Origin of the sequence: Paracoccus versutus (genome assembly GCF_000763885.1) — a bacterium.
Lineage (GTDB): Bacteria > Pseudomonadota > Alphaproteobacteria > Rhodobacterales > Rhodobacteraceae > Paracoccus > Paracoccus versutus.
The window spans coordinates 1-45,631 of sequence record NZ_JRKO01000045.1 but is presented as its reverse complement, the minus strand read 5'-3'; the positions used below and the strand labels follow the sequence as shown (position 1 = coordinate 45,631).

42 protein-coding genes and 4 pseudogenes are annotated in these 45,631 nt (G+C 67.7%); 17 read left to right on the top strand and 29 right to left on the bottom strand.

Translation table 11 applies throughout. The annotated features are described in order from the left end of the window. Positions 1–397 (top strand): hypothetical protein (locus IT40_RS19010; RefSeq protein ID WP_208855406.1); only part of this gene is annotated, 397 nt, incomplete at its 5' end. A gap of 55 nt (positions 398–452) precedes the next feature. Here the strand turns inward: IT40_RS19010 and IT40_RS19005 are convergent. The 5 genes from IT40_RS19005 to argH (IT40_RS18985) form a co-directional block, all read right to left on the bottom strand. Then, positions 453–2,966, bottom strand: a complete 2,514-nt coding sequence (locus tag IT40_RS19005) for a DUF4175 domain-containing protein (protein WP_036758398.1) — start codon at positions 2,964–2,966, stop codon at positions 453–455. A 90-nt stretch (positions 2,967–3,056) separates the two neighbouring features. Next, complete coding sequence (lysA, locus tag IT40_RS19000) at positions 3,057–4,322, bottom strand: diaminopimelate decarboxylase (RefSeq protein WP_036758395.1); 1,266 nt, start codon at positions 4,320–4,322, stop codon at positions 3,057–3,059. After that, positions 4,322–4,597, bottom strand: coding sequence for a DUF2834 domain-containing protein (locus tag IT40_RS18995; protein WP_036758391.1), 276 nt, complete (start codon positions 4,595–4,597; stop codon positions 4,322–4,324). The genes lysA and IT40_RS18995 overlap by 1 nt, the downstream gene beginning before the upstream one ends. Next, positions 4,578–4,745: a hypothetical protein gene (locus IT40_RS29325; protein WP_036758388.1), complete on the bottom strand. Its 168-nt coding sequence runs from the start codon at positions 4,743–4,745 to the stop codon at positions 4,578–4,580. Before IT40_RS29325 ends, IT40_RS18995 begins: the two co-directional genes overlap by 20 nt. After that, positions 4,742–6,151, bottom strand: a complete 1,410-nt coding sequence (gene argH, locus IT40_RS18985; protein WP_036758385.1) for an argininosuccinate lyase — start codon at positions 6,149–6,151, stop codon at positions 4,742–4,744. Before argH (IT40_RS18985) ends, IT40_RS29325 begins: the two co-directional genes overlap by 4 nt. Positions 6,152–6,173: 22 nt before the next feature. Between argH (IT40_RS18985) and IT40_RS18980 the strand changes: the two genes are divergently transcribed. Further along, positions 6,174–6,728: a TlpA family protein disulfide reductase gene (locus IT40_RS18980; RefSeq protein WP_036758383.1), complete on the top strand. Its 555-nt coding sequence runs from the start codon at positions 6,174–6,176 to the stop codon at positions 6,726–6,728. Here IT40_RS18980 and IT40_RS18975 read toward each other — a convergent pair. Beyond that, complete coding sequence (locus IT40_RS18975) at positions 6,706–7,290, bottom strand: DNA-3-methyladenine glycosylase I (RefSeq protein ID WP_036758380.1); 585 nt, start codon at positions 7,288–7,290, stop codon at positions 6,706–6,708. The genes IT40_RS18980 and IT40_RS18975 overlap by 23 nt on opposite strands. Positions 7,291–7,382: 92 nt before the next feature. Here IT40_RS18975 and IT40_RS18970 point away from each other — a divergent pair, with 92 nt between their 5' ends. The 3 genes from IT40_RS18970 (at position 7,383) to phbB (ending at position 10,487) form a co-directional block, all read left to right on the top strand. After that, on the top strand, positions 7,383–8,210 hold the full coding sequence (locus IT40_RS18970; protein ID WP_036758378.1) for an EAL domain-containing protein: 828 nt from the start codon (positions 7,383–7,385) through the stop codon (positions 8,208–8,210). A gap of 289 nt (positions 8,211–8,499) precedes the next feature. Next, positions 8,500–9,675 (top strand): acetyl-CoA C-acetyltransferase, encoded by a 1,176-nt coding sequence (locus tag IT40_RS18965; protein ID WP_036758375.1) that lies wholly within the window; start codon positions 8,500–8,502, stop codon positions 9,673–9,675. An 86-nt stretch (positions 9,676–9,761) separates the two neighbouring features. Continuing rightward, positions 9,762–10,487, top strand: coding sequence for a beta-ketoacyl-ACP reductase (gene phbB / locus IT40_RS18960; protein ID WP_036758372.1), 726 nt, complete (start codon positions 9,762–9,764; stop codon positions 10,485–10,487). 99 nt (positions 10,488–10,586) lie between these two features. Here the strand turns inward: phbB and IT40_RS27820 are convergent, their stop codons facing one another. The 3 genes from IT40_RS27820 to IT40_RS18950 are packed head-to-tail and all read right to left on the bottom strand — an operon-like array spanning position 10,587 to position 11,773. Next, the gene (locus IT40_RS27820) at positions 10,587–10,751 is read right to left on the bottom strand and encodes a YdcH family protein (RefSeq protein ID WP_072461905.1); all 165 of its coding nucleotides are present in this window, start codon (positions 10,749–10,751) and stop codon (positions 10,587–10,589) included. Positions 10,752–10,809: 58 nt separating this feature from the next. Further along, positions 10,810–11,568, bottom strand: a complete 759-nt coding sequence (locus IT40_RS18955) for a tRNA1(Val) (adenine(37)-N6)-methyltransferase (RefSeq protein ID WP_036758369.1) — start codon at positions 11,566–11,568, stop codon at positions 10,810–10,812. Beyond that, a complete protein-coding gene (locus tag IT40_RS18950; RefSeq protein ID WP_024845043.1) occupies positions 11,561–11,773 on the bottom strand; it encodes a putative signal transducing protein in 213 nt (70 codons plus the stop codon). Before IT40_RS18950 ends, IT40_RS18955 begins: the two co-directional genes overlap by 8 nt. 75 nt (positions 11,774–11,848) lie before the next feature. Between IT40_RS18950 and IT40_RS18945 the strand changes: the two genes are divergently transcribed. Continuing rightward, on the top strand, positions 11,849–12,850 hold the full coding sequence (locus IT40_RS18945; RefSeq protein ID WP_036758418.1) for a polyprenyl synthetase family protein: 1,002 nt from the start codon (positions 11,849–11,851) through the stop codon (positions 12,848–12,850). A 70-nt stretch (positions 12,851–12,920) separates the two neighbouring features. Here IT40_RS18945 and IT40_RS18940 read toward each other — a convergent pair whose 3' ends face one another. After that, positions 12,921–14,366 (bottom strand): ammonium transporter, encoded by a 1,446-nt coding sequence (locus tag IT40_RS18940; protein WP_208021306.1) that lies wholly within the window; start codon positions 14,364–14,366, stop codon positions 12,921–12,923. A 259-nt stretch (positions 14,367–14,625) separates the two neighbouring features. Between IT40_RS18940 and IT40_RS18935 the strand changes: the two genes are divergently transcribed. Next, the gene (locus IT40_RS18935) at positions 14,626–16,956 is read left to right on the top strand and encodes a transglycosylase domain-containing protein (protein WP_036758364.1); all 2,331 of its coding nucleotides are present in this window, start codon (positions 14,626–14,628) and stop codon (positions 16,954–16,956) included. Positions 16,957–17,103: 147 nt separating this feature from the next. Here the strand turns inward: IT40_RS18935 and IT40_RS18930 are convergent, their stop codons facing one another. Then, complete coding sequence (locus tag IT40_RS18930) at positions 17,104–17,700, bottom strand: MlaC/ttg2D family ABC transporter substrate-binding protein (RefSeq protein WP_036758363.1); 597 nt, start codon at positions 17,698–17,700, stop codon at positions 17,104–17,106. After that, complete coding sequence (locus tag IT40_RS18925; protein WP_036758361.1) at positions 17,690–18,427, bottom strand: MlaA family lipoprotein; 738 nt, start codon at positions 18,425–18,427, stop codon at positions 17,690–17,692. Before IT40_RS18925 ends, IT40_RS18930 begins: the two co-directional genes overlap by 11 nt. 160 nt (positions 18,428–18,587) lie before the next feature. On the opposite strand from IT40_RS18925, the gene IT40_RS18920 reads away from it, so the two are divergent. Together IT40_RS18920 and IT40_RS18915 are read left to right on the top strand one after the other, a co-directional pair. Beyond that, positions 18,588–20,330, top strand: a complete 1,743-nt coding sequence (locus IT40_RS18920) for a type I secretion system permease/ATPase (protein WP_036758360.1) — start codon at positions 18,588–18,590, stop codon at positions 20,328–20,330. Then, a complete protein-coding gene (locus tag IT40_RS18915; RefSeq protein WP_084197280.1) occupies positions 20,327–21,721 on the top strand; it encodes an HlyD family type I secretion periplasmic adaptor subunit in 1,395 nt (464 codons plus the stop codon). Before IT40_RS18920 ends, IT40_RS18915 begins: the two co-directional genes overlap by 4 nt. 1,023 nt (positions 21,722–22,744) lie before the next feature. On the opposite strand, the gene IT40_RS30560 is transcribed toward IT40_RS18915, so the two are convergent. Together IT40_RS30560 and IT40_RS30555 are read right to left on the bottom strand one after the other, a co-directional pair. Continuing rightward, positions 22,745–23,176, bottom strand: a complete 432-nt coding sequence (locus tag IT40_RS30560) for a LysR substrate-binding domain-containing protein (protein ID WP_279432821.1) — start codon at positions 23,174–23,176, stop codon at positions 22,745–22,747. Next, complete coding sequence (locus IT40_RS30555; protein ID WP_052096143.1) at positions 23,134–23,613, bottom strand: LysR family transcriptional regulator; 480 nt, start codon at positions 23,611–23,613, stop codon at positions 23,134–23,136. The genes IT40_RS30560 and IT40_RS30555 overlap by 43 nt, the downstream gene beginning before the upstream one ends. 95 nt (positions 23,614–23,708) lie before the next feature. Between IT40_RS30555 and IT40_RS18905 the strand changes: the two are divergent. From IT40_RS18905 to IT40_RS30915, 3 pseudogenes are all read left to right on the top strand, one after another. Next, a pseudogene (locus tag IT40_RS18905) lies at positions 23,709–25,149 on the top strand (aldehyde dehydrogenase family protein). Continuing rightward, a pseudogene (locus tag IT40_RS18900) lies at positions 25,146–25,671 on the top strand (membrane dipeptidase). The pseudogenes IT40_RS18905 and IT40_RS18900 overlap by 4 nt, the downstream one beginning before the upstream one ends. Next, positions 25,613–26,633 (top strand): annotated as a pseudogene (locus IT40_RS30915) (BCCT family transporter). Before IT40_RS18900 ends, IT40_RS30915 begins: the two co-directional pseudogenes overlap by 59 nt. Here the strand turns inward: IT40_RS30915 and IT40_RS18890 are convergent. Together IT40_RS18890 and IT40_RS18885 are read right to left on the bottom strand one after the other, a co-directional pair. Continuing rightward, positions 26,617–27,111 (bottom strand): beta/alpha barrel domain-containing protein, encoded by a 495-nt coding sequence (locus tag IT40_RS18890; RefSeq protein WP_425011564.1) that lies wholly within the window; start codon positions 27,109–27,111, stop codon positions 26,617–26,619. The pseudogene IT40_RS30915 and the gene IT40_RS18890 sit on opposite strands and share 17 nt — an antisense overlap. A gap of 26 nt (positions 27,112–27,137) precedes the next feature. Beyond that, positions 27,138–28,511 carry an aminotransferase-like domain-containing protein gene (locus IT40_RS18885; protein WP_036758357.1) on the bottom strand — a complete coding sequence of 458 codons (1,374 nt, stop codon included), beginning with the start codon at positions 28,509–28,511 and terminating at the stop codon, positions 27,138–27,140. Between the two features lie 141 nt (positions 28,512–28,652). Here IT40_RS18885 and IT40_RS18880 point away from each other — a divergent pair, with 141 nt between their 5' ends. From IT40_RS18880 to IT40_RS18870, 3 genes are read left to right on the top strand one after another with little or no spacing between them, the layout of a single operon-like run. Beyond that, complete coding sequence (locus tag IT40_RS18880; RefSeq protein WP_275600367.1) at positions 28,653–29,957, top strand: hydroxymethylglutaryl-CoA reductase, degradative; 1,305 nt, start codon at positions 28,653–28,655, stop codon at positions 29,955–29,957. Between the two features lie 57 nt (positions 29,958–30,014). Then, a complete protein-coding gene (locus tag IT40_RS18875) occupies positions 30,015–30,473 on the top strand; it encodes a hypothetical protein (RefSeq protein ID WP_036758353.1) in 459 nt (152 codons plus the stop codon). Position 30,474: 1 nt separating this feature from the next. Beyond that, positions 30,475–31,857, top strand: coding sequence for a tripartite tricarboxylate transporter permease (locus IT40_RS18870; protein WP_036758351.1), 1,383 nt, complete (start codon positions 30,475–30,477; stop codon positions 31,855–31,857). A gap of 141 nt (positions 31,858–31,998) precedes the next feature. Here IT40_RS18870 and IT40_RS18865 read toward each other — a convergent pair whose 3' ends face one another. The 5 genes from IT40_RS18865 to IT40_RS18845 form a co-directional block, all read right to left on the bottom strand. Then, a complete protein-coding gene (locus IT40_RS18865) occupies positions 31,999–33,093 on the bottom strand; it encodes an ABC transporter ATP-binding protein (protein WP_036758410.1) in 1,095 nt (364 codons plus the stop codon). Further along, positions 33,093–34,589 carry an argininosuccinate lyase gene (argH, locus tag IT40_RS18860; RefSeq protein ID WP_036758349.1) on the bottom strand — a complete coding sequence of 499 codons (1,497 nt, stop codon included), beginning with the start codon at positions 34,587–34,589 and terminating at the stop codon, positions 33,093–33,095. The genes IT40_RS18865 and argH (IT40_RS18860) overlap by 1 nt, the downstream gene beginning before the upstream one ends. Before the next feature lie 2 nt (positions 34,590–34,591). Further along, positions 34,592–35,437 carry a carbohydrate ABC transporter permease gene (locus tag IT40_RS18855; RefSeq protein ID WP_036758347.1) on the bottom strand — a complete coding sequence of 282 codons (846 nt, stop codon included), beginning with the start codon at positions 35,435–35,437 and terminating at the stop codon, positions 34,592–34,594. A gap of 1 nt (position 35,438) precedes the next feature. Further along, entirely contained in the window at positions 35,439–36,371 is a 933-nt protein-coding gene (locus tag IT40_RS18850; RefSeq protein WP_036758345.1) for a carbohydrate ABC transporter permease, read from the bottom strand. A gap of 62 nt (positions 36,372–36,433) precedes the next feature. Beyond that, complete coding sequence (locus IT40_RS18845; protein WP_036758343.1) at positions 36,434–37,708, bottom strand: extracellular solute-binding protein; 1,275 nt, start codon at positions 37,706–37,708, stop codon at positions 36,434–36,436. Between the two features lie 147 nt (positions 37,709–37,855). On the opposite strand from IT40_RS18845, the gene IT40_RS18840 reads away from it, so the two are divergent. Beyond that, the gene (locus IT40_RS18840) at positions 37,856–38,902 is read left to right on the top strand and encodes a substrate-binding domain-containing protein (protein WP_052096140.1); all 1,047 of its coding nucleotides are present in this window, start codon (positions 37,856–37,858) and stop codon (positions 38,900–38,902) included. 212 nt (positions 38,903–39,114) lie between these two features. Here IT40_RS18840 and IT40_RS29685 read toward each other — a convergent pair whose 3' ends face one another. From IT40_RS29685 to IT40_RS18815, 6 genes are all read right to left on the bottom strand, one after another. Next, positions 39,115–39,438: a hypothetical protein gene (locus IT40_RS29685; RefSeq protein ID WP_208021302.1), complete on the bottom strand. Its 324-nt coding sequence runs from the start codon at positions 39,436–39,438 to the stop codon at positions 39,115–39,117. Between the two features lie 38 nt (positions 39,439–39,476). Beyond that, positions 39,477–39,734 carry a recombinase family protein gene (locus tag IT40_RS29680; RefSeq protein WP_243700165.1) on the bottom strand — a complete coding sequence of 86 codons (258 nt, stop codon included), beginning with the start codon at positions 39,732–39,734 and terminating at the stop codon, positions 39,477–39,479. Between the two features lie 108 nt (positions 39,735–39,842). Further along, on the bottom strand, positions 39,843–40,412 hold the full coding sequence (locus IT40_RS30175) for a hypothetical protein (protein ID WP_036758340.1): 570 nt from the start codon (positions 40,410–40,412) through the stop codon (positions 39,843–39,845). Between the two features lie 56 nt (positions 40,413–40,468). Then, positions 40,469–40,825, bottom strand: a complete 357-nt coding sequence (locus IT40_RS18825) for a 2Fe-2S iron-sulfur cluster-binding protein (RefSeq protein WP_052096139.1) — start codon at positions 40,823–40,825, stop codon at positions 40,469–40,471. A 37-nt stretch (positions 40,826–40,862) separates the two neighbouring features. Further along, on the bottom strand, positions 40,863–42,020 hold the full coding sequence (locus tag IT40_RS18820; RefSeq protein ID WP_243700160.1) for an aromatic ring-hydroxylating oxygenase subunit alpha: 1,158 nt from the start codon (positions 42,018–42,020) through the stop codon (positions 40,863–40,865). A gap of 4 nt (positions 42,021–42,024) precedes the next feature. Next, entirely contained in the window at positions 42,025–43,179 is a 1,155-nt protein-coding gene (locus IT40_RS18815; RefSeq protein WP_036758335.1) for an aromatic ring-hydroxylating oxygenase subunit alpha, read from the bottom strand. A 131-nt stretch (positions 43,180–43,310) separates the two neighbouring features. Between IT40_RS18815 and IT40_RS18810 the strand changes: the two genes are divergently transcribed. Then, positions 43,311–44,231: a LysR family transcriptional regulator gene (locus tag IT40_RS18810; protein ID WP_052096137.1), complete on the top strand. Its 921-nt coding sequence runs from the start codon at positions 43,311–43,313 to the stop codon at positions 44,229–44,231. A 27-nt stretch (positions 44,232–44,258) separates the two neighbouring features. Here IT40_RS18810 and IT40_RS18805 read toward each other — a convergent pair whose 3' ends face one another. Both IT40_RS18805 and IT40_RS30170 read right to left on the bottom strand, forming a co-directional pair. Then, complete coding sequence (locus tag IT40_RS18805) at positions 44,259–45,464, bottom strand: NAD(P)/FAD-dependent oxidoreductase (RefSeq protein ID WP_036758333.1); 1,206 nt, start codon at positions 45,462–45,464, stop codon at positions 44,259–44,261. A gap of 38 nt (positions 45,465–45,502) precedes the next feature. Beyond that, positions 45,503–45,631: pseudogene (locus IT40_RS30170) on the bottom strand (ABC transporter permease); the annotation flags it as partial.

Below are 45,631 nucleotides of genomic sequence, written 5' to 3'. Positions count from 1 at the left end.
GGGTACGATATGCTTTGGGGTGGCGACGGCAATGACACGCTCAACGGCGGGGCCGGCCCTGAAACGCTTTTCGGGCATGCAGGGGGGGGTGTACTTCATGGCGGCGAAAGCCACCACCCGATCCCCGGCGGGGGCCGCGGCCAACCCGGCCGAGCCCGCCGCGGCCCCCGCCCAGCGCGAGGCGCCGGTTCCCGCCCTGGTGCCGGTGCGCCGACAGCGCAGCGGCGGCTACGGCATGGGCTTCGGCCTTGCCGCGATGCTGGCGCTGGGGGCGGTGATCCTCTATGCGCTGGCGCCGCAGATCCCGGCCGAGGAAGGCGGCGGCTGGCTCGCCGACTGGCGCCAGCAGGTCGACCAGGGCCGGCTCTGGCTCCACGACCGCATCCTGAGCCGATAGGGAGCTCGCCGCGCAATCCGAACGGCGCGCCGCCAGGGCCGGCGGCCCACCTTTTTCAGAAATTCTCCAGCAGCCGCCCCAGATAGTCGCGCTCGTCGCGCGGCCGCTCGCGCTCGCCGCTGCGCCGGCGGATCTCGTCCTGCAATTCGCGGGCCTTGCGCGAGGGATCGCCGCCCTCGGCCAAGGGATCGCCCGAGGTGATCGAACCGCCGTCGCCCGACAGCGCCCGGCCCAGCGGATCGGTCTGCGGCTGGCGATCATAGGGCTGCGCCAGCCCGCGCTGCCCGCGCGGATCGCCCGAGGGCCCCTCGGGGCCGTCCTGCTGCCCGCCCTGCTGCGGCTGGCCGTCCTGGCCCTGCTGCTGGTCCTGCGCCATCATGTCGCCCAGCGCCCGCATCCCCTCGCGCATGGACTGGATCGCCTGGGCCTGGCGCTCCATCGCGCCGGCGGCATCGCCCTCGCGCAGCGCCTGCTCGGCATCCTCCATGGCGCGGCCGGCCTCGTCCAGCTGGCGCCGCGCCTCCTCGCCCTGCGGGGTGCCGTGGCCGGGCAGCAAGCCGCGCTGCCGGCCCAGATCCTCGCGCAACTCGCGCTGGCGGTCAGCAAGCTGCTGGCCCTGCTGGTCGCCCTGGCCCTCCTGCCCCTCCTCGCCCGGCTGCCATTGGCCGAACCGGTCCTGCATCTGGCGCATGGCCTCGTCGGCCAGCTTCTGCTGGTCGCGCAGGGTCTCGGCCAGCCGGTTCATCGGCCGCTGGCGGCCGCCCTCGCCGCCCTCGGATTGCGTCACCCGCATGTTCTGCATCATGCGGTTGAACTGCTCCAGCAATTCCTGGGCCTCGGCCATGCGGCCCTCGTTCATCAGGCGCTGGATCTCGTCCATCATCTGCTGGATCTGGTCGCCGGTGATCTGCTGGCGGTTCTGGGGCGAGCGGTCGAAACGCTCGGCCGGATCCTGCCCCTGCTGCTGGGCCAGCATGTCAAGGTAATCGTCGGTGGCCTGCTTCAGCTCGTCCATCAGGCGCTGGATCTCGTCGGGGCTGGCGCCGTTGCGGATCGCCTCGGACAGCCGCTCCTGCGCCTGCTGCATGCGCTCCAGCGCATCGGCCAGCCCGCCATCCTCCAGCGCGACGGCCGCATCCCACAGCAGCTGCGCCAGCTTGTTGCGCGCCTCCTCGCCCAGGTTGCCGGATTCCAGCGTGCCGACGGCACCGCGCAGGCCGTGATACAGCTCCTCCTCCATGAAGCCCTCGGGCTGCCAGCTCGCCGCACGCAGGATCTGGGCGCTGCGGGCGGCATTGTCGCGCGACCACAGCAGGTCGCGCCGCACCTCGATCAGCGCCGCCGCCAGCGGGTCGAAGAAGCGCCGCCCCGGCAGCACCATGCGCATCGGGGCCGAGACGCCCTGCTGCTCGATCCCGTCCTCGACCTTCAGCGAAACCGTCACCGGCAGGTTGGCCCAGGGATGGCGCGCCAGGTCACCCACCAGCCGGCCGCGGATCTGCTTGCGGCTGCCGGTCGCGGGCAGGGGCAGTTCCAGCTCCACCGCCTCGCGCGGTTCGGGATCGAGGGCCAGGCCAAAGCGGCGGTCCACCGCATCCAGGTCCAGCGCGATGACCGCATGGCCCGCCGCGATGCCATTGTCGTCGCTGGCGGTGAATTCCTGCACCAGCCTTCCGTCGGCGCGCCGCTCGGGCGCCTTGCCGGGCGCCACCACCGGCACCGCATCTGGCAGCACGGTCACGTCGAAGCGCCGCCCGGCGACCTCGATCGCCCCGTCGCGCTCGGCCATGAACTCGGGCGCCGCGGGATCGCCGCCCGGAACCGCCACGCCGATATCCTGCGCTATTTCGGCGCCTTCGCCGTAAAGCCGGAAGCTCAGCTTCGAACCCTTGGGCAACTCCAACCCCTGCCCCTCGGGCAGGGCGTTCAGGTAAAGCGTCGGGCGCCGGGTATAGGCGGGGGGCGCGGCCCAGCCCTCCCATGACGGCCCGGCCTCGGCGCCGGGACGCGCCTCGGGCAGGGGCCGGAAGGTCGCGCCCAGGGCGGCAAGGCCCTGCCCCAGCTGCCCCGCCGGCGCAAAGACCAGCGCCATGACCAGCGCCACCATGCCGGCCAGCCGCAAGGCGACCGGATCGCGCCAGCGCAGCCGCGCATCGGGCGCAACCGGACGCGCGGCAGAGGCCACCTGCTCCATCCGCGCCAGATGCGCGCGCCACAGCGCATCCGCGCCGCCGTCCCCGGCCCCCAGGACCAGACGGTCGCGCAGCGCCGAAAGCGGCCGCCCCGGCAGGGTCAGGTCGACCCGCAGCCGCGCCGCCGCGGCCGAGGGCCGCCGGAACCGCCGCACCCCCCAGCCGAAGGCCAGCACCGCGGCCAGGCCCACCAGGCCCATCAGCCAGATCAGCGCCCGCGAGGAAAAAAGATCGGTCGCGCCAAAGGCCAGCGCCGCCAGCACCAGCGCCAAGACCACGCCCAGGGGCCAGAAGGCGGCGGCCAGCGCCTCCCAGCACATGCCGGCGCGGGTCAGCCCGACCGCCCAGCGGATCCGGCGCGGCTCAGCGGGATCCATGGCCCCGCCCCCTCGTTCTTCCGTGGACAAATATCCCACGGGGGTCCGGGGGTGTGAAACCCCCGGCGACCACGCAGCAGGAAGCGATACCTAAAGCCATTCCGGGATGGTATCGCGTCCCAGCATTTCCTCAAGCGTCGGTCGCGCCCGAATGACGGCGAATTGATCGCCGCTGACCAGAACCTCGGGCACCAGCGGCCGGGAATTGTATTCCGAGGCCATCACCGCGCCATAGGCCCCGGCCGAGCGCAGCGCCACCAGGTCGCCCGGACCCAGCACCGGCAGATCGACCGCCTTCTGGAAGGTGTCGCCGGTCTCGCAGACCGGGCCGACCACGTCATGGGGCGCGACCTCGGCCCCCGGCGCCGGCTCGCGCACCGGCACGATGTCGTGATGCGCCGAATACATCGCCGGCCGGATCAGGTCGTTCATCGCCGCGTCGAGGATCAGGAAATCCCGCCCCTCGCCCTGTTTCAGATAGATCACCGAGGACAGCAGGATGCCGGCATTGCCGGCAATGTTGCGCCCCGGCTCGATCTCGATCTCGCAGCCCAGGTCGCCCACGGCATCGCGGATCACCTGGCCGTATTCGATCGGCAAGGGCGGCGCATTGTTGTCGCGCCGGTAGGGAATGCCCAGGCCGCCGCCCATGTCGAGCCGGGTGATCGCATGCCCGTCGGCGCGCAGGGCGCGGGTCAGCTCGGCCATCTTGGCATAGGCCAGCCGATAGGGCTCCAGGTCGGTCAGCTGGCTGCCGATATGCATGTCGATGCCGACCACCTTGATGCCGGGCAGCCGCGCGGCATGGGCATAGACCCCGCGCGCGCGCGCGATGGGGATGCCGAACTTGTTCTCGGACTTGCCGGTGGCGATCTTCTCATGCGTCCTTGCATCGACGTCGGGGTTCACCCGCACGGCGACCGGCGCCTCGACCCCCATCGCGGCGGCCACGCGCGACAGCAGTTCCAGTTCCGGCTCGGATTCGACGTTGAACTGGCGGATGCCGCCTTCCAGCGCCATGCGCATCTCGGGCTCGGTCTTGCCGACGCCGGAGAACACGATCCGCTCGCCCGGCACGCCCGCCGCCTTCGCCCGCGCGTATTCCCCGCCCGAGACGATGTCCATGCCCGCGCCCAGGTCGCCCAGAAGCTTCAGCACGGCGATGTTCGAGTTGGCCTTGACCGCAAAGCAGACCAGGTGATCGGTCCAATCCAGCGCCTGCTGGAACAGCTTGAAATGCCGGGTCAGCGTGGCGGTGGAATAGACATAGACCGGGGTGCCGACCTCGGCCGCGATGCGGGCCAGGGGCACCTCCTCGGCATGAAGCCAGCCGTCGACATAGTTGAAGTGATCCATCAGGTGATCCTGCGAGAGCGGATGAACAGATAAAGCGGCAGCGCAAAGCCGATCCCCAGCGCCAGCGCCGGCAGCGTCAGCAGCGCCGCCCAGTTGCGGCGCAGCATGGTCTCGACCAGGCACCACAGCGCCAGCGTGGCCTGCGCCAGCAGTTCGGACCCGCCGGCGCCCTGCCACAGCGCCTCGCCCCGCCACAGCGCCACGGCCAGGCCGGCCAGCGCAAGCGCCGCCCAGGCCAGCCGCAGGGGCGTCAGCTCAGAGCTGCTTGATGACACCGAAACGCGCCTCGCCGCTGATATGCACGCCGGGTTCGCGGACGGTTTCACGGGCAGGCTCGGGACGGGTCGGCGCACCATCGACCCCACAGGCGGCCAGGGTGGCCAGGATCAGCGCGAAGGCGGCCAAAAGCAGGTGCTGCGTCATGCGGATTTCTCCTCCAGTTTCTGTTTCCAACGGGCGATCTGGGCGCGGACCTGCTGGGGCGCGGTGCCGCCATAGGACATGCGCGAGGCGACCGAGTTATGCACGCCCAGCACGTTATAGACATCCGCGGTGATCGCCGGATGGACCGATTGCATCTGCGCCAGAGTCAACTCCGGCAGGTCGATCCCGGCCTTCTCGGCCAGGGCGACCAGCGCGCCGGTGACGTGATGGGCGTCGCGGAAGGGCAGCCCGGCCTCGCGCACCAGCCAGTCGGCCAGGTCGGTCGCGGTGGAAAACCCCGAGCCCGCCGCCGCCTCCAGCCGCTCGCGGTTGGCCGTCAGGTCCGACAGCATGCCCTCCATCGCGGCCAGCGCCAGCATCAGGTTGTCGGCGGCGTCGAAGACCTGCTCCTTGTCCTCCTGCATGTCCTTGGAATAGGCGAGCGGCAGGCCCTTCATCACCACGAACAGCGCCACCGCCGCCCCAAGGATGCGGCCGATCTTGGCCCGGATCAGCTCGGCCGCGTCGGGGTTCTTCTTCTGCGGCATGATCGACGAGCCGGTCGAGAAGCGGTCCGACATGGTGACGAAGCGGAACTGGGCCGAGGACCAGATCACCAGCTCCTCGGCCAGCCGCGACAGGTGGACGGCACAGATCGCGGCCGAGGACAGGAACTCCAGCGCGAAATCGCGGTCGCTGACCGCATCGAGGCTGTTGGCCATCGGCCGGTCGAAGCCCAGCGCGCGCGCCGTCGCCTCGCGGTCGATGGGAAAGCCGGTGCCGGCCAGGGCGGCGGCGCCGAGGGGCGATTCGTTCATGCGCTTGCGCGCGTCCCGGAAACGCGACAGGTCGCGGCCGAACATCTCGACATAGGCCATCATGTGATGGCCCCAGGTCACCGGCTGCGCGGTCTGCAGATGGGTAAAGCCCGGCATGACCCAATCCGCGCCGCGCTCGGCCTGCGACAGGGCGACGCGGATCAGCGCGTCGAGGCCGGCGATGGCCGCGTCGCATTGGTCGCGCACCCACAGCCGGAAGTCGGTCGCCACCTGGTCGTTGCGGCTTCGCGCCGTGTGCAGCCGCCCCGCCGGCTCGCCGACGATCTCCTTGAGCCGCGATTCCACGTTCATGTGGATGTCTTCCAGCGCGGTGGAAAAGGGAAACTCCCCCACCTCGATCTCTGACAAGACCGTGAGCAGCCCTTCCCCGATCGCCTCGGCATCGCTAGTGCTGATGATGCCTTGTGCCGCAAGCATCGCGGCATGGGCGCGGCTGCCCCGGATGTCCTGGGCATAAAGCCGCCGGTCGAAGCCGATCGAGGCGTTGATCGCCTCCATGATCGCGTCCGGGCCTGCGGCGAAACGTCCGCCCCACATCTGGTTGGCGGTGGTGGGCTGCTCGGTCATGACTTGTCCTTCGGGGGGTGGAATGCGTTGGCTGGTTCTTTATACGGCGCTGCTGATCGGTGCAAATGCGGGTTTCGGCCCGGCATTTGCCGGCGAAATCGACTGGCAGGCCGCGCATGACGGCGGGCTGGCCAAGCTGGCGCCGACCGATCCGACCCCGGTGCCCGCCACGACCTTCACCGACCCCGAGGGCGGCACGCACAGCCTGGCCGACTGGCGGGGCAAGGTGGTGCTGCTGAATTTCTGGGCGACCTGGTGCGCCCCTTGCCGCGAGGAAATGCCCTCGCTCGACGCCCTGCAGGCCGAGATGGGCGGCGCGGATTTCGAGGTGCTGGCCATCGCCGCCGGCCACAACCCGCCACCCGCGGTCAGGAAATTCCTGGACGAGGAAGGCATCGCCCATCTGCCGGTGCATCTGGACCCGCGCCAGCAGCTGGCGCGCGAGATGGGGGTGATGGGCATGCCGGTGACGGTGCTGATCGACCGCGACGGCAACGAGATCGCGCGGCTGATCGGCGGCGCCGACTGGTCCTCGGAGGCGGCAAGGGAACTGGTCAGGCAGGCGACAGCGCCCTGACGCGGGCATGGGCCGGGCAATGGGTCACGTGGTCGTTGACCAGCCCGCAGGCCTGCATGAAGGCATAGGTGATCACCGGCCCGCAAAAGTTGAAGCCGCGCTTTTTCAACGCCTTGGCCATGGCTTCGGATTGCGGCGTCCTGGCGGGAACCTGGCTCAGGGCAGTGAAGCGGTTCTGGATCGGCCGGCCGCCGACGAAGGACCAGATGAAGGGCGAAAACCCCTGCGATCCCTCGATCTCCAGAAACAGCCGCGCGCCCTTGACGGCCGCCTCGATCTTGCCGCGATGGCGGATGATGCCGGGGTTTTGCAGGGCCTGCCCCACCTCGGCCTCGCCCCAGGCGGCGACGCGCTCGGGGTCGAAGCCCTCGAAGGTCTCGCGAAAGGCCTCGCGCTTGCGCAGGATGGTGATCCAGCTCAGCCCGGCCTGGAAACCGTCCAGCACCAGCTTTTCCCAAAGCGCGCGCGAATCATATTCCGGCACGCCCCATTCATGGTCGTGATAGGCGACGTAAAGTGGGTCGGAGCCGCACCAGGCGCAGCGTTCGGTCAGGTCGGGCAAGGATCCGTTAACCTCGAGTCGAGAATGCGGCTCCAGTTTACGCGATCTTAGGACATGATCGCCAGAGTGCCGTCGATGACAGGAGTCTTGGCATGACCGACAATATCGATTCGCGACTGGAAATGGGCTCTCCGCTGGATTTCGCCGTGGACCGGCAGTCGCGGGTGACAATGGCGACGGTGCGGCGCGCAGTATCGCGCGGCGACGCCGTCCTGGCCTATCAGCCGGTGGTGCAGGCGGATCGCACCGACCACGCGGCCTTCCACGAAGGGCTGATCCGAATCATCGACGAAACCGGGCGCATCGTGCCGCTGCGCGACTTCCTGCCGCTGGCCGAGACGACGGAACTGGGGCGGCAGATCGACTGCCTGGCGCTGTCGCTGGGGCTGAAATCCCTGGCCGAGGAGCCCTCGCTCAGGCTTTCGATCAACATGTCGGCGCGTTCCATCGGCTATCCGGCCTGGCTGCGCACGCTGCACGAAGGCATCGCCGGGGATGTGAGCATCGCCGAACGGCTGATCCTGGAAATCACCGAAAGCTCGGCCATGGGCATGCCCGAACTGGTCGAGCAATTCATGCAGGAGTTGCAGGCCCAGGGCGTCAGCTTCGCGCTGGACGATTTCGGCGCCGGCTATACCTCGTTCCGCTACCTGCGCGATTTCTGCTTCGACATGGTCAAGATCGACGGGCAGTTCGTCCGCGACATCGCCATGCAGCGCGACAACCAGGTGCTGACGCGGGCGCTGCAATCCATTGCCCGGCATTTCGACATGTTCACCGTCGCGGAATCGGTCGAGACGGCCGAGGACGCCGCCTTCCTGATCGACATGGGCATCGACTGCCTGCAGGGCTATTATTTCGGCGCCCCGACCATCGTGCCGCCCTGGAAATCGCCCAACACAGCCGCCCGGCGCAACTAAACCCGATTCACCCGGCAGTAGAAACGCCTTGGCCCCCGCGACAACCGTCCCCGCGGCCCTGCCGGCGGGGGTGGAGATTTCCCGACCGACCGGCCGGCCTGCGCGGATCGGCAGGCGGGCTTGCCGGCGCCGCAGCGTGGCCCGCCTGGGCGGACGGGCGCTCAGCCGCCGCGGCGACGGGGCCTGTCGGGGGCGACGCAGCCGCAAGTCCGCTTGACCTCGGGTAACGAAACGGCAAACAGTCTTCCTGTCACCGATATTATCGGCCTATCTGGGAAGGAGCCCCGTCATGACCAAAGCCGTAATCGTTTCAGCCGCCCGCACCCCCGTCGGCAGCTTTCTGGGGTCCTTTGCGAACCTGCCGGCGCATGAGCTTGGCGCCATCGTCCTGAAGGCGGTCGTCGAACGCGCCGGGGTTGATCCTTCCGAAGTGTCCGAAACCATCCTGGGCCAGGTGCTGACCGCCGCCCAGGGCCAGAACCCCGCCCGCCAGGCGCATATCAAGGCCGGCTTCCCGCAGGAATCGGCGGCCTGGGTCATCAACCAGGTCTGCGGCTCGGGCCTGCGCACGGTGGCGCTGGCGGCGCAGCAGGTGCTGCTGGGTGACGCCCGGATCGTCGTGGCCGGCGGCCAGGAATCCATGTCGCTGGCGCCCCATGCCGCCTATATCCGCGCCGGGCAGAAGATGGGCGACATGAAGATGCTCGACACCATGATCAAGGACGGGCTCTGGGACGCCTTCCACGACTACCACATGGGCACTACCGCCGAGAACGTCGCCGCGAAATGGGAGATCGCGCGGGCCGAGCAGGACCAGTTCGCCGTCGCCTCGCAGAACAAGGCCGAGGCCGCGCAGAAGGCCGGCAAGTTCGCCGACGAGATCGTGCCCGTGACCATCAAGTCCCGCAAGGGCGAGACCGTGGTCGATGCCGACGAATACATCCGCCACGGCGCCACGCTGGACGCGATGGAAAAGCTGCGCCCCGCCTTCAGCAAGGAGGGCAGCGTGACCGCCGCCAATGCCTCGGGGCTGAACGACGGCGCCGCCGCCGTGCTGGTCATGACCGAGGACGAGGCGGCGCGGCGCGGGCTGACGCCGCTGGCGCGCATCGCCTCCTACGCGACCGCCGGGGTGGACCCGCAGATCATGGGCACCGGCCCGATCCCCGCGAGCCGCAAGGCGCTGGAAAAGGCCGGCTGGTCGGTCGGCGACCTGGACCTGGTCGAGGCGAACGAGGCCTTTGCCGCCCAGGCCATCGCCGTGAACCGCGACATGGGCTGGGATCCCTCGATCGTGAACGTGAACGGCGGCGCCATCGCCATCGGCCACCCCATCGGCGCCTCGGGCTGCCGCATCCTGAACACGCTGCTGTTCGAAATGCAGCGCCGCGACGCGAAAAAGGGCCTGGCCACGCTGTGCATCGGCGGCGGCATGGGCGTCGCCCTGTGCCTCGAGCGTCCCTGAGCCGAAAAGGCGCGCGCAACTATCTTGCGCGCGCCACGCCAGTTCGGTAACACAATTTCACGACCATTTTCAAAGGGGGACGAAAAATGGCAAAAGTGGCCCTTGTGACCGGCGGGTCGCGCGGCATCGGCGCGGCGATCTCGAAGGCGTTGAAGGAGGCCGGCTATACGGTCGCGGCGAATTACGCCGGCAATGACGATGCCGCCCGCGCCTTTACCGAAGAAACCGGCATCAAGACCTACAAATGGTCGGTGGCGGATTACGACGCCTGCGCGGCGGGCATCAAGCAGGTCGAGGAAGAGCTTGGCCCCATCGCCGTGCTGGTCAACAATGCCGGTATCACCCGCGACTCGATGTTCCACAAGATGACGTCGCAGCAGTGGAAAGAGGTCATCGACACCAACCTGACGGGCCTGTTCAACATGACCCATCCGGTCTGGTCGGGCATGCGCGACCGCAAATACGGCCGCATCGTCAACATCAGCTCGATCAACGGCCAGAAGGGCCAGGCCGGCCAGGCGAACTATTCGGCGGCCAAGGCGGGCGACCTGGGCTTTACCAAGGCGCTGGCCCAGGAAGGCGCGCGCGCCGGCATCACCGTGAACGCGATCTGCCCCGGCTATATCGGCACCGAGATGGTCCGCGCCATCGACGAGAAGGTGCTGAACGAGCGCATCATCCCCCAGATCCCGGTCGGCCGCCTGGGCGAGCCCGAGGAAATCGCGCGCTGCGTGGTCTTCCTGGCCTCGGAGGATGCCGGCTTCATTACCGGCTCGACCATCAGCGCGAACGGCGGCCAGTTCTTCGTCTGAGCCGCCCCCCCGACAGGCAACGGCCCGCGAGATGTCGCGGGCCGTTTCTCATTCCATGGTCGTGGCCTTCGGGCGGGCCAGGCCCGCCCGTGCCGCAGGTCAATGCGACAGGCGCGTGATCTCTTCCTTGAGGCGAAGTTTTTCCTTCTTCATCCGGGCGATGGTGAGGTCATCCGTGCCGGGGCTGCGATGCGCGGCCTCGATGGCGTTCGAAAGTGACTGATGTTTGCGGCGAAGCTCCTGCACATGGGATTCAACCGACATTCCGTCCTCCTCTTGGATTGATCGAACCAAGGGATTGCAGCATAGAATCGTCACATTGTCACCGGAAATTCGGCCCGCCGAGCGAAAGTGCCGCACCCTCGCGCAAAACCGCCTGCGCGGCCTTTGTCAGATCCTCTTCGTCGCCGGAATGTGACGGTTTTGCATGCATGACAAAGGGCGACAGCAGGCGTAGCGGCGCGCGCGCGCCCTTGCGGGCGCAGGCGATGACGCGCCCCGCCTCGCGCCCCTCGCGCGCCGCGACTGGCAGGATCGTGATCGCCCCGGCCAGGGGTGAAAGCGCGGCCAGGATCTCGGCCAGCCGGTCGGCGCGCTGGATCAGCGTCAGCCAGCCGCCGGGCCACAGGCGGCGCAGCCCGGCCTCGATCCACAGCGGCAGGGGCGTCGCCTCGTGCCGGGCGCGACCGCGGCCGGCATCGGGCGCCGGCGGGCCGCCGGTGAAATAGGGCGGGTTGGCGATCACATGGTCGAAGCTTTGGCCGCGCAGGGCGGTGGGCATCCGGGCCAGGTCGCCCTCATGCAGCTCGGCCGGGATGGCATTGGCTGCGGCATTGCGTCGCGCCAGCTCGGCATAGGCGGGCTGGAGTTCCAGCCCGGCCAGCCGCAGGCCCGGCACCCGCGCGCCCAGGCAGAGCATCGCCACCCCCGCCCCGCAGCCCAGTTCCAGCACGCTGTCGCCGGGCCGCGCCGGGCAAGCCGCCGCCAGCATCACCGCATCCGCCCCGGCGCGATAGCCGCGCGCGGGCTGGGCGATGCGCAGCCGGCCGCCGAGGAACCCGTCCTCGCGCAGTTCAGTCATGGTGGATGCGATTGTCCCGCAGGATGGCGCGCGCCATGAACAGGTCGCGGTCCGCCACCATCAGCCGCCGCGGCAAGATGCCCAGCGAACCCTCCAGCACGCTCATGTGCTGGTCCAGCGGAAAGGCATGGATCCCCTCGGCCGCCAGCAGGTCGGCGGCCCGGGTGATGAGAAGCGGGTCGGTGGTGCGCAGAAGCTCTTTCATGACATGGGAAAGTTACGCGGCTGTTGCGCATGTGTCCATGGCGTGGCAATGGCTGGCGGCGAAAGGGGATCGCTGATGGGCATGAACGAAAACGTCTCCAAGCCGCTCGACCGGCTCTCCGTGGAACTGGCCGGGGATATGGACCGGGTCAATGCGCTGATCCGCGAGCGCATGGCCAGCCGCCACGCCCCCCGCATTCCGGAAGTGACCGCGCATCTGGTCGAGGCCGGCGGCAAGCGGCTGCGGCCGATGCTGGTGCTGGCGGCGGCGCGGCTGTGCGGCTATCAGGGGAACAGCCATGTGCTGCTGGCCGCGGCGGTCGAGTTCATCCATACCGCGACGCTTCTGCACGACGACGTGGTCGATGAAAGCCAGCAGCGGCGCGGCCGGCCGACGGCCAACCTTCTGTGGGACAACAAGTCCAGCGTGCTGGTCGGCGACTACCTGTTCGCGCGCAGCTTCCAGCTGATGGCGGATACGGAAAGCATGCAGGTCATGCGCATCCTGGCCAATGCCAGCGCCACCATCGCCGAGGGCGAGGTGCTGCAGCTGACCGCCGCGCAGGACGTCTCGACCACCGAGGACACCTATATCCAGATCGTGCGCGGCAAGACAGCGGCGCTGTTTTCCGCCGCGACCGAGGCGGGGGCGGTGGTGGCCGGCGCCGACCCGGCGGTGCAGCAGGCGCTGTTCGACTATGGCGATGCGCTGGGGATCGCCTTCCAGATCGTGGACGACCTGCTGGATTACGGCGGCTCGACCACGACCATCGGCAAGAACGTCGGCGACGATTTCCGCGAGCGCAAGCTGACGCTGCCGGTGATCAAGGCCATCGCCCGCGCCGACGAGGCCGAGCGCGCCTTCTGGGAACGCACCATCGGCCAGGGCCGGCAGGACGAGGCCGACCTTGCCACCGCGCTGGAGATCCTGCGCCGCCGCGAGGCGCTGGAGGCCGCCCGCGCCGATGCGATCGCCTGGGCCGGCCGTGCCAAGGCCGCGCTGCAAGCCGCGCCCGACCAGCCCCTGCGCCGCATCCTGGCGGACCTGGCGGATTTCGTGGTCTCGCGCCTGTCCTGACCAAGGCCCCCGGCGCAAATGAAAAAGCCCGGCGCATGTGCCGGGCTTTTCCTTTGCCTGAAGCGCTGCCTCAGTTGTTATAGGCGTTCTCGCCATGGGTGGTGACGTCCAGGCCCTGCCGCTCGTCATTGCCCGAGACGCGCAGGCCGATCACCGCCTTGACGATCATCAGCGCGATGAACGAGACCACGGCCGACCAGACCACCGCCACGATCACGCCCAGCGTCTGGGTCATCACCTGGCTGGCGATGTCATAGCTGGCGGAGACCGATTCCGTCGCATAGTCGTAGATGCCCGAGCCGCCCAGCGAGGGCGCGGCGAAGACGCCGGTCAGGATGGCGCCGACGATGCCGCCCACACCGTGGATGCCGAACACGTCCAGGCTTTCGTCCACGCCCAGCTTGGCCTTCAGGCTGATGACGAACCACATGCACAGGAAGCCCGCGGCCAGGCCGATGACGATGGCGCCCATGGGGCCGACGAAACCGGCGGCGGGCGTGATGCCGACCAGGCCGGCGATGGCGCCCGAGACCCCGCCCAGCAGCGAGGGATGGCCGCGCAGCAGCCATTCGCCAAAGGCCCAGGCCAGCGCGGCGGCGGCGGTGGCGACGGTGGTGTTCAGGATCGCCATGGCGGCGGTGCCGGTGGCCTCCATGTTCGAGCCGGCGTTGAAGCCGAACCAGCCGATCCACAGCAGGCAGCCGCCCAGGAAGGTGAAGGGCAGGTTGTGCGGCGCCATCAGCTCCTTGCCGTAGCCCAGCCGCGGGCCGACGACCAGCGCGGCGACCAGGCCGGCGACGCCGGCGTTGATGTGGATGACCGTGCCGCCCGCGAAGTCCAGGTCGCCATGGCCGAAGAGGAAGCCGCCGGGCGCGTCGAAGGCCGAGGGGCCGCCCCACCACCAGACCATATGGGCCATCGGCAGGTAGGAGAAGAAGAACCAAATCACCACGAAGGCCAGCATGGCCGCGAATTTCATCCGCTCGACCGTGGCGCCGACGATCAGCGCCGGCGCGATGCAGGCGAAGGCCATCTGGAAGATGATGAAGACATATTCCGGCACATAGACGTTCGTCGTGAAGGTCTCGGCCAGGGACGAGGTGTCGACGCCGGCCAGGAACGCCTTGGAGAAGCCGCCGATGAACGGGGTCAGCCAGGTCGCCTCCTCGGCCGAGCCGGCGCCGGTGAAGGCCAGCGAATAGCCGAAGCAGACCCACAGGATCGACATGATGCAGAAGACGGTAAAGACCTGCATCAGCACCGACAGCATGTTCTTGGCGCGCACCAGCCCGCCATAGAACAGCGCCAGCCCCGGAATGGACATGGCCATGACCAGGATGGCCGAAATCATCATCCAGGTGGTGTCGCCCTTGTCGACGATGGGCGCCAGGGTCTCGACGACGGCTTCGACGGTCGCCGCCGGGGCCTCGGCATCCTGCGCCAGGGCCGGCACCGCCAGCCCGATCAGCGGGAGGGCGAGCGCCGGGATCATGGGTTTGATCGCGGTTGGTCTCATCATGTTTCCTGCACCTTCTTTCTGCGTTGCAGCAGTTCCATGTCCCGGTCAGGAAACCCGCCGGCCCCGCCCAGGCACAAGGTTTGTGCAGCTTTCGGCCCATCCCGCCCCTCGCCTGCCTGAATTTGGGGCAGGAATGCCGGGTTTTGCGGCCGGAGGCGGCAGTTCACTGATAGGTCATCTCGGTTCTCAAGCCCTTGGCTTTGATGTATGTTGCGCGCCAACGGGCCGGAGCAATCGGCCGGGCAGGAAAGCAGGCATGAAGAAACCGACCGGCAAGGGCCGCATTGTCGCGGACAAGCGCAATTTCGACCAAGCCCCTCAGAAAGCGCAGAAACGAACCGGCGGATCGTCCCCTGGCAAGCCGCCCAGGCGGCAGCGCGGCGGCAATGTGGTGACGCGGGGAATCGCGGGAATCATCGCGCTGGTGTGGCGGGTGGTCTGGGGTTCGCTCTGGCGGCTGGGGCTGACGGTGGCGCTGATTCTGCTGGCCGCCAGCTTCTATTTCTACACCACGCTGCCCGAACCTGCGGCGCTTTTCGACGGCCGTGCCCGCGGTTCCGTCACCATGCAGGATACCGAGGGCCGGGTCTTCGCCTGGCGTGGCGAAACTTTCGGCATGGTCAGCGCCGACAAGATCGCCCCGGTGCTGAAGGACGCGGTGGTCGCGACCGAGGACAAGCGATTCTATCGCCATCCGGGCGTGGACCCGCAGGGCATCGCCAGCGCCATCAAGATCAACATGGCCGCCGGCCGCGGCCCGCTGGAGGGCAACGGCGGCTCGACCATCACCCAGCAGGTCGCCAAGCTTCTGTGCCTGGGCGAGACCTTCGACCCGATCCGCTGGAAGTCCGAGGCCGATTTCGAGGCGGAATGCCGCAAGTCCTCGATCTGGCGCAAGGTCAAGGAAGTGCCCTATGCGCTGGCGATGGAGTTCAAATACTCCAAGCAGGACATCCTGAACATCTACATGAACCGCTCGTATCTGGGGGCGGGGGCGCGCGGCTTCGAGGCGGCGGCGCAGCGCTATTTCGACAAGTCGGCGGCCGAGGTGAACGCGGCCGAGGCGGCGATGCTGGCCGGCCTGCTCAAGGCGCCCAGCTATTTCGCGCCGACCTCGAACCTGCAACGCGCGCAGGACCGGGCCACGGTGATCCTGGGGCTGATGCACGACCAGGGCTATCTGGACGACAAGCAATTCGCCGAGGCCAAGGCGCAGCCGGCGGTGCTGTCCAAGGCGGCGGCGGCGCGGGCCGGCGGCTATTTCGCCGATTGGGTGATGGAATCCGGCCCCGGCTTCCTGACCAGCGAGACGACCGAGGACGTCACCATCACCACCACCTTCGACCAGCGCGTGCAGCGCGCCGCCGAGCGTGCGCTGAAGCGCATCTTCGACGAAAAGGTCGCCGAGGGTTCCAAGGCGCAGGCGGCCGTGGTGGTCATGTCGCCCGACGGCGCGGTGCGCGCCATGATCGGCGGGCGCGACAATACCGCGACCGGCACCTTCAACCGCGCGACCCAGGCCAAGCGGCAGACCGGCTCCAGCTTCAAGCCCTTCGTCTATGCCGCCGCGCTGGACCAGGGCTACAGCCCGAACGACACGGTGCTGGACGCGCCGCTGACCATCAACGTGCGCGGCTCGGGGCCGTGGTCGCCGCAGAACTACACCCGCCGCTATTCGGGCGAGGTGACGCTGACCCGCGCCCTGTCGCAGTCGCTGAACACCGCCACCATTCGCCTGCAGGAAATCGCCGGCCGCGATGCCGTGCGCCGCGTGGCGCAGGATTTCGGCTTTGCCAGCGACCTGGCCAGCGGCCCCTCGCTGGGGCTCGGCGTGTCGGAATCGACGCTGCTGGCGATGACCGGCGCCTATGCCGGCATCCGCAACGGCGGCACCGCCGTCAGCCCCTATGGCCTGGTCGAGCTGCGCATCAAGGGCGACGACCAGGCGCTGATCGGCCAGGTCGGCGGCATGGGCCAGCGCGTGATCTCGCAAAAGGCGTCGCGCGAGCTGATCGGCATGATGCAGCAGGTGATCGAGCGCGGCACCGGCACCCGCGCCAGGCTGCCCGGCCGTCCGGCGGCGGGCAAGACCGGCACCACCTCGAGCTATCGCGACGCCTGGTTCATCGGCTTCACCGGCCAATATGTGACCGGGGTCTGGATGGGCTATGACGACAACACGCCGCTGAAGGGCGTGACCGGCGGCGGGCTGCCGGCCGAGATCTGGCAGGCGGTGATGACCGAGATCCACGAGGGCCTGCCGGTCGAGCCCCTGGGCAATTTCGCCTTCGATCCCGACAGCGCCGTGCCGCAGGTGGTCAGCACCGGCGGCGAGGGCGCGGCCGATCCGCTGGCCGCGGCGCTTTCCGAGGCGCTTGGCCAGCCTTCGCCGCAAGGCGGCCAGGCCCAGCCCTCGGCCGAGGCCGGGCGCGCCCTGCCCGACCCCGGCGTGCAGACGCCAGGCGGCCCGCCGACCTTCCCGGCCGAGACCGTCACCAGCGGCCCCGAGGCCGAGATGCCGCCGCCCGGCACCGACGACGCGCTGACCCAGGCGTTGCGCGGCATCGAAGGGGTCTATCAGCAATAGCAGGAAGGCCGGCCCCTGGGGGACCGGCCTTTTCCTTTGGTGGATGGGGTTTGGCCCCTTTCTGCCGCGCTTGCGCGGGTTTGCACCGTTGCAGCGAGTATTTAAGGAACGAAGAAGCGCTTTTTCATGATCCTGGGCGGCGGGGGCTCAGCCCGCCTGTTGCAGGTCGGCGGTCAGCGCCGCCAGATCGCCCTTGCGCCGCGCCAGCATCGCCCCGATCTCGGCCCGTTCCGAGGCGAGCATGTTCACCCCCTCGATGATGATGTTGAAATAGCGGCTTTTCCCGGACTTGTCCGAGACATGCCACTCCACCTCCATCGGGCTGCGCCCCTTGAGATAGGCGACCGAGGTCACGGCAAAGAAGGATTTCACCGGCTTGGCGCCCGTCACCTCGATCTTCGAGTCGATGAACTCGCGGAAGCGCTTGCCGTATTTGCGGCCGATATAGCCCTGGAACGCCTGGCGATAGGCGGCGAACTCGGCCCCGCCCGCCTGGCGCGCCGCCGGTCCCAGCGCCGAGCGGGCGATGATCTCGACATCCGCATAGCGCGCGAAGATCGCCTCGAAGGCGCGATACATCTGCGCCGGGGGCTGGCCGGAGTTGATGACGGCATAGACTTCGGCCAGGGATTTCTCGATCAGCGCCCGCGCCTCGCCGGTGTCGAGCGCCCAGGCGGGCCGGGCGGCGATGGCCAGTCCCGCGCCGACCAGGCCCAGGAAGCCGCGGCGGGTGTCATTCGGCATAAGGGTCAATGTGTTCTCCTTCCTCGCCCAGTTCGTGGCGGCGATGCTGCAACCAGATCAGCCGCGTCTGGGCATAACTATCGGCGCTTTCATGCAGGATGGAATCGACGGAATCGCCGAAACGGCCCCGTTCACCGGCTTTTGAGGCGAGCCGCGCCCCCATGCCGATCAGGTATTGGTCGCGGTTGAGCCAGCCGCGCATCGGGTCGATGGCCAAATCGACGACGCGGCCGACCGCATCGCGCCCGGTCGAGGGGCCGATCAGCGGCAGTTCCAGATAGGGCCCCTCGCCGACGCCCCAGCGGGCAAGCGTCTGGCCGAAATCCGTATCCTCCTCGGGCAGGGCGAAATCGCTGGCGGCGGGGTCGAGGAAACCCGCCATGCCGACCGTGGTGTTCACCAGAAAGCGCAGGGTGCTGCGCGCCGCCGGCCCCGGCCTGCCCTGCAGCAGGTGGTTCACCACCCTGCCCGGCTGCGCCAGGTTCGCGCCGAAATTGCCAAGCCCCGCAACGGCATGGCTGCCGATCCCGCCGCCCTCGCCACCCTCGCCGCCCGACAGGCCGGTGCCCAACGGCTTGACAACATGCGCATCCAGCCCGCGGTTGAAGGCATGGACCTTGCGGTTCATCGGCTCATAGGGGTCCTGGATGCCGTCGCCGTCGCGGTCCGAACAGGCCACCAGCGTCACGGTCGCGACAAGGAGAAGGGAAAAGTTCCATGCAGACAAGCTTTTGATAACCTTCTGAAGCTAAGACTCGGCGGACCAGCGGCGATTCGCCTCGGGGCAGACGGCGGGGCGGCGGCGGACTGTTTCACGGCTGCGCTTTGGGATATGCGCTGGGGCGATTCCGGGCAAGCCCGGTCAGGATGACAAGGAAGGAACCGGCATGGCCTTGCCGCCGATGCGACATGACGGCCAAAGCGAGCTGAAATCCGCGCGCGGCCTGGCCTGGCAGCTTTATGCCATGGTCGGCCTGTTCTCATTCGCGGTGAACCTGCTGATGCTGACCGGGCCGCTGTTCATGATGCAGGTCTATGACCGCGTCCTGGCCAGCCGCTCGGTCGAGACGCTGACGGCGCTGTTCCTGCTGGTCGCCTTTCTCTTCGCGCTGATGGGGGTGATCGACCTGGCGCGCAACCGCGTCATGTCCCGCATCGCCGCCCGCTTCCAGGAACGGATGGAGGGGCGGGTCTTCACCGCCGCCTTGCAGGACGGCCAGGCCGCCGGCTCGGAGCTGGTGGTGCGCGGCGGGATGCGCGATCTCGAGGCGGTGCAGCGGCTGATCGCCTCGCCGGTGCTGATGGCGCTGTTCGACCTGCCCTGGGCACCGTTCTTCCTGGCGGCGGTCTTCATCTTCCACCCGATCCTGGGCGCGGTAGCGACGGCCGGCATGGCGGTGCTGGTCGCGGCGACGCTGCTGAACCAATGGCTCAGCCGCGACCTGCTGCAGCAGGCGGGCATCGCCGGCCAGTCGGCCGAGCGCATGTCCGACCTCTACCGCGACGAGGGCGAGCTGATCGGCTCGCTCGGCATGCGGGCGGCGGCCTTCCGGCGCTGGCAGGCGGCGCGCGACAAGGCGACCGAGGCGACGCTGCGCGCCAGCGATCGCGCCACCAGCTTCACCGTCTTCTCCCGCACCTTCCGGCTGTTTCTGCAAAGCGCGCTCCTGGCCGCCGGCGCCTGGCTGGTGCTGCGCCAGGAGGTGACCCCGGGCGCCATGATCGCCTCGTCGATCCTGATGGGCCGGGCGCTGGCCCCGGTCGAGCAGGTGGTGGGCGGCTGGTCCATCGTCCAGCGCGCCCAGGACGGCTGGAAGCGGCTGGCCGAACTGCTCTCGCGCCGCCCGCCTGTCGTGCAGCGCACGCCCCTGCCGCGGCCCGAGGCCCGGCTCGAGGTGCGCAACCTGGCCGTCGTGCCCCCCGGCCAGGGGGCGGCGATGCTGCGCGGGGTCAGCTTCGACCTTGCCCCCGGCCAGGCGCTGGGGGTGATCGGCCCCTCGGGCGCCGGCAAGACCACGCTGGCGCGGGCGCTGATCGCCGCCTGGCCCGTCGCCTCGGGCTCGATCCGGCTCGGGGGCGCGACGCTGGACCAATACGACCCGGACGCGCTTGGCCGGCTGATCGGCTATCTGCCGCAGCAGGTCACGCTGTTCGACGGCACCATCGCGGAAAACATCGCCCGCCTCTCGCCCCAGCCCGATCCGCAGCGCGTCGTCGCCGCAGCCACGGCCGCCGCCGCGCATCGCATGATCCTGGACCTGCCGCAGGGCTACGACACCCGCGTCAGCCAGGCCGGCGGACAGCTTTCCGGCGGCCAGATCCAGCGCATCGGCCTGGCCCGCGCGCTTTACGCCGACCCGGTGATCTTCGTCCTGGACGAGCCGAACTCGAACCTCGACAACGAGGGATCGACGGCGTTGAACCTCGCCATCCGCACCATCAAGGCGCGCGGCGGCGCGGTCATCATCATGGCGCATCGCCCGGCGGCGATCACCGAATGCGATCTGCTGCTGGTGCTGGACCAGGGCCTGCGCCGCGCCTTCGGCCCGCGCGACGAGGTGCTGAAATCCCTGGTCAAGAACGCCGAGCAGATCGCCCGTGCCCAGGGCCACGGCGGAGGGGTGACATGAACGATCCGAATCAGCCCGCCGAGGCCACGCCGCATCTGCGCGCCCAGCCGACCGCCGCGCTGGCCCCGCATCCGGCCCCGGCGCCACCGCCGTCCAGCCGCCCCGACTGGTCGGCGCGTGGCCCGGTCATCCTGGGCCTGGCGGCGATGCTGGTGCTGGTCGGCGGATTCGGGCTCTGGTCCTGGACCGCGCGCATCGCCGGCGCCGTGGTCGCGCCCGGCCAGGTCGAGGTCGAGCAGCGCCGCCAGGTCGTCCAGCACCCCGATGGCGGGGTCGTGGCCGAGATCCTGATCCACGACGGCGAAAGCGTGACCGCCGGCCAGCCGCTGATCCGGCTGGACGGCGCGCTTCTGGGCACCGAACTCGCCATCGTCGAGGGGCAGTATTTCGAGATCCTCGCCCGCCGCGGCCGGCTCGAGGCCGAGCGTGCCGACCGCAAGCAGATCGCCTTCCCGCCCGAGCTGGTCGAGGCCGCCGCCAGCCGCCCCGAACTCGCCGCGCTGATGGAGGGACAGGCCAGCCTGTTCCAGGCCCGGCTCGACACGCTGGAGCAATCGCTGGGCCAGTTGGCCAAGCAATCCGAACAGGTGCAGGCGCAGATCGGCGGCGTGGACGCGCAGACCCAGGCGCTGGAGCAGCAGCGCGGCTTCATCGCCCAGGAATTGCGCGACCAGCGGTCCTTGCTGGAAAAGGGCCTGGCGCAGGCCCCGCGCGTGCTGGCGCTGGAACGCGAGGCCGCCCGGCTCGACGGGCTTCTGGGCGAGGCGACGGCGACGCGCGCCCGCGCGGTGACGCAGCTGGCCGAAATCGACCTGTCGCGGCTGGAAAAGACCGCGACCCGCCGCGAAGCCGCCGAAACCGAGCTGCGTGAGCTGGGCTATCGCGAGCTGGAACTGGCCGAGCGCCGCCGCGCGCTGGCCGAGCGCATCGCCAGGCTGGACATCCGCGCCCCGGTCTCGGGCGTGGTGCAGGAATTGCAGATCACCACCCCGCGCTCGGTGATCCGCCCGGCCGATCCGATCCTGTTCATCATCCCGCAAGACCGGCCGCTGCTGGTTGCCGCCCGCATCGCCACCATCAACATCGACGAGGTCCACGCCGGACAAAAGGTGGTGCTGCGCTTCTCGTCCTTCTCCTCGCGCACCACGCCCGAGATCGACGGGATGCTCAGCCGCGTCTCGCCCGACACGTTGGTCGACCCGGCGACGCATGTGCCCTATTACCGCGGCGAGGTGACGATCCCCGCCGCCGAGGCCGAAAAGCTGAAGGGTCTGGAACTGGTGCCCGGCATGCCGGTCGAGGTCTATGTCCAGACCGGCGAACGCAGCCCGATGGCCTATTTGGTCAAGCCCCTGACGGATTACTTCACCCGCGCCTTCCGCGAGAATTGAAAAGGCCCCCGACCCCCGTCATTCTTCCTTGCCCAAATATCCCGGGGGAGTCGCGCACCAGCGCGACGGGGGCAGAGCCCCCGCCTTGCCCGCCGCCAACGCAAGGGGCATCAGCATGATGTAACTGCCGGTTGCTTCGCCGTCCGGCGCGTGGATCAGCCTGTCAGGGCTGCGTATGGCGGTGGTGATGGCAATCCCAGACCATCCAGAGACCGCCGTTCCACCGCCACCATTCTCCGGCCCACTTGCCCCCCTTCCCCGCTAGTTAAGGTTAGCCCTACCTGGGCCGTCGCGTGCGCTGCCTCGACTGCGCCGGTTCGCTTTGGTCAAGCGTTCCTTGCCGCGTCCGATGTCGACGCGCAACTCTTCAACAATCTCGGCCTACGGTCAGTTATCGATCCGCGCCACGCTGTATGTAACCAATAATGAAGGCTATCGGCCGTTCACGCAGATTGCATCGTTTCGCACGCGTCGGCCTTGCACCGCCGATCGCGGTGATGCCCAGGATAGACAGGATCGATGCAAGCCAGGTTAATCTTGGATTATTGGGACATAGTTACGCTGCGGAGACCCGCCCGGTGCTTTCTGATATACATCGGCTCATATGGATGGGCTTTACGGTGATCCAGGGAATGCTGCCATCATTCGATGACGGACAACATCCCGGACCGCCGGGGTTGATCTGCCCGTCGACCCCGCAAACCTGTGACGGCGGGCCTGCGTCAGCGAAGGAAGCGGCGGTGAGTTCCACATCGTTGGTCGAGCCCCGCCCCTCGGGCACTTCATGCCGGCCGATCCCGGACTCAATCCGGCGCCACACGCCCGGCCCGGACCGCCGGGCTGGGCTGGGTCCCGACTTACCACTTGCGCCATAGGCGAAAAACCCCGCCCCGCCGGACCTGTGGGACCAGCGATGCGTCCGGCGGGGCCGGCAGCGACGCAGGACCGAGGCGTTGCCCACACGAGCTGGGCTGCCGCCGGCTGAAAGCCTGAACGCAGGCCCGGATCCTGCCCGAATCCAGGTCAGGCGCCGATCAGGTCCCAGAAGGCTTGTGCGGCAGGGCTCAGGTGCCGGTCCCTGCTGTGCATCTTCCTCAGTTCGCGCCAGCTTTCGGGGTTCCGTGGGACAACGAATTCCAGCTGCTCGAGGCTGTGATAGATGGCGCTTTCCGGCAGGACCGTGGCGCCCAGCCCGCTGCGGACGAAGGCCAGAAGGGCGGTAGTGTTGCGCGCTTCCAGATTGCAATGCAGCAGCAGGCCGGAAACCAGCTCGGACGCGACCAGGTGGCAAAGCGGGTTCTCGATCAGCGGCTCCAGTTCCAGCAGTTCCCATGACCGGGCGGCACCCGAGCCGACCGCCTGCGAGATCGGCCCGCCCGCCCGGCAGACGATGCCGAGCGCGTCGCGCCGGATCACCTCGCCGATCTGCTGGTCCTCGGCCGAGGTCGAGAGGATGCCGATATCCGCCTCGTCCAGCTTGATGCGGCGGTGGACGGTCGCGGGGTGTCGACATCGCTGATCTTCAGCCGCACATCGGGCCGCTGGCGGCGGAAGCGGGCGATGATCTCGGGCAGCAGATCCATGGTCGCCGAGGGCACGGCAGCGATGCGCACCAGGCCAGCCGTGGACTTGGCATGCCGGCGGATCGCCGAGGCGCTGCGGTCGAAGGCGTCCAGCGCCCGGTTCGTCTCTTCCAGCACCAGCGCGCCCAGGGGCGTCAGGCGGTTCTTGCGGTCGGCCTCGAACAGCTCGGCGCCCAGATTGTCCTGCAATTGCGACAGCATCATCGAGACCGCCGAGGGTGTGCGGCCCAGAACCGCCGAGGCGCGGCCAAGCGAGCCTGCCTCGGCCACGACCTGAAAGACGCGCAGCATTTCGAGCTTGATCGACATTCAGAAATTCTGAAATAAACTTCAATTATTTAAGATTAATTGAAATAACCCGGAAGTCTATCTGTTTTCGGCAAATGCAGACCGGAGGCAGATCCATGACCGAGACCAGACTCTACATCGACGGCCAATGGCAGTCCGGCGCGACCACGGTGGAAAATCGCAATCCCTCGGACCTGGGCGATGTGATCGGCCAGTTCGCGCAGGCCAGCGCCGGGCAGCTGGACGAGGCGCTGGCGGCGGCGCGCCGCGCGCAGCCGGCATGGTGGGCGGCCGGCATCCAGAAGCGGCACGACGTGCTGATGGCCATCGGCACCGAGCTGATGGCACGGGCCGAAGAGATCGGCCGCATGATCGCGCGCGAAGAGGGCAAGCCGCTGGCCGAGGGCAAGGGCGAGGTCTATCGCGCCGGCCAGTTCTATTCGGCGGCCGAGGCTGCGCCACCAGGGCGACCTGGCCGAAAGCGTCCGGCCGGGCATCGAGATCGACGTGCGGCGCGAGCCGGTGGGCGTGGTGGCGATCATCTCGCCCTGGAACTTCCCGATCGCCACGCCGGCCTGGAAGATCGCCCCGGCGCTGGCCTATGGCAATGCCGTGGTCTGGAAACCGGCGAACCTGACCCCGGCCAGCGCCGTCATGCTGGCCGAGATCATCGCCCGGCAGGACATTCCGAAAGGCGTCTTCAACCTTGTCGCCGGTCCGGGCCGCGAGGTCGGGCAGCGGCTGGTCGAAAGCGCGCTGGTCGATGCAATCGGCTTCACCGGCTCGGTCCCGGTCGGGCGCGGCATCGCCGCCGCGGCCACCGCCAACATGACCAAGCTGCAGATGGAGATGGGCTCGAAGAACCCGATGCTCATCATGGAGGATGCCGATCTGGACCTGGCCGTCGCCCATGCGGCCAACGCGGCCTTCGGCGGCACCGGGCAGAAATGCACCGCCGCCTCGCGGCTGATCGTGCATGAGGCGGTCCACGACGCCTTCGTCGAGCGGCTGGTGGCGGCGGCCAGGGCGCCGAAGGTCGGCCATGCGCTGGACCAGGGCAGGCAGATCGGCCCGGTGGTCAGCGAAGGACAGTTGCAACAGAACCTCGACTATATCCGCATCGGCCAGGAGGAAGGCGCCGAACTGCTTTGCGGGGGCGACCGGCTGGAGCGGGCCACGCCGGGCCATTACATGGCCCCCGCCGTCCTTGCCGGCACCCGCAACGACATGCGCATCAACCGCGAGGAGATGTTCGCGCCGATCATCTGCGTCATCCGCGCCGGCAGCTATGACGAGGCGCTCGCCATCGCCAATGACCGCGCCTTCGGGCTGACGGCGGGCATCATGACCCGCAGCCTGGCGCGCGCCAGCCATTTCCGCGCCAACATGCGGGCGGGCTGCGTGATGGTGAACCTGCCGGCGGCGGGCACAGACTATCACGTCCCGTTCGGCGGTCGCGGCGCCTCCAGCTTCGGCCCACGCGAACAGGGCCGCTATGCCGCCGAGTTCTACACCACCGTGAAAACCGCCTATGTCGCGGCGGGGGTGCCGGAATGAGCCGCGCGCCACTGATCGACGGGCTGCAATATGCCAACTGGTCGGAAGGCATCTTCCGCCAGATGCGCCAGGGCGGGCTGGACGCCGCGCATGTCACCATCACCTATCACGAGACCTTCTGCGAGACGGTGCTGAACATCGAACGCTGGAACCGCTGGTTCGAGCCTTTCCCCCTGCGACATGATCGCCCGCACGGCGGACATCACCGGGCCGCAGAACATCGGCATCGGCACCGACCTGTGCCAGGACCAGCCGGATTCCATCGTCGAATGGATGCGGGTCGGGCGCTGGACCAAGGGCATGGATTACGGCGAAGGCAGCGCCGAGGTGCCGGGCTTTCCCGCGCCGGTGACCTGGCACCGCGACAATCGCGATCTGGCGGGCTTTGCCGAGGGGCTGCGCAAGGCCGGCCTGTCCCAGCCCGAGATCGACGGCGTGATGGGCGGCAACTGGGCGCGTTTCTATGCCGAAAGCTTCGGGCCGCTCGACGCCCGCACACCGATCCAGCGGGCGGCCGAATAGCGCCGCCGGCCCGGATTTCTTTGTCCGAGGGAGGAAGGACATGAGCAATCTCGACATTCCACGGGGGATCTCCGGTGCCTGGCGCCGGATCAACCTGCCGCTTCTGGGCATCACGGCAGGCTTCATCCTGCTGTTCTGCCTGCTGGCCGTCGCCGATCTGGCGCGGCTCAGCGCGATGATCGACTGGGGCTTCGCCGTCTCAGCCCGGCTGTTCGGCCTTTACTGGCAGGTCCTGCTGTTCGCGACGCTGGCGATCAGCATCGTGCTGCTGTTCATGCCGGGCAGCGGCGTCAAGCTGGGCGGGCTCGACAAGCCGGAACTCACCACCTTCCAATGGGCGGCCATGATCATGACCACGCTGCTTGCCGGCGGCGGCGTGTTCTGGGCGGCAGGAGCCAATCGCGCATTTCATCTCGACCCCGCCCTATTTCGCCGGGCCGGACGCCGATCCGCAATCGCTCGCCACCATCGGCCTGGCGCAGGCCTATCTGCATTGGGGCTTCCTGGCCTGGGCGATCCTGGGATCGCTGACCACGGTGATGCTGATGCATTACCGTTACGACAAGGGCCTGCCGCTGGCGCCGCGCACCCTGCTTTATCCGGTCTTCGGCGAGCGCGCGATCCACGGCTGGATCGGCACCGTGGCGGATTCCTGCTGCGTGATCGCCGTGGTGGCCGGCACGGTCGGACCCATCGGCTTCCTGGGCCTGCAACTCTCCTATGGGCTGAACGCACTGTTCGGCCTGCCCGACAGCTTCGCCACGCAAAGCACGCTGATCCTGCTGCTGGTGACGATCTACACCATCTCGGCCATCACCGGGCTCGAGCGCGGCATCCAGTTCATGTCGCGCTGGAACCTGATCCTCGCCTTCGGCCTTCTGGTCTTCATCCTGCTCTTCGGCCCGACCTGGGCGGTCCTGGGCGTGCCGATGCCGATGGTGTCGCTCAGGGACAGCTCATAGCAGCCGAGATCATACAGGCGCCGAGAATGGTGGAAAGGGCTACCTTGCCCTCGTATGGGCAACCCAGCGCGCAGGAGACATAGCCGCGCACGCGCACGCCGGCCGCACGCGCCCCGTCCATCACCGGCGCAAACCGCTGGAAGCTTTCGTCGATCGAACAGTTGATGTTCCTTTGCGAAAAGCTCTCGGATGCCGAGGCGAAGATCGCGATTTCCTCGGCACCGGCAGCCAGCGCCGCCTCCGGGCCCTTGGGGTTCGGCACCGGCATCGGATATGTCAGGCCGGGGCGGCGCGGCAGGCGCGCCAGCACCTCGGCCGAGCCGGCCATCTGCGGCACCCATTTCGGCGAAACGAAGCTGCCGGCTTCGACGGTGGTCAGACCCGCGGAAATCAGGCCCTCGATCATGGCCACGCGGTCATCAACGCCAAGGGGCCGCGCCTCGTTCTGCAAACCGTCGCGAGGACCGACCTCGACGATGCGGATAGTGTCATGAAATGCCTCTTTCAGCCAGGTTCAAGCTCACGGCGCAGGAAGGCGCAGAAACGTGGATCAGCCCCATAAGCCACGTTGACCCGCATGGCGGGCCTTCTGCAGGCATCCCGCTCGGTATGGAAGACGCTGGCCGGGGCGATGAAGATGTCTGCCGCGGCCGCACGGCGGCAAAAGGCGGCTTCGTCCAGCGTCTCGGGAAGGGGGACCCAAAGGTAGAAGCCTTGCACCCGCGGCAAGCTCACATCCAGCCCGACCTCGGACAACGCCTGGACGGTCCCCTTCGCCCCCTCCTGCATTCGGGTTCGCAGCCGGCGCAAATGCTTGATATACTGCCCGCTCTCGATCATGTCCGTCACCAGCCGTTCGACATGCGCCGAGGTGGCGACGGTCGTGATCATCTTCAGGTCGACGAGACCGCGGACCAGATCCGGCGAGCCCGCGATATAGCCGCAGCGCAGGCTGGCCGACAGCGTCTTGGAAAACGAGCCGACATAAAGCACGCGCTCTTGCCGACCGAAGGCGGCAAGCCTGGGCAGGGTCGGCGCAAGCAGGTCGGCGAAGATATCGTCCTCGACGATGCGGAAGTCGTGCAAGTCGGCCAGTTGCAGCAGGCCGAAGGCCGTGGCCGGCGACAATGTCCCGCCGGTCGGATTATGCGCCTGGCTTTGGGTGAAGAAAACCTTGGGACGATGGCCGGCAAGCTTGTCCCGAAGATCGTCCAGGTCGGGCCCGTCTTCGATCCGGCGCACGGGGACGACCGTGACCTTGGCCAGGCGCAGCTTGGCGAACAGGGGATAATAACCGGGGCTGTCCACGAACACCGTGTCGCCGGGCTCAAGCAGCTGGCGGATGATCAGGTCCAGCCCGTGGTTCACGCCGCTGGTCAGCATGATGCCGTCCGGCTCGGTCAGGATCGAGCGTTCCGCAAGCGACATGCGCAGCCAATCCCTTAGCGCGCCAAGCCCCCAGGAACTGCCATAGCCGAAGTCGATCGCCCCGTCGCTGCGCCTTCCGGCACGCAGGATGCGACGCATCTCGGCGACTTCGGTCCATGTGGCGGGTGGACGCCCGTCGCCGGGGCGGGTCTCGTAATGCTGGTCGAGCTGTTCGCGCAAAAGCGAGACGATGCTGGTCGCCTCGGTCACATCCGGGCGAAGCCGAGGCGCGGGAAGGGGACGATTGCCGGTGATGAAATAGCCCGATCCCTGTCGGGCGACCGCCAGTCCCTGCGCCACCAGACGGTCGTAAGCCTCGGCCATGGTGTTCTTCGAGACGCCGAACTGCCCGGCGCCGCCACGCACCGATGGCAGCTTCTGCCCGGCACGATAGAAGCCCGAGGCGATCTGCCCGCTGATCTGCGCGACGATAGCGTCCACCCTGCTCATGGTCCCGTCCCGGAAGTTTTACTGGGACAGTCCCGGCCATAAAATCGGCAACTGTCCCTTGATGACATTATGAATTTTAAGACAGTTTATGGTCAGCGCAAGCCCAGCCTGCGCAATCTGCCGTGAATTTGGGAGGATCCCTTGACGACCGGAACGAAACAAACCGCAACGTCGCGGATTGAAAACATGCGCAATCTCTTGCCCGCCGAGCGGCTGGAGAAGGTGGCGGCCGCGAGTGGGCTGGACGAGCAGGCGCGCGCGGTCCTGGCCTCGGCCGACGCCCTGCCGGTCGAGCGTGCGAACGGCATGATCGAGAACGTGATCGGCACGTTCCAACTGCCCCTGGGCGTGGCCACGAACTTCCTGGTCAACGGCCGCGAATACCTGGTCCCGATGGCGGTCGAAGAGCCTTCGGTCGTCGCGGCCGCCTCCTACATGGCGCGAATCGTGCGCGATTGCGGCGGGTTCCAGACCTCGTCCACGGCCCCGGTGATGCGGGCGCAGGTGCAGCTGGTCGGCACGACCGATCCCTTCGGCGCACGGCTGGCGATCCTTGCCGCGCGCGACGAGATCATCGCGGCCGCGAACGCGAAAGACCCCGTCCTGGTCAAGTTCGGCGGCGGTTGCCGCGACATCGAGGTGCATGTCTTCCCCAAGACCTCACGCGGGGCGATGGTGGTCCTGCACCTTCTGGTCGACGTGCGCGACGCCATGGGGGCCAACACCGTCAACACCATGGCCGAGGCCATCGCGCCGATCGTCGAGCGGGTCGCCGGCGGCGAGGTGCGGCTGCGCATCCTGTCGAACCTGGCCGACCTGCGCATCGCCCGCGCCCGGCTTGAAGTGACCGAGAAGGCGCTTGCCACCAAGGATTTCTCGGGACGCCGCATGATGGAAGGCATCGTCGACGCCTATGAATTCGCCGCCGTCGATCCCTATCGCGCCGCCACCCACAACAAGGGCATCATGAACGGCATCGACCCCGTGGTCGTAGCCACCGGGAACGACTGGCGCGCCATCGAGGCCGGGGCGCATGCCTATGCCGCGCGCGGGGGGCGTTATACCTCGCTGACGACCTGGGAAATCAGCACCAGGGGAACCCTGGTCGGGACCATCGAGATGCCGATGGCGCTTGGCCTGGTCGGGGGGGCGACCAAGACGCATCCCTCTGCGCAGGCGGCGCTGAAGATCCTGAACGTCGGCTCGGCCGTCGAACTGGCCGAGGTGACGGTCGCCGTGGGGCTGGCACAGAACATGGCGGCTTTGCGGGCGCTGGCGACCGAGGGCATCCAGCGCGGCCACATGGCGCTGCATGCGCGCAATATCGCCATCGGCGCCGGCGCGACCGGCGAGGAGATCGACATCGTCGCCCGTCGCCTGGCGGCCGACCACGATGTGCGCGCGGCGCGCGCCGAGGAAATCCTGGCGGAGATCCGCAAGGGCTGAACATCCAACACCGGCGGGGATGACACCTCGCCGGGGGTTCGTATCTGGGAGGACATCATGAACAATCCAACCCCGGCGCCCGCTTCGGGGCCGGACGGGCAGCTTGCCGAGATCTGGGGCGATGTCGTTTCGCGGCCCCAGCTTGGCAAGGCCATTCTGATCGGCGCGGTCGTCAGCCTGGCCGTCTATGCCGTAGCCCTGGCCACCATCGCGCCCCTGGCCAGCACGCCGGCCATCGGCAAGGCGCTAGCCATGCTGGCAGGGATCATCGGCTGCATCCTGGGCGGGGCGATCTGCGCCCGCCTTTTCCAGCCTAAGCGCCGGGTGGTCGAACAGATCGCGCCGGGCGCCATCTGGCAGACCGAAGTCCTCGACCAGATCGCGATCGAGGGCGGTGCCATCGGCAGCGTCGAGGATCTGCCGCCCGCCGTCGCGCAGGAAATGCGGGAGGTCGGGCTTTATTCCGTCTTCCAGGACTATGAGCAAGACCGCGCGCGCAACCGGGAGGCCGGCTGAGATGGACCCCTTGCTTTACGATATCCTGGTCGCCCTGGGACTGGGGCTGCTTGGCGCGGTGCTGTTCTCGGCCATCGGCCTGATCTCGGGGACGGACGAGACCACCACCATCGCGCCCGTGACCTTGCTGGTCGTGCTGCTGGGCGCACCGCCGGCGGGGGTGTTCACCTTCTGGATGTGCGCCGCCATCTCGAAGCACATGACCCATGCGGTCCCGACCGCGCTGCTTGGCATTCCCGGCGACACGATGGCGCTGCCCCTGTTGCAGCAGGCCTCGGCCCTGCGCAACCTGGGCGCCCCGCATATCGCCTTGCGCAAGATGCTGGCCGGCTCGGTCATCTCGGCCTTCATCGCCGTGCCGCTTGCCGTGCTCTTCGCGGTGATCCTGGCCCCCTTCGGCACCTATATCACCGCCTCGGCCCCGTGGCTCTTCATCGCGGCCTCGGTGCTGATCGCCTATTTCTCGGCCGGCCGCTGGGCTTCGGTCATCGCGCTTGTGCCGTTCACCCTGCTCATCGTCGCGCTGCAAAGCTTCACCGGCGCGCACGAGGTCAAGCTGGGTGTCAGCTATTTCCTGGGCATCGCGATCGGCCCGCTTGTCGCGGAACTCATCTCCGCGGCCTCGCCGCTGGAGCGCAAGCGCATGAACCGCAGCGAGCCGCGCGAAACGACGCTGGCCCCCGACGTGAAGGGCTGGGGCGGATACTTCCCGAACCCGTTCCGCGTCCTGGATCGCAGCCAGGTGCGGGCGACGGCGACCGCCGCCGCGATCACCAGCGGAACCTTCGTCTTCAGCCCGGTGGCGATGACCGTCATCGCCGGAGAAATCGTCGGTGCGCGCATCAAGCACGCCTATCACCGGCTGACCTCGGTTCTGGCGGTGCGCAACGGCGTGACGGAATCGACCTATATCGCCGAGGCGCTCATCCCGCTGATCGCATTCGGCCTGCCGCTCAGCCCGGTGGCCGCCGGCCCGGCAGCGCCGCTGTTCAACGCGCCGCCGCGCTTCACCGTCAATTCCGAGACGGGCGTGGTCAACAACCTGCATACGCTGATGTCGGTGTCGGAGTTCCTGATCTGGGGCCTGGTCTCGGTGGTGATCGCGACCCTGATCGCCTATCCCTTCGCCATGAACCATGCCCGCAGCGCCGCCGCCTTCGTCGCCAAGCGCATCAGCCACGAAGCCATCATCGCCACCTTCGTCGGGCTTATCCTGGTGATCGGCCTATGGGAGGGCGGCGTGATCGCGCTGCTGGTCATCCTGACGGTGGGCCTGGTCGGCGGGCTGCTCTATCGCGTGCTGGGGATGAATACCGGGGTGCAGTTCATGGGCTACTACGCCGCCGTTCTCAGCGTGCCGGCGATCCTCAAGCTGCTTGGATAAGCACCGCGCCGCCCCGCCATCACGGGGCGGCATCACCACGTCGCGGCAAGCAAATGCTCGGGCATGCCTTCGATGCGCCGGGCCTTCGGCACCACCGGGCGATCATCACCGCCTGATGGCTATCAAACCGAAAGCCGGGCCTCAGGCGACCAGCTTTTCGGTCTCGCGGTCGAAATAGCGGATACTGTCCCGATCCGCCTTGAAGCTGGCCGCGTCGCCCGGCCGATAGCTCGCCGCCGCCGGGGCCCGCGCGATCACGCTGCCCGAGGGCAGGTCGAGATGCACGAAGGTCTCGGACCCATGCGGCTCGGCCACGCGGACGGTGCCGTGCAGCACCAGCGCCGCGCCGGTCGTCCCGGCATTAAGCGGCGCCAGATCCTGCGGGCGGATACCGACGGCGACGCGCGGCGAGGACGCCTGACGCAGCCCCGGCGGCAGCGCATCCGGGACCAGCGCGACCCGGCCCGCATTGGCGCCGAAGCCAAGGCCGTCGCCGGACAGCTCCGCATCCAGCATGTTCATCTCGGGGCTGCCGATGAAACGGGCGGTGAACATGTCGGCGGGGCGGTTGTAAAGCTCCATCGGCGCGCCGACCTGCAGGATGCGGCCCTCGCGCATGACCACGATGCGGTCGGCCATCGACATGGCCTCGACCTGGTCGTGGGTCACGAAGACGATGGTGCTGCCGAGACGCTGGTGCAGCTGCTTGATCTCCAGCCGCATCTGGCCGCGCAGCTGGGCGTCGAGGTTCGACAGCGGCTCGTCGAACAGGAACGCCTGCGGGTCGCGCACCATGGCGCGGCCGATGGCGACGCGCTGGCGCTGGCCACCCGACAGCGCGGCGGGACGGCGTTCAAGCAGGTGGGACAGGCCCAGGATCCTGCCCACCTCCTGCACGCGGGCGTCCTTTTCCGCCCTGGACAGTTTCGAAGTGTAAAGCCCGAAGCCGATGTTCTGATGCACCGTCATATGCGGGTAGATGGCATAGTTCTGGAACACCATGGCGATGTTGCGCTGCTTGGGCTCCATCTGGTTCACCACGCGCGCGCCGATCTTCAGCGTGCCGCCCGAGATGCTTTCCAGCCCGGCGATCATGCGCAGCGTGGTGGACTTGCCGCAGCCCGAGGGGCCGACCAGCACCACGAATTCGCCGTCGGCGATCTGCAGGTCGATGCCGTGGACGGCGGTCGAAGCGCCGTAGGTCTTGACGATCTTGTCGAGGGTAATGCTCGCCATCATGCTCCTCCCGAGAGCTGATTGAAGGATTGTTCAAGGGCTTCAGCCGCCGCGCGGTTTTGCGCCGCGCGGGCCGCGGCCCGGTTTTCCAGGGCCTGCAATTCCGCCCCGTAGCCCGCCAGCGCCGGTTGCAGCGCCGCCGGGGCGGGGCCGCCGAAACGGTCGCGCAGGGCGACGAAATGCGCCGCAGACGTCGCCTGGGCGAAGGCCGCGGCGTCCATCTCGGGCGCCTGGCCGGTCGCGGCCTGATAGGCGCGGCGGAAATGCGGATAGCCGCCCGAGGACAGATCCTCGCCCGCCGCAACGACCGCGCCCGCGACCTCCGAGGCGATCTCATGCGCGGCGCGGAAGGACAGGCCCGCCTCGCGCACCAGCATGTCGGAAAGCTCGGTCACGGTGGCGCAGGACAGGCGCAGGTTGCGGGCCACGCGGGCGCCATCGACCTGCAATGCCGCCATCACCCGGCCGAACAGGCGCAGGCTGCGCAGGGCGGCGTCGAAGGCCTGGTGGCCGAAGTCCTGCGTCTCGCCCTCGCTGTCGTTCATGTCGGTGAAGGGGGTGTTGTGCAGGATGTCCAGGACCGCATTGCTGCGCGCCCAGGTCTGGCTGGCCAGGTGGCGCAGATGCTCGATGGCAACCGGGTTGCGCTTTTGCGGCATGATCGAAGAGATCTGCACCAGCCCGCCGGGCAGGCGGATCTGCCCCACCTCGAAGCTGCTCCAGAATTGCAGGTCCTGGACCGGGCGGCCCAGGTGCAGGAACAGAAGCGACAGCGCCGAATAGGTCGCCGAGATGTAGTCCACCGTCGCGATGCAGCCATAGGAGTTCTGCAGGGGCGCCGCGAAGCCCAGGAGCTGGGCCACGCGATGGCGGTCGGTCGGAAAGCCGGTGGTGGTGATCGCCGCCGCGCCCAGGGGGCAGCGGTCGACGATTTCCAGCGCCGCCTCCAGCCGGGCCAGGTCGCGCAGCATCACCTCGGCCACGGCGGCCAAGTAATGGCCCAGCGTGGTCGGCTGCGCCGGCTGGCCGTGGGTATAGGCGACGATCAGGGTCTCGGCCTCGCGCCCGGCGGTGGCCAGAAGCTGGGCCAGCGCCGCGCGGCCCTCGGCCAGCGCCGCCTCGACCCTGGGCTTCAAGGCCAGCCGGAACAGCGTGTGGTCGATGTCGTTGCGCGACCGCGCGGTGTGCAGCCGCCCGCCCAGGTCGGGGCCGATCCTGGCCTTCAGCGCCTTTTCCATGGCGAAGAAGAAATCCTCGACATCGCCGCCATAGCGCATGGCGGCGGGGTCGGTTTCGGCCCAGACGGCGCGCAGCCCGCCCGCGATGGCGCCCGCCTGCGCGGGCGTCAGGATGCCGGTCTCGGCCAGCATCACCAGATGGGCCTTATCCACCTGCCGCAGCGCATGAGCATGGCCCGTGCGCGCACCGTCGAACAGCGGCGCCAGCACCGTGTCGCGATAGACCGGATCGGGAAAGGTGTCGGAAACATGGGTCATGGTCAGCCCTTCACGCCGGCCAGCATGACGCCGCGGACGATATAGCGTTGGAAGAACAGGAAGATCAGCAGGGTCGGGATGGTCGACAGCGCCGCCCCGGTCATGATCATCTCCCACTGGATCGACTGCTCGACCGCGAAGCTGGAAAGCCCGACCGGCAGCGTATAGAGGTCGCGGTCGGTGGTGACGATCAGCGGCCAGAAGAAGGCGGTCCAGTTGCCGAGGAAGGTGAAGATCGCCAGGGCCGACAGCGCCGGCGTCACCAGCGGCATGGCGATGCGCCACCAGATGGTGAATTCGTTCAGCCCGTCGATCCGCGCCGCCTCGAGGAAATCGTCGGGCACGGTTTCGAAGAACTGGCGCATCAGGAAGACGCCGAAGGCGGTCATCAGGCCGGGGAACATGATCCCCCAATAGGTGTCGGTCCAGCCCAGGCTGCTCGACATCAGATACCACGGGATGACCAGCATCTCGGTCGGGATCATCAGCGTGGACAGGATCGCCAGGAAGACCAGCTTGCGGCCCGGAAAGCGGAACTTGGCCAGCGTGTAGGCGACCAGGCTGTCGAAGAACAGGCACGAGACCGTGGTGATCACCGCGATCAGGGTCGAGTTCAGGAACCAGCCGAGGAAGCGGCCGTCCGACAGCACGCGGACATAGTTCTGCAGCGTCGGGTTGGCCGGGACCAGGCGCAGGTCGAAGACCTCGCCCGCCGATTTCAGCGAGGTCGAGAACATGAAGAGCAGCGGCGTGATCATGATGACCCCGCCGACGAACAGGCAGGTCCAGGCGATGATCGCGCCGGGGCGGATGCTGCGCGGGACAGGGGCGGTTGCGGATCGGCTCATCTCAACGGCTCCGCAGGATCCAGAGCTGGATCATGGTGATGACCAGCAGGATGGTGAACAGGACGACGGTCTGCGCCGCGGCGTAGCCCATCTGGTATGACGAGAAGGCGGTCTGGTAGATCATCAGCACCAGCGGCTTGGTCGAGTTCAGCGGCCCGCCCGGATCGTTGCTGGTCATGTTGTAGACCTGGTCGAAGATCCGCAAAAAGCCGATGGACGAGAACACGACCAGGAACACCGTGGTCGGCTTCAGCAGCGGCAGGGTGATCCGGTGCAGGATGGTGAACTCGCCCAGCCCGTCCACGCGCGCGGCCTCGTAATAGGTCGTCGGGATGGCGCGCAGCCCGGCCAGGAAGATGATGATCTGGAAGCCCAGGCCCGCCCAGATCGCCGTGACCATGATCGCCGGCAGCGCCTGTTCGGTCGAGCGCAGGAAGGGCTGCGCCTCGAAGCCCAGCATGCCGATGAAGCCGTTGATGATGCCGATGGGCGGCGGCTGGTAGAACAGCCGCCAGACCCAGGCCATCGCCGCGGCAGTGGTCAGGAAGGGCAGGAAATACAGCGCCCGGATCGCGCCATGCAGGAAGCGCACGCGGTCGAGGTAATAGGCGATCACGAACGATATCGCGATGCTGATGGGCGTGCCGATCAGCAGATAGGCGAAGGTGTTGCGGAAGACCTGCCAGAACAGCGGGTCGGCCAGCATCTTGCGGTAATTGTCGAGGCCGATGAAATTCGCCTCGTTCAGCAGGTCCCAGTCGGTCAGGGACAACCAGAAGGCTTGCAGGGTGGGATAGAAGCGGACGACGCCGAAGAACAGGATCGGGACGGCAAGGAAAAGCCATGCCCAGACGATCTGCTTGGTCGTGACCGACAGCCTGTCCCACAGGCGCAGGGAACCCGTCCCTCCGCCGGAATGGTCGGATGGTGTCATAACATGATCCTGGATGCTTGAAGCCGCACAAGATCCCCGGCCCTTCGGCCGGGGCCGGCGGGTCATTTCGCGAAATGCCTGTCCAGCAGGGCCTGTTCCGCCTTGGCGGCCTCGGCCACAGAATCCGCCGGGCTCTGGCCTTGCAGCAGCGCCCGGTTCACCATGTCGATGGCGATCTGGCGCTGCGCGGCCTCGTCCACGAAGCGGGTGGTCTGCGAATAGTCCAGCGCCCGGATGAAGGGGCCGAAGACGGGATCGGCCAGGTTCGCCTCGGTCATGGCGACGTCCTTGCGGGCGGGCAGCTCGCCCACCTCCTTCTGCCAAAGCTCCATGGCGGCGGGCGACGAGATATAGGCCAGGAACTTCTTGGCCGCCTCGAGTTCCTCGCCCGAGGCCGAGGCGCCAATGCCATTGGCGAAATAGCTGGCATAGTTGGCGCGGGTGCCGTCCGCCGCCGCCGGCAGCTCGGCCACGCCCCATTCGAAGCTGCCGATGGTGCCATAGCTGGCCAGGCGGAAGGTTCCGTCCACCACCATCGCCGCCAGCCCGGCACGGAAGGCGGCCTGGCCCTCGTCCATGAAGCCTTCCTTGCCGACCTTGTGCTGGGTCTGCAGCGCCAGGTAATAGTCCAGCGCCTTCAGCCCGGCCTCGCTGTCATAGGTGACGGTGGTGCCGTCGTCGGAATAGGGTGCGCCGCCATATTGCGCGGTCAGGATCGTGCGCCACCAGTGATGGTCCTGCCGGGCGATGTCCAGCGCGATCCCGGCCTGGACCAGGTTGCCGCCATTGTCATGCCTGGCGGTCTTTTTCGCGACCTCGACCAGTTCGTCCAGCGTCTTCGGCGGCTCGGCCACGCCGGCTTCGGCGAACAGCTTCTTGTTGTAGAACAGCGCCATGGTCCGCACCGCCGTCGGCAGCGCGTAATATTGCTCGTTGCGCTTCATCGCGCCGACGATCGGAAAGAACTCCGCCTCGATCGCGCTTGCGGGAAAGGCGTCCCCGGGCAGCGGCTGCAGGATGCCGCCATCGACGAAATTGTCGATCCAGCCATAGAAAAGCTGCACCACGTCGGGGCCCTTGCCGGCGGCATGGGCCGCAACCACGCGGGTCTGGTAGTCGGCATAGGGGAATGTCACCTGCTTCACGGTGATGCCGGGGTTCTCGGCCTCGAACGCGTCGATCAGCGTGTCCATCGCCTTCACGCGGGCGTCAAAGACATATTGCCAATATTCGATCTCGACATCCGCCGAAGCGAGGGTCGGGCCAAGCGCGGTGGCGCAGGCAAGGGCGGCGGCAAGGCGCAGCCTTGCGCGGCCGGTCAGGGCGATGCGGGTCATGGGTCTCCTCCCGAGGTTACGCAAGCGCTTGCATAACATGTGCAAGCGCTTGTGTAAACTACCGGGGTCGACCGGGGATTGACCCCGGAAAATTCAGCGAATATCCTAATTTTCATAAAGTCGCGTTGCGCAAGCGAAGGGAACCACATGGCCAATGATCGCCCGAATCAGGGACAGGGCATCGGCCTGAAGGCGGTGGCGGACGAACTGGGCCTGTCGCAATCGACGGTCAGCCGCGCCTTGCGGAACCACCCCTCGATCCCCGCTGCCACGCGTGAGCGCGTGGCACAGGCCGCCAAGCGCATGGGCTATGCCCCGAACGCGCGGGCACGGGGCCTGGCCATCGGCCGGACCGAGGCGATCGGGCTGGTCTTTCCGCTCGAACGCCTGCGCCTGGTCCAGACGAATTTCGTCGATGTGCTCAGCGGGATCAGCGACGTCGTGACCGAACGCGGCTACAACCTGCTGCTGTCGCCGTTTCGCGACGACGAAGCTTCGGTGCTGCGCCGCCTGGCGACATCGCGGATGGTGGACGGGCTGATCATCACCCGGCCGCTGGTCCATGACCCGCGCATCCGGTTGCTGGCCGACACCGGCATCCCCTTCGTCGTGCATGGCCGCAGTGACGTGGACATTCCCTATTCCTACGTCGACGTGGACAATTTCGAGATCTTCAGGCGGCTGGCCGAGCTGTTGCTGGACTATGGGCACACCCGCATCGCGGCGCTGAACTCCTATCGGCGGTTTCGCTATGCCGCGGCCCGCGCCGCGGGCTATCGCGCCGCGATGGACAGCCGCCGTCAGCCCGTCGACCCGGATCTGGTGCTGGAAACCGCGATGACGGAAGAGGACGGGGTGGCATGCGCCGCCCGGCTCTTGTCCTTGCCCGAGCCGCCGACGGCGATCATCTGCGGGTCCATCTTCCTGGCGAAGGGGGTCTATCGCGCCGCAGCCGAGGCGGGGCTGCAGATCGGCCGCGACCTGTCGGTCGTGGCCCATGACGACCAGCTGCGCGGGATCTCGGCGGCGGATTTCGTCCCCGCGCTGACGGCCACGCAGCTTTCGGTCGAAATGGCCGGGCGCCGGCTGGCCGAGATCCTGATCGACCGGATCGAGGGCAAGCTGGGCGACGACCCCGTCGGCGAAGTATCCCGCCCCGATTTGATTTTGCGCGAGTCGGTGGGCCGCCGGTGATTGCAGCCTCAGCCGCCGGAAGAGTTTATCCTAGTTCAACGCGCTCTAGCGCAGGTCGCGGTCGCGGGCGCGCATCCCACGATGCTTGCGATTGGCCGAACGACGCGTCCCGAGACGCGCTGCTTAGACCAGCCCTTTCAACCTCATAACGAAATCCCGGCTTCAAGACCCTGAATCTGCGCTACCGTCCTGACTGAACGACAGAACCGCCCTCAGACAGCTTTCAAAGGCGCGGCCGAGCATACTTTCCATGTCTCAATGGTTACGCCCACATCTATCAGATTCGCAGTCTCGACGGCTATGGGCGTGATCAGGTCAACGTCGACATCCAGCGTCTCGATTCCGACCATAGCCACCACGTCGAGCTGCCCTTTGATGTCGCCGCTGAGCACGACATTCGCGAGACGGATCCCCGGCTTCCGCAGATCAAGCAGGCCGTCAGGATCGCCACGGGCGCGCGAAAAGGAAATGGGAGCCCGGTTGTTGGTGCAGGGGCCGCGCCGATGATGATTGAGGCGCCCGAGACGGTTGGACAAGATGATCCCAACCTTCCCGCCGCAGCATCCGCAGGTCATCAGGCCGGAAAGGAGAGAGACAGGCCGGTTCGCCAGATGCAGCCGCCTCGCCCTGCCCTCCCACGCGTGCTGGCCGGATTCAGGCCGAAGATTTCCGCGATCTGCTTTTGGCATTCGCGCACCGCGTTCCAGAGCGCATCGTCCACGATCCGCAGATGCGGGACCTGCGCTCTGATCCATGCGGCTTCCGGGTTCGGGCGCGATACCCGCTTGCCGGTGCTGGGATCCTTGACGAAGCGGAGCCGGTTCCAGACCAGAACGCCCGCGTAAAGCTCGTTGTTGACGATGCCGGTTCCACGATTGCGGGCCTCGAGTACTGGTATCGCCCCATCCCCGGCCCAGCGGGCCGGGGATGCCCTTCTTGTTCAGATCGACAGCGATAGCCTTCGGGCTTTTGCCGACGCGAACTCGCGGAAGATGTAGCACGCGACCTCGGCTTCCTCGGGAATGATTTCCCGGTCGCCCCGGATCGGCTCGCCGCTGGCGTCAAGCTTCTTGACGACCTTGAGACCGCCGCCCGCCTTGCCCTTCTCTCCGCGACATCGGACAGCATCGGCCGCGTTCTGAACGAGATATCGACGCCCTCGGACACGGCGGCAAGCGCGCCCATCACCGCTGCGACATCCTCCTGACTGTGTCCCGTCACCTTCCGGGTTTCCTCCCGGCTCAGCGCCGCCTCGCATTCCAGGAACAGCGCCGTCGAGCAAAGCCATCATCTCGGCCGCTCTATGGAGCCGCTGTTCGGCCTCGATCATGTCGCGGGTGGTGAGGCGATCTTCGCCGTGTCCGTCCTTACCCAATTCGACCAGATCGGACGAACCGCGCATCGCGCCCATGACCTCGTTGAACTGGTCGATGCCGGCGCTGTGCCGATGCGCGAACGTCGATTGCCGATGCGTGATCGCGTCCAGCGCGATGGAAGGTTCGGCGATCAATCCTGCATCGTCCCATCGAAGCGACGCCAGAGATGATCATCGCAGCCCCGCTGGTGCTACAGCACGGCTGGCGGCACGATGAGGATGAGCCCCTCCAGTTCCTCGCTGGCAAGGATCTGGCAACTCAACCGACTCGTCGGAGTCCGCTCTCCGTCGACCATGTCCAGCATCTCGTCCTCGAGCGGGCCCGGCGGGCCGAGACGTTCCGCCCAAACGGGATCGGTTGCGACATGACAGGTCGCGCAGGCAAGCGCGCCGCCGCAATCGCCATGGATGCCCGGCACGCCCGCATCGCACGCGGCCCTCATCAAGTTGGTTCCCGAGGCGACATTCGCGCTGATTTCGCGGCCATCGGCATCACGCCAGGTTATGAGAGGCACTGTTGGTCTCCGTGTATTTCCCCAGGCGCGCATCCGCGCCCGGGTGGAATTCGCAAAGGCGTGGGAAGCATCAATAGGCACTGACCGCGCGCAAGGGCGTTTCTTCCGGGGGAACCTGCCGGCCGAGATAGCGATAGAAGTCCCAGATCGTGCCCTCATAGTCGCGCGGCGCCAGCGGGCCGGAAGGCGCGTGGCGGGACGCGAGGGTTCGCTGCATCCTTTCCAGCTTCTCGCGATCCTCGCGATTGACCTCATGCCAAAGCGCGATCCTGTCCTCCAGCTCGTCCTGCGTGAGCTCGTCGCCCCAGGTGGACATGGTCCACCGCACCCGGATGCGATCGACCGCCAGGGGCTGGATCGAGAAGGAGACCAGCAAGGTCGCCGCCTGGCTGGCGATCTGCGTCGGGAACAGGCAGAACAGCGTCGAGCGGCGCCGCTCCTCCTCGGTAAGGCCCGGTGCCCCCGTGCCGCGCGATCCCGCGGTCTCGGGATAGTTGGCGCAATAGGAGGTGAAGCTGTCGTCGGACATCGACTTCCGGCTCAGGCCGGTCGGCGTGTAGGGATGCAGCGTTTCGGGATGCACCACCGAAAGATGGTAGGCTTCCATGAAGTTCTCGACCAGGCATTTCCAGTTGGTGCGCCACTCCTCCTCGAAGCTGCGCACGATCCGCATTTCCCCGGTGCGATAGTGGCCGAGCAGATCGCCGAGCTGGCCGAGGCGCGGCGCCAGCGGGCGGGCCTCGGGATCCAGGTTGGCATAGATGAAGCCGTTCCAGACCTCGCAGGGAAACGACGGCAGGCTGCAGGTTTCCCTGGTGACGCCCTTGTCGCGCATCCTGGGGGCGTTGACCAGTTCGCCGGCGCGGCCGTAGCTCCAGGCATGATACGAGCAGACGAAGCGGCGCGTGGAGCCCGACCCCTCGGCCAGCGGCATGCCGCGGTGGCGGCAGAGATTGGACAGCACGCGCACGGCGCCGTCGTCGCCGCGCACCACCAGCAGCGGCTCGTCGAAAAGCTGGCCGGTGAAATAGTCCCCCGGACCGGGGATCTCGTCGGCCCGGCCGAGGCAGTGCCACTCCCTGGACAGGAAGGTCTCCACCTCATGGCGGAAATAGTCGGGATCGGTATAGAACCGGCCCGGCAGGCATTGCGCGTCATGCTCCGGCAGGCCGGCGACGACGCGCAACCTGTCGTTCATCGACGGGATATCGGAAATCGCGGTCGTCATCGGCCTACTCCGCGGCCAGGGCGGCAGAGCGGTCGAAGCCCGCGGTGCGTTCGGCGATGTAATGCATGAAGTCGTAGATCGGCCGCTCGAGATAGGACAGGTGCCCCGGCCGGGCCGCATTCGCGCTGAGGCCGCGGAATACCTTCTCGGTGCAGCCGCGATCCTCGGCATTGACCTCGTCCAGCAGGCCCTTGAGCGTGGCGACATATTCCTCGGCGCGCGGATCGGCCATGAATTCGGGGGCCAAGCCGCCGCCGAAGACGATCGCCACCTGCCCCGCGCCCTTGGGATGCAGCGACAGATACCAGAAATAGCCGGGGGTCAGCGTGATCAGATGGCTGGGATAAAGCGTGATCAGCGCCGTGGTCTTGCGCCAGCGCCCCTCGAGCCGGGTGTTGTCGGGATGCGCGTTGCCCATCGGCAGCGAGGCTTCCTTGGTGATCCAGTGATAGTTGAAGGCTTCCAGGCCCGGCGGGCACTCCATTTCCTCCAGCTTGGAATGACCGCCCACGGTCGCGGCATGGCAGACCGGCAGGTGATAGCTCTCCATGAAATTCTCGGCGAGCACCTTCCAGTTGGTGTCCCAGACATGGGTTTCGCGGAAGCACTCGACATAGTTCTCCACCCCATAATGGGCGATCAGCTCTTCAAGCGGCGCCAGGGCCGGGGCGAGGCTGGGGCGATCCTTGTCCAGCGTGATGTAGATCCAGCCGAGCCATTCCTCGCAGCGGATCTGCGGCAGGGCATAGTCCTCCTTGCAGAAGCCGGTGGTCCTGGTCATGAACGGCGCGCCGCGCAGCTTGCCGTCCAGATCATAGGTCCAGGCATGGTAGGGGCAGACCAGCAGGCGCTTGTTGCCGCAACCATCGACCAGCGTGGACATGCGGTGCAGGCAGACATTCGAGAAGGCGCGAATCTGTCCGTCCTTGCCGCGCAGCACCACGATGGGCTGGCCGGCCAGATCATAGGTCAGATAGTCACCGACATTGGGCAGCCCGCTCGACCGGCCGACGCAGATCCATTCCCGCGAGAAGATGCTTTCGAGTTCGCAAGCCAGGAAATCGGGGCTCGTATAGACGGCGGGCGGCATCGCATGGGCGTCTTCGAGCGGGCGGTTGACGGCCTCGAGCAATTCGGAAACGGGCTGGGCTAGTGACATAAGGGGGCTCCTTGTCTTCGCATGGGAAAAGTCCTGGCAGCCGGCCAAGCGGGCCGCCGGTCGGAAATCAGCTTGACCTTTTTCCAAGGAATATCAAAACTCGAATATCCGAGGTTTAAGCCAGCTTTTATATGGTTCGTTTCACCCTACGCCAATGCGCCTACTTCCGCGCCGTCGCCGAGCAGGGCGGCATCGCCCAGGCGGCGCGCGTGCTCAACATCTCGCAGCCCTCGGTGGCACAGGCGCTGGACAAGCTCGAGGATGTGACCGGCCTGGTGCTGTTCGAGCGGCACCACGCGCGCGGGCTGACGCTGACGCTCCAGGGCCGACTGTTCCTTCAGCATGTCATGCGCCTGGAGGAACAGGCGCGGCAGGTCGAGCGCGAGGCCACCGCGCTGGCTGCCGAGGCTGCCGGAGAGATTCGGCTGGGCGTGTTCTGGACGCTGTCGCCCTTCTACGCGGCCGGCCTGATTCGCAGCTTCAACGACGCGACCCCCGGCGTGATCGTCCGGCAGCAAGAGATGGCGCTGGCCGATCTGGCCGATGCGGTGCGGGATGGGTCGATCGACCTGGCGCTGACCTATGACCGGGGCAGCGTGCCGGATGGGCTGGCCTTCGTGGAACTGGCGGAGTTGCGGCCGATGGTGGTCGTTGCCGCGGATCATCCGCTTGCGGGCCAAGGCTCCGTGCGCCTGGCCACGCTTGCGGATGAGCCCTATGTCATGCTCGACGGTCCCGGCAGCCGCCGATATTTCGAGGATCTGCTGGCGGAAAGCGGCATCAACCCGCCGATCTCCTATGTCTCCACCTCGCTCGAGTCGGTGCGCAGCGCAGTGGCGTCGGGCTTCGGCTTCACCTTGCTGGTGATGCGCCCGCCTTCCGCGACCACCTATGACGGCGGCGCGGTGAAGACCCTGGAGATCGAGGATGATCTGCAGCCCCTGCGCATCGTGCTCGCCTCACGCGAGGGCGTGCATCGCGGGCTCATCGCCCGGCGCTTCACGGACCATGCGGTCGCGTTCTTTGCGGCGCGCCACGAGGCGACAGCCTGACGCAAGGAGATTGCCGGACGGGCCGGCCTACCGCATCAGCGTCTTCAGATCGGTGGCCACATCGGCCACCAGATCGGGGGCTGCGGTCCGGCCCGATTCGATCAGCCGCTTGCCCACCATGAAGGCACGCGGGTCGTTCATGGCATCGACCGCCAGCAGCCGCTCGCCCGAGTAATACCAGATGCTGACCGCTTCCCCGTCGCCGGGGCGCGTGACCACCCGGTCGTAACCCAAGTTCAGGCCGGCGATCTGCAGCTTGCAATCGTATTGATCCGACCAGAACCAGGGCTTGGGCAGGTAATCCCTGTCCGCGCCCATGATGTTCGCGGCGACGAGTTCGGCCTGGTCGATGGCGTTGCCGACCGATTCCAGCCGCATCTGGACACCGTTCAGCGGAAACGAGGCGCAATCCCCCGCCGCCCAGACATGCGGTGCCGAGGTGCGCCCCTGCGCATCGGTGCGGATGCCGTTGTCCAGCGCGATCCCCGCCGCCTGGGCCAGGGCGGTGGCGGGGACGATGCCGACCCCGACGATGACGAAATCCGCCGGCAGCTCCCTGCCATCCGTCAGGCGCACGGCGGTCACATGGCTTTCGCCCAGCAAGCGGTCGACGGCCATGCCCTCCATGATGGCCGCGCCATGGCCGGCATGCAGCTTGCGGAAATAGGCCGAGGTCTCGGGCGCGGCCACGCGTTGCAGGATGCGCGGCGCCATCTCGACCACCGTGACCTCCAGCCCCAGCTTGCGCCCGACCGCCGCGGCCTCCAGCCCGATATAGCCGCCGCCGATCACCACCAGCCGGCGGCCGGGGGCGAAGCTGGCGCGGATGGCGTCGATATCGGCCAGGGTGCGAACGGTATGGACCCCGCCAAGCGTCCCGCCCATCTCGGCCGGCAGGCGGCGGGGAACCGAGCCGGTGGTCAAGGCCAGCTCGTCATAGACCAGCACCTCGTCCCCGACCGTCACGCTTCGCGCCGCGGGGTCGAGGGCCGTCACCGGCTGCCCCAGTTTCAGGGTGATCCGGTTTTCGGCCCAGAAATCGGCGGACCGCAGCCAAAGCCGCTCCTCCTCCATCTCGCCCAGCAGATAGGCCTTGGACAGCGGCGGCCGCTGATAGGGGGGCGCGGGCTCGTCGCCGATCACCGTGATCTCCCCCTCGAATTTCAGCGCGCGCAGCTTGGCGGCCAGGGCGGCCCCGGCCTGGCCCGCACCGATGACGACGACATGCGACATGGTTTCTCCTCTCAGGCTGTCTGATGTGTGAACCGCCCTCACCTTGGGGTCAGGCCCCTGAGCCGTTCCGAGCGCCTGCGGAGCAGCTCGACGGTGGTGAGCAGCGCGATGGAGAAGATGACCAGCAGCGTGGCGACGGCGAGGATGGCGGGCGAGATCTGCTCGCG

Excerpts from the sequence above, each read along its gene's own strand:
- IT40_RS18870 (WP_036758351.1), top strand. The coding sequence starts at position 30,475 with ATGGACCCCTTGCTTTACGATATCCTGGTCGCCCTGGGACTGGGGCTG.
- IT40_RS18935 (WP_036758364.1), top strand. The coding sequence starts at position 14,626 with ATGAAGAAACCGACCGGCAAGGGCCGCATTGTCGCGGACAAGCGCAAT.
- IT40_RS18915 (WP_084197280.1), top strand. The coding sequence starts at position 20,327 with ATGAACGATCCGAATCAGCCCGCCGAGGCCACGCCGCATCTGCGCGCC.
- IT40_RS18980 (WP_036758383.1), top strand. The coding sequence starts at position 6,174 with ATGCGTTGGCTGGTTCTTTATACGGCGCTGCTGATCGGTGCAAATGCG.
- IT40_RS18940 (WP_208021306.1), bottom strand. The coding sequence starts at position 14,366 with ATGAGACCAACCGCGATCAAACCCATGATCCCGGCGCTCGCCCTCCCG.
- IT40_RS18955 (WP_036758369.1), bottom strand. The coding sequence starts at position 11,568 with ATGACTGAACTGCGCGAGGACGGGTTCCTCGGCGGCCGGCTGCGCATC.
- phbB (WP_036758372.1), top strand. The coding sequence starts at position 9,762 with ATGGCAAAAGTGGCCCTTGTGACCGGCGGGTCGCGCGGCATCGGCGCG.
- IT40_RS30555 (WP_052096143.1), bottom strand. The coding sequence starts at position 23,613 with ATGTCGATCAAGCTCGAAATGCTGCGCGTCTTTCAGGTCGTGGCCGAG.
- IT40_RS18810 (WP_052096137.1), top strand. The coding sequence starts at position 43,311 with ATGGTTCGTTTCACCCTACGCCAATGCGCCTACTTCCGCGCCGTCGCC.
- IT40_RS18840 (WP_052096140.1), top strand. The coding sequence starts at position 37,856 with ATGGCCAATGATCGCCCGAATCAGGGACAGGGCATCGGCCTGAAGGCG.
- IT40_RS18950 (WP_024845043.1), bottom strand. The coding sequence starts at position 11,773 with ATGAAAGAGCTTCTGCGCACCACCGACCCGCTTCTCATCACCCGGGCC.
- argH (WP_036758349.1), bottom strand. The coding sequence starts at position 34,589 with ATGACCCATGTTTCCGACACCTTTCCCGATCCGGTCTATCGCGACACG.
- IT40_RS18805 (WP_036758333.1), bottom strand. The coding sequence starts at position 45,464 with ATGTCGCATGTCGTCGTCATCGGTGCGGGCCAGGCCGGGGCCGCCCTG.
- IT40_RS18930 (WP_036758363.1), bottom strand. The coding sequence starts at position 17,700 with ATGCCGAATGACACCCGCCGCGGCTTCCTGGGCCTGGTCGGCGCGGGA.
- argH (WP_036758385.1), bottom strand. The coding sequence starts at position 6,151 with ATGACCGAGCAGCCCACCACCGCCAACCAGATGTGGGGCGGACGTTTC.
- IT40_RS27820 (WP_072461905.1), bottom strand. The coding sequence starts at position 10,751 with ATGTCGGTTGAATCCCATGTGCAGGAGCTTCGCCGCAAACATCAGTCA.
- IT40_RS18815 (WP_036758335.1), bottom strand. The coding sequence starts at position 43,179 with ATGTCACTAGCCCAGCCCGTTTCCGAATTGCTCGAGGCCGTCAACCGC.
- IT40_RS18965 (WP_036758375.1), top strand. The coding sequence starts at position 8,500 with ATGACCAAAGCCGTAATCGTTTCAGCCGCCCGCACCCCCGTCGGCAGC.
- lysA (WP_036758395.1), bottom strand. The coding sequence starts at position 4,322 with ATGGATCACTTCAACTATGTCGACGGCTGGCTTCATGCCGAGGAGGTG.
- IT40_RS29325 (WP_036758388.1), bottom strand. The coding sequence starts at position 4,745 with ATGACGCAGCACCTGCTTTTGGCCGCCTTCGCGCTGATCCTGGCCACC.
- IT40_RS18945 (WP_036758418.1), top strand. The coding sequence starts at position 11,849 with ATGGGCATGAACGAAAACGTCTCCAAGCCGCTCGACCGGCTCTCCGTG.
- IT40_RS18875 (WP_036758353.1), top strand. The coding sequence starts at position 30,015 with ATGAACAATCCAACCCCGGCGCCCGCTTCGGGGCCGGACGGGCAGCTT.
- IT40_RS18885 (WP_036758357.1), bottom strand. The coding sequence starts at position 28,511 with ATGAGCAGGGTGGACGCTATCGTCGCGCAGATCAGCGGGCAGATCGCC.
- IT40_RS18850 (WP_036758345.1), bottom strand. The coding sequence starts at position 36,371 with ATGACACCATCCGACCATTCCGGCGGAGGGACGGGTTCCCTGCGCCTG.
- IT40_RS18865 (WP_036758410.1), bottom strand. The coding sequence starts at position 33,093 with ATGGCGAGCATTACCCTCGACAAGATCGTCAAGACCTACGGCGCTTCG.
- IT40_RS18970 (WP_036758378.1), top strand. The coding sequence starts at position 7,383 with ATGACCGACAATATCGATTCGCGACTGGAAATGGGCTCTCCGCTGGAT.
- IT40_RS18825 (WP_052096139.1), bottom strand. The coding sequence starts at position 40,825 with ATGCGCGCCTGGGGAAATACACGGAGACCAACAGTGCCTCTCATAACC.
- IT40_RS18845 (WP_036758343.1), bottom strand. The coding sequence starts at position 37,708 with ATGACCCGCATCGCCCTGACCGGCCGCGCAAGGCTGCGCCTTGCCGCC.
- IT40_RS19005 (WP_036758398.1), bottom strand. The coding sequence starts at position 2,966 with ATGGATCCCGCTGAGCCGCGCCGGATCCGCTGGGCGGTCGGGCTGACC.
- IT40_RS18920 (WP_036758360.1), top strand. The coding sequence starts at position 18,588 with ATGGCCTTGCCGCCGATGCGACATGACGGCCAAAGCGAGCTGAAATCC.
- IT40_RS18855 (WP_036758347.1), bottom strand. The coding sequence starts at position 35,437 with ATGAGCCGATCCGCAACCGCCCCTGTCCCGCGCAGCATCCGCCCCGGC.
- IT40_RS18820 (WP_243700160.1), bottom strand. The coding sequence starts at position 42,020 with ATGACGACCGCGATTTCCGATATCCCGTCGATGAACGACAGGTTGCGC.